The 57,671-nt window shown below is 58.2% G+C and carries 44 protein-coding genes and 3 pseudogenes (1 of these 47 running past the window's edge); 18 read left to right on the forward strand and 29 right to left on the reverse strand.

Annotation, left to right across the window (positions count from 1 at the left end):
• Positions 1-11 precede the first annotated feature (11 nt).
• From IC37_RS13985 to IC37_RS13995, 3 genes are all read right to left on the reverse strand, one after another.
• On the reverse strand, positions 12-911 hold the full coding sequence (locus IC37_RS13985; RefSeq protein ID WP_051414827.1) for a zeta toxin family protein: 900 nt from the start codon (positions 909-911) through the stop codon (positions 12-14).
• A 127-nt stretch (positions 912-1,038) separates the two neighbouring features.
• Positions 1,039-3,318: an ATP-dependent DNA helicase gene (locus tag IC37_RS13990; protein ID WP_030130230.1), complete on the reverse strand. Its 2,280-nt coding sequence runs from the start codon at positions 3,316-3,318 to the stop codon at positions 1,039-1,041.
• Positions 3,315-4,982 carry a VRR-NUC domain-containing protein gene (locus IC37_RS13995; RefSeq protein ID WP_030130231.1) on the reverse strand — a complete coding sequence of 556 codons (1,668 nt, stop codon included), beginning with the start codon at positions 4,980-4,982 and terminating at the stop codon, positions 3,315-3,317. The genes IC37_RS13990 and IC37_RS13995 overlap by 4 nt, the downstream gene beginning before the upstream one ends.
• A 209-nt stretch (positions 4,983-5,191) precedes the next feature.
• Between IC37_RS13995 and IC37_RS14000 the strand changes: the two genes are divergently transcribed.
• Positions 5,192-5,416, forward strand: a complete 225-nt coding sequence (locus IC37_RS14000; RefSeq protein ID WP_030130232.1) for a YgdI/YgdR family lipoprotein — start codon at positions 5,192-5,194, stop codon at positions 5,414-5,416.
• A 46-nt stretch (positions 5,417-5,462) separates the two neighbouring features.
• Here IC37_RS14000 and IC37_RS14005 read toward each other — a convergent pair whose 3' ends face one another.
• The 10 genes from IC37_RS14005 to IC37_RS14045 all read right to left on the reverse strand — a co-directional run bounded on the left by IC37_RS14005 (position 5,463) and on the right by IC37_RS14045 (position 19,363).
• Positions 5,463-6,668 (reverse strand): DUF1624 domain-containing protein, encoded by a 1,206-nt coding sequence (locus IC37_RS14005; protein ID WP_030130233.1) that lies wholly within the window; start codon positions 6,666-6,668, stop codon positions 5,463-5,465.
• 74 nt (positions 6,669-6,742) lie between these two features.
• Entirely contained in the window at positions 6,743-7,117 is a 375-nt protein-coding gene (locus IC37_RS14010) for a hypothetical protein (protein ID WP_030130234.1), read from the reverse strand.
• Between the two features lie 266 nt (positions 7,118-7,383).
• On the reverse strand, positions 7,384-9,237 hold the full coding sequence (locus IC37_RS14015; protein ID WP_030130235.1) for a polyurethanase: 1,854 nt from the start codon (positions 9,235-9,237) through the stop codon (positions 7,384-7,386).
• A gap of 56 nt (positions 9,238-9,293) precedes the next feature.
• The gene (locus IC37_RS29980) at positions 9,294-9,434 is read right to left on the reverse strand and encodes a hypothetical protein (RefSeq protein ID WP_158225662.1); all 141 of its coding nucleotides are present in this window, start codon (positions 9,432-9,434) and stop codon (positions 9,294-9,296) included.
• A 23-nt stretch (positions 9,435-9,457) separates the two neighbouring features.
• Positions 9,458-12,505, reverse strand: coding sequence for an autotransporter serine protease (locus tag IC37_RS14020; RefSeq protein ID WP_030130236.1), 3,048 nt, complete (start codon positions 12,503-12,505; stop codon positions 9,458-9,460).
• A gap of 215 nt (positions 12,506-12,720) precedes the next feature.
• Complete coding sequence (locus tag IC37_RS14025) at positions 12,721-14,085, reverse strand: TolC family outer membrane protein (protein WP_030130237.1); 1,365 nt, start codon at positions 14,083-14,085, stop codon at positions 12,721-12,723.
• Between the two features lie 2 nt (positions 14,086-14,087).
• Positions 14,088-15,437, reverse strand: coding sequence for an HlyD family type I secretion periplasmic adaptor subunit (locus IC37_RS14030; protein WP_030130238.1), 1,350 nt, complete (start codon positions 15,435-15,437; stop codon positions 14,088-14,090).
• The gene (locus IC37_RS14035; RefSeq protein ID WP_030130239.1) at positions 15,434-17,221 is read right to left on the reverse strand and encodes a type I secretion system permease/ATPase; all 1,788 of its coding nucleotides are present in this window, start codon (positions 17,219-17,221) and stop codon (positions 15,434-15,436) included. The genes IC37_RS14030 and IC37_RS14035 overlap by 4 nt, the downstream gene beginning before the upstream one ends.
• Positions 17,222-17,406: 185 nt before the next feature.
• Positions 17,407-17,829, reverse strand: coding sequence for an AprI/Inh family metalloprotease inhibitor (locus tag IC37_RS14040; RefSeq protein WP_030130240.1), 423 nt, complete (start codon positions 17,827-17,829; stop codon positions 17,407-17,409).
• Positions 17,830-17,905: 76 nt separating this feature from the next.
• On the reverse strand, positions 17,906-19,363 hold the full coding sequence (locus IC37_RS14045; protein ID WP_030130241.1) for a serralysin family metalloprotease: 1,458 nt from the start codon (positions 19,361-19,363) through the stop codon (positions 17,906-17,908).
• A gap of 639 nt (positions 19,364-20,002) precedes the next feature.
• Here IC37_RS14045 and IC37_RS14050 point away from each other — a divergent pair.
• Positions 20,003-20,278, forward strand: coding sequence for a DUF1652 domain-containing protein (locus IC37_RS14050; RefSeq protein WP_007896200.1), 276 nt, complete (start codon positions 20,003-20,005; stop codon positions 20,276-20,278).
• Between the two features lie 136 nt (positions 20,279-20,414).
• Here IC37_RS14050 and IC37_RS14060 read toward each other — a convergent pair whose 3' ends face one another.
• The 3 genes from IC37_RS14060 to IC37_RS14070 form a co-directional block, all read right to left on the reverse strand.
• The gene (locus IC37_RS14060) at positions 20,415-21,596 is read right to left on the reverse strand and encodes a cystathionine gamma-synthase (RefSeq protein ID WP_030130242.1); all 1,182 of its coding nucleotides are present in this window, start codon (positions 21,594-21,596) and stop codon (positions 20,415-20,417) included.
• Entirely contained in the window at positions 21,593-22,969 is a 1,377-nt protein-coding gene (locus tag IC37_RS14065; RefSeq protein WP_030130243.1) for a cystathionine beta-synthase, read from the reverse strand. The genes IC37_RS14060 and IC37_RS14065 overlap by 4 nt, the downstream gene beginning before the upstream one ends.
• Before the next feature lie 297 nt (positions 22,970-23,266).
• Positions 23,267-25,741 carry a UvrD-helicase domain-containing protein gene (locus tag IC37_RS14070; RefSeq protein ID WP_030130244.1) on the reverse strand — a complete coding sequence of 825 codons (2,475 nt, stop codon included), beginning with the start codon at positions 25,739-25,741 and terminating at the stop codon, positions 23,267-23,269.
• A gap of 278 nt (positions 25,742-26,019) precedes the next feature.
• On the opposite strand from IC37_RS14070, the gene IC37_RS14075 reads away from it, so the two are divergent.
• On the forward strand, positions 26,020-26,715 hold the full coding sequence (locus tag IC37_RS14075; RefSeq protein WP_030130245.1) for a pirin family protein: 696 nt from the start codon (positions 26,020-26,022) through the stop codon (positions 26,713-26,715).
• A gap of 208 nt (positions 26,716-26,923) precedes the next feature.
• Here the strand turns inward: IC37_RS14075 and pgm are convergent, their stop codons facing one another.
• The 4 genes from pgm to IC37_RS14095 all read right to left on the reverse strand — a co-directional run bounded on the left by pgm (position 26,924) and on the right by IC37_RS14095 (position 33,227).
• Positions 26,924-28,570, reverse strand: a complete 1,647-nt coding sequence (gene pgm / locus IC37_RS14080; RefSeq protein ID WP_030130246.1) for a phosphoglucomutase (alpha-D-glucose-1,6-bisphosphate-dependent) — start codon at positions 28,568-28,570, stop codon at positions 26,924-26,926.
• Positions 28,571-28,680: 110 nt separating this feature from the next.
• Positions 28,681-30,081, reverse strand: a complete 1,401-nt coding sequence (locus IC37_RS14085; protein WP_030130247.1) for a PLP-dependent aminotransferase family protein — start codon at positions 30,079-30,081, stop codon at positions 28,681-28,683.
• A gap of 67 nt (positions 30,082-30,148) precedes the next feature.
• Positions 30,149-31,639: a hypothetical protein gene (locus tag IC37_RS14090; protein WP_030130248.1), complete on the reverse strand. Its 1,491-nt coding sequence runs from the start codon at positions 31,637-31,639 to the stop codon at positions 30,149-30,151.
• A gap of 565 nt (positions 31,640-32,204) precedes the next feature.
• Positions 32,205-33,227 carry a zinc-dependent alcohol dehydrogenase family protein gene (locus IC37_RS14095; protein ID WP_030130249.1) on the reverse strand — a complete coding sequence of 341 codons (1,023 nt, stop codon included), beginning with the start codon at positions 33,225-33,227 and terminating at the stop codon, positions 32,205-32,207.
• A gap of 268 nt (positions 33,228-33,495) precedes the next feature.
• Between IC37_RS14095 and IC37_RS14100 the strand changes: the two genes are divergently transcribed.
• On the forward strand, positions 33,496-34,410 hold the full coding sequence (locus IC37_RS14100) for a LysR family transcriptional regulator (RefSeq protein ID WP_007896187.1): 915 nt from the start codon (positions 33,496-33,498) through the stop codon (positions 34,408-34,410).
• 62 nt (positions 34,411-34,472) lie between these two features.
• On the opposite strand, the gene IC37_RS14105 is transcribed toward IC37_RS14100, so the two are convergent.
• Positions 34,473-34,808: a hypothetical protein gene (locus IC37_RS14105; RefSeq protein WP_030130250.1), complete on the reverse strand. Its 336-nt coding sequence runs from the start codon at positions 34,806-34,808 to the stop codon at positions 34,473-34,475.
• A gap of 77 nt (positions 34,809-34,885) precedes the next feature.
• Positions 34,886-35,275 (reverse strand): helix-turn-helix domain-containing protein, encoded by a 390-nt coding sequence (locus IC37_RS14110; RefSeq protein WP_030130251.1) that lies wholly within the window; start codon positions 35,273-35,275, stop codon positions 34,886-34,888.
• Positions 35,276-35,387: 112 nt separating this feature from the next.
• On the opposite strand from IC37_RS14110, the gene namA reads away from it, so the two are divergent.
• The 4 genes from namA to IC37_RS14130 all read left to right on the forward strand — a co-directional run bounded on the left by namA (position 35,388) and on the right by IC37_RS14130 (position 38,785).
• A complete protein-coding gene (namA, locus tag IC37_RS14115; protein ID WP_030130252.1) occupies positions 35,388-36,428 on the forward strand; it encodes an NADPH dehydrogenase NamA in 1,041 nt (346 codons plus the stop codon).
• A gap of 62 nt (positions 36,429-36,490) precedes the next feature.
• A complete protein-coding gene (locus IC37_RS14120) occupies positions 36,491-36,874 on the forward strand; it encodes a nuclear transport factor 2 family protein (protein ID WP_030130253.1) in 384 nt (127 codons plus the stop codon).
• Between the two features lie 209 nt (positions 36,875-37,083).
• On the forward strand, positions 37,084-38,112 hold the full coding sequence (locus IC37_RS14125; protein WP_030130254.1) for an alpha/beta hydrolase: 1,029 nt from the start codon (positions 37,084-37,086) through the stop codon (positions 38,110-38,112).
• A 289-nt stretch (positions 38,113-38,401) separates the two neighbouring features.
• The gene (locus IC37_RS14130) at positions 38,402-38,785 is read left to right on the forward strand and encodes a nuclear transport factor 2 family protein (protein WP_030130255.1); all 384 of its coding nucleotides are present in this window, start codon (positions 38,402-38,404) and stop codon (positions 38,783-38,785) included.
• Between the two features lie 239 nt (positions 38,786-39,024).
• Here IC37_RS14130 and IC37_RS14135 read toward each other — a convergent pair whose 3' ends face one another.
• Positions 39,025-39,924 carry an AraC family transcriptional regulator gene (locus IC37_RS14135; protein ID WP_030130256.1) on the reverse strand — a complete coding sequence of 300 codons (900 nt, stop codon included), beginning with the start codon at positions 39,922-39,924 and terminating at the stop codon, positions 39,025-39,027.
• 158 nt (positions 39,925-40,082) lie between these two features.
• Between IC37_RS14135 and IC37_RS14140 the strand changes: the two genes are divergently transcribed.
• The 4 genes from IC37_RS14140 to IC37_RS14155 all read left to right on the forward strand — a co-directional run bounded on the left by IC37_RS14140 (position 40,083) and on the right by IC37_RS14155 (position 47,336).
• The gene (locus tag IC37_RS14140; RefSeq protein ID WP_030130257.1) at positions 40,083-40,841 is read left to right on the forward strand and encodes an SDR family NAD(P)-dependent oxidoreductase; all 759 of its coding nucleotides are present in this window, start codon (positions 40,083-40,085) and stop codon (positions 40,839-40,841) included.
• Positions 40,842-41,457: 616 nt separating this feature from the next.
• Positions 41,458-42,711, forward strand: a complete 1,254-nt coding sequence (gene mexE / locus IC37_RS14145) for a multidrug efflux RND transporter periplasmic adaptor subunit MexE (protein WP_030130258.1) — start codon at positions 41,458-41,460, stop codon at positions 42,709-42,711.
• A gap of 15 nt (positions 42,712-42,726) precedes the next feature.
• Positions 42,727-45,918, forward strand: coding sequence for an efflux RND transporter permease subunit (locus tag IC37_RS14150; RefSeq protein WP_030130259.1), 3,192 nt, complete (start codon positions 42,727-42,729; stop codon positions 45,916-45,918).
• Positions 45,915-47,336, forward strand: coding sequence for an efflux transporter outer membrane subunit (locus tag IC37_RS14155; protein ID WP_007905575.1), 1,422 nt, complete (start codon positions 45,915-45,917; stop codon positions 47,334-47,336). Before IC37_RS14150 ends, IC37_RS14155 begins: the two co-directional genes overlap by 4 nt.
• A gap of 210 nt (positions 47,337-47,546) precedes the next feature.
• Here IC37_RS14155 and IC37_RS30540 read toward each other — a convergent pair.
• Together IC37_RS30540 and IC37_RS14165 are read right to left on the reverse strand one after the other, a co-directional pair.
• A pseudogene (locus IC37_RS30540) lies at positions 47,547-47,732 on the reverse strand (HlyD family secretion protein); the annotation flags it as partial.
• 1 nt (position 47,733) lies between these two features.
• A pseudogene (locus IC37_RS14165) lies at positions 47,734-47,943 on the reverse strand (FUSC family protein); the annotation flags it as partial.
• Positions 47,944-48,134: 191 nt separating this feature from the next.
• Between IC37_RS14165 and IC37_RS14170 the strand changes: the two are divergent.
• Positions 48,135-49,190 (forward strand): tetratricopeptide repeat protein, encoded by a 1,056-nt coding sequence (locus IC37_RS14170; RefSeq protein WP_030130261.1) that lies wholly within the window; start codon positions 48,135-48,137, stop codon positions 49,188-49,190.
• A 31-nt stretch (positions 49,191-49,221) separates the two neighbouring features.
• Here the strand turns inward: IC37_RS14170 and IC37_RS14175 are convergent, their stop codons facing one another.
• The 4 genes and pseudogenes from IC37_RS14175 to IC37_RS14190 all read right to left on the reverse strand — a co-directional run.
• Positions 49,222-49,599, reverse strand: a complete 378-nt coding sequence (locus tag IC37_RS14175) for a response regulator (RefSeq protein ID WP_007905602.1) — start codon at positions 49,597-49,599, stop codon at positions 49,222-49,224.
• A gap of 44 nt (positions 49,600-49,643) precedes the next feature.
• Positions 49,644-50,858 (reverse strand): hybrid sensor histidine kinase/response regulator, encoded by a 1,215-nt coding sequence (locus IC37_RS14180; RefSeq protein ID WP_030130262.1) that lies wholly within the window; start codon positions 50,856-50,858, stop codon positions 49,644-49,646.
• 75 nt (positions 50,859-50,933) lie between these two features.
• Entirely contained in the window at positions 50,934-51,746 is an 813-nt protein-coding gene (locus tag IC37_RS14185; protein WP_030130263.1) for a protein-glutamate O-methyltransferase CheR, read from the reverse strand.
• A gap of 95 nt (positions 51,747-51,841) precedes the next feature.
• Positions 51,842-52,918: pseudogene (locus IC37_RS14190) on the reverse strand (CHASE3 domain-containing protein); the annotation flags it as partial.
• Between the two features lie 256 nt (positions 52,919-53,174).
• On the opposite strand from IC37_RS14190, the gene IC37_RS14195 reads away from it, so the two are divergent.
• From IC37_RS14195 to IC37_RS14215, 5 genes are all read left to right on the forward strand, one after another.
• On the forward strand, positions 53,175-53,540 hold the full coding sequence (locus IC37_RS14195; protein WP_030130265.1) for a response regulator: 366 nt from the start codon (positions 53,175-53,177) through the stop codon (positions 53,538-53,540).
• A 56-nt stretch (positions 53,541-53,596) separates the two neighbouring features.
• The gene (locus IC37_RS14200; protein ID WP_030130266.1) at positions 53,597-54,889 is read left to right on the forward strand and encodes a glycosyltransferase; all 1,293 of its coding nucleotides are present in this window, start codon (positions 53,597-53,599) and stop codon (positions 54,887-54,889) included.
• Positions 54,890-55,009: 120 nt separating this feature from the next.
• Positions 55,010-55,876, forward strand: coding sequence for a phospholipase (locus IC37_RS14205; protein WP_030130267.1), 867 nt, complete (start codon positions 55,010-55,012; stop codon positions 55,874-55,876).
• A gap of 73 nt (positions 55,877-55,949) precedes the next feature.
• Positions 55,950-56,855: an AraC family transcriptional regulator gene (locus tag IC37_RS14210; RefSeq protein ID WP_030130268.1), complete on the forward strand. Its 906-nt coding sequence runs from the start codon at positions 55,950-55,952 to the stop codon at positions 56,853-56,855.
• Positions 56,856-57,178: 323 nt separating this feature from the next.
• Positions 57,179-57,671 carry the 5' portion of a sugar ABC transporter substrate-binding protein gene (locus IC37_RS14215; RefSeq protein WP_030130269.1) on the forward strand. Its footprint extends 818 nt past the window's final position, so the window shows 493 of its 1,311 coding nt (coding positions 1-493); it begins with the start codon at positions 57,179-57,181; the stop codon falls past the right edge of the window.

Here is a 57,671-nt window from a genome sequence, read left to right on the forward strand (position 1 = left end):
TCAGCGTGGAATCAATGTCCGGATGTTGGCGGAATGGGTGTCCGGATGGTCATGGAATCCGCATGTTCAGCGTAGGTTTGGGTTTTGAGCAGTGCCAGATGACACTCTTTTATCATTTCGTCGCGATCGCTCATGGTGTAAATGTGATTGTCGATGATCTTTCCATAAGCGCTGTACGTATAAAGTGCCGTTGTTCCTGAGATCGTCAAGGTCCCGTCGGCGGCTTTGGTATAAGTACTTTGAGCGCGCAACGTCCGTTCCTTCAATGCCCCCAGCCCCCGTTCATACAATGTAATTTGCGAGCCGCTGACCTCTTTGGCGGCCGTTTCGAAGGCCAGAATGATCGCCTGCGCGTTACTCATGCTGGCATCCAGCATCGACACCATGACGAACCTTTCCATTTCCTGCTTTTCCAGGCTTTTGAGCGCTCTTTTGATGCTCGATGCATGAGCGAACTCTTGATTGCAGGCAACAATATGAGTCTCGAATTGGTAACCGGCTGCCGTTGCCTTCGGTGGAAAGGCGGCGAAATCGATACTGTCGAAGGCACACTCCATGATGATGTTGTATTTGCGCGTAAACGCCTCCGCGAAGATCTTCGCGCTGACTTCCCGGACAAAAGCCTCCGTATGCTCATAAGCGTGCAATACGCCGAGGGTGATCATCTCGGCGTATTGAGGGTGTTTTTTTCGGTAGTCGGGCAGATACAGACGAACGTAGTTGGCGTAGCGATTCGAGGGAAGGAGGTTCTTTTCCAGCAGATACGTTTTTCCTGACCCTTGCAGCCCGGCAACGACAAGCATTTTGGGGGTTGCCTCGGCAGTGATGCCAGTGAACAGCGTCGCGGTGATTTCAGTGAATGCTGCAGTGACCTGCGCTGGGGTGTAAGAGTAATTTGGAGCTGCTGACATACCTTGATTTCCTTATCAAAGATTTGCTTGAAAGTGATTGCTGCCTTTTGAATAAAGCCCTGTTTCGTTGTTTGTTCAAATGAGCGTGTCTTTCAAGATATGTCGCTGTTTTATAACGTAATAATTCCTACAGGACAGAAGGAAAATGCGACGGTTCAACTGACCACCAGCGCGGCAATAATTGCTTGACCTTGCTCTCGCCAAACCGGTCATCGATCAGCATCACTACCCCTTGATCCTGCTGAGTGCGGATCACCCGCCCCGCTGCTTGCACGACTTTCTGCACGCCAGGAAACAGGTAGGTGTAGTCATACCCGGCACCGAAAATCGCCGCCATGCGCTGTTTCATCTGTTCGTTGACCGGATTGAGTTGCGCCAGCCCCAGGGTGGCAATGAATGCACCAATCAACCGCGCGCCGGGTAAATCGATGCCTTCGCCGAACGCTCCACCCAGCACCGCAAACCCGACGCCCTGACTATGGACGGTGAATTGATCGAGAAATGCCTGACGCGCCCCTTCCCCCATTCCCCGGGACTGCGACCACAGCGTGATGTGCGGATGCCGCTCGGCCAATAACTGCGCCACTTGCTGCAAGTAATCGAAACTACTGAAAAACGCCAGATAGTTACCGGGACGTTGGGTGAATTGTTTGGCGATCAGTTCGACGATGGGCTCGAGGGATGCCTGACGGTGGACATAGCGGGTCGAAATCTGGCTGACGATGTGCACTTGCAGCTGTTCGCCGCTGAACGGCGACTCCACGTCAATCCAGACGGTATTCGCCGGTGTTCCCAGCAAATCGGCGTAGTAATGCCGAGGGCTCAAGGTGGCGGAAAACAGTACGGTGCTACGCGCAGCAGTCAGGCGCGGGCGAATGAAAGCGGCGGGCACCACGTTGCGCAGGCACAGTTGCGACAGGTTGCGCTTGCGCTCGAGGTCGCGTTTGCTGATGTCGAACAGGAAATGCTCATCGAACAGCTCAGCCACACGGCCGAATTGCAGCATGTCGAAGTAAAAATTCTGCAACCCGCTGTCCAGGCCCTGAGGATGATCATTCAGGTAGTCGCCGATGCTCGCGCAGCATAAGGACAGCACCTGAAGCAGTTTTTCCGGGGCTTTGTCGTAGGCTTGATAGGGGCTCAGTTGCTGATCATGCAGGGCATTCCATTCACGATTGACCCGCTGCAAGGATCTCTTCAGTGCCTCAGGCGCGGTTTTTCGCACGCTGTTCAACGTCGCCTGGTCGAGGCTGGCGCTGTACATCTGCCGGCCACGCTCCACTAGGTTGTGAGCCTCGTCCACCAGCACCGCGACTGTCCAGTTATTGGCCTGGGCCAGCCCGAACAGCAACGCGCTGAAGTCGAAATAGTAGTTGTAGTCAGCGACCACCACGTCCGCCCAGCGGGCCATTTCCTGGCTTAGGTAGTAGGGGCAAACGTCATGCTGCAGGGCAACCTCGCGCAAGGCACTCTGGTTCAGCAAGCTCAATTGGCTGGCGGCCTGACGCGCGGCCGGCAGACGATCATAAAAGCCTTGGGCCAACGGGCACGACTCGCCATGGCAGGCTTTGTCCGGGTGCTCGCAAGCCTTGTCCCGGGCGATCATCTCGAGGACTCGCAATGGCGGAGCATCGGCGCTGTCGAGGATGACCTGAGCGGCGTCCAGCGCCAATTTGCGCCCCGGGGTTTTCGCCGTGAGGAAAAACACCTTGTCCAGTTGTTGCGGCGCCAGCGCCTTGAGCATCGGGAACAGCGTGCCAACGGTCTTGCCGATACCGGTCGGTGCCTGGGCCATCAGGCAGCGACCGGTGCTGACAGCCTTGAACACCGATTCGGCCAGATGCCGTTGCCCGGGACGAAAATCGGTATGAGGAAATGCCAACCGTTGTGCTGCCAGATTACGCCCTTCGCGATGGGCCATTTCCTGCTCGGCCCAATGCAGGAACAACCCGCAGTGGTGTTCGAAAAACAGCTGCAATTCGGTGGCGCTGAAGGCCTCGACCAGACAGGTTTCCTTTTCGCTGACGATATCGAAGTACACCAGCGCCAGATTAATCTGCTCCAACTGCAGTTTCAGGCACATCAACCCGCCGTAGATCTTCGCCTGTGCCCAGTGCAATTGGCGGTGGTTGGCCGGTTGCTTGCTCAGGTCGCCACGGTAGGTTTTGACTTCTTCAAGGCAGTTCTGCGCCGGATCGTAGCCGTCCGCCCGGCCCTTCACAGTCAACGTTCGATACTGGCCCTCGAGCGCGACTTCATTCTGGTAACCCTCGCTGCGCCGAGACGCCACGGTGCGATGCCCGACGATGCCTTCCAGCGCAGTCGGCGACGGGGTGAAGCGCAGGTCGAGGTCGCCGGCCTTGGCGGTGAACTCACACAGCGCCCGCACCGCAATGCTGTAGCTCACGCGCCCTGCTCCGCCCATTGCACGTAACAGACGGCGATCGGCATCTGGTGCTCGTGACAGAATTCCAGCCAGCGCAATTGATTGTCTTGCAACCGATCGCCGGGGCCTTTGACTTCGATCATCCGGTAGGTTTTGTCTTGCGGCCAGAACTGGATCAGGTCCGGCATGCCGGCGCGGTTGGCCTTGATGTCGAGCAGCAGTCGATTGAACCAGTGTTTGAGGTGTTCAGCGGGCAGACAGTCGAGCGCCTGCTCCAGCAGTTCCTCACTCAGCACGCCCCAGAATACGAACGGTGACTGCACGCCCCACTTGGCGCTGTAACGCTCGCGGACAGTTTGCACATAACGCCCGTCATCGAGTTCAGCGAGGCAGGCCTGGAACAGATCCGCGCGCAGCACATGAAAATCTTCGTTGAGCAGGTCCACCGGCCCGCGCTGGAACGGGTGAAAAAACGCCCCCGGCAACGGCGCGAAGATCGCCGGCCAGCACAGCAGCCCAAACAGTGAGTTGATCAGGCTGTTCTCGACGTAATGCACCGGCGCCAACTCGTCCGCCAGGTGCGCCTGAACGTAAGACTCCACCGACAACGCCGGATCGTGCCGGGGCAGTTGCAGGTCCAGACGCTGCATGGCCCGAGGGGCTGGCCGCTTGATCGGCGGCCCACCCAATTTGCGCCGCAGTCTGGGCAGCACGCGCAATAGATGCTGATGCTCGGCGGCGCTTTCAGGGGCTTGCTCGGCGTAGGCGGCCAGGTCCATGGCCCGTTGATATTCACCACAGCGCTCCAGCACGCGAATCAGCCGCAGACGCGCGCCGGGGTAGGCGCATTCGCGATAGAGACTCAGGGCGATGGAAAAATCCGCGATACGCTCGCAATGCTGAGCGATCTGGAACAGCAGTTTGCCCCGACGTTTTTGCAGCCAGGGATTGTCGAGCTGCAGCCCGTTGATCTGCTCGACAATATCCGCCACGTCTTCACCGGCCTCGAAACGCTGCTGACAGCTGTGCAAAAACAGGCAGGCATCGACGTCCTCGCGACTGCGCAACCCTCGGGACTCGGCGCAGAACTCGACTTTTTCGTAGGTAAAGATGCCCAGGTCGGCCAGCACGAACTCCGACCAGTCCTGGTAAAGATTGCCAAAGAACATCAGCCGCAGCCGGTCGCACAGACCCATGACGGTCAGGCTGAACAATCGGTCATTCAGTGCCGGACACCACTGGGCAAAACTTTGTGCTTCGGGAAACTGCTCGCTCAGGGTCGGCAGCCAATCGGTCTTTTTGCCTTTCGGCTGATCGATGACGCTGCCAAAACACTGGAAAATTTCTGCCTTGAGCAACACCTCGAACAAGTCCTCGATGTGCAACGGCGACTGCTCATCGATCCAGCCCGATGCCAGCAGCGGCGCCGCAGCGCTGTCGATGTCGCCGATCTCGGCGTAACTCAGTTTGCCGGCCCTGAAATGCACGCCCTTGCGCATCACCAGTCTGACCAGCAGCGCTTGGGACTCACGGGGCAGTTGATTGAAGTCGCGGATGAAATCCTGTTCCTCGACGCTCAATACATCGGCATAACGATGTTCAAGCCAATCAAGCACTTGCATGAAGTTGTTCAAGTAATAGAACGGGTCATCGAGAGGATTTACAATCACGGGCAAAAGGGCCATGGCAAACGAGTACTGGTTATGCGTACAGATACCAGCTATGCCCCACCCGGTGCAAATGGAAAAGGATCAGTGGCGACGCTATTCGGCAAATTTCGAGTGACCATCGAACTTTCTGCCATTCCATCGCACCAACCGCGTTAGAGGCACAGTGACGATCGACCTCAAGGCGAGGCGTTCGCGCTGTTTTTATTCAGTGATTAGAGGTGTGTATGAATTTCAAGACTCTGGGTTTGCCCTTGGCAATAGCGGCCTTTCTGGCCCTGGCCGGTTGCTCGACGCCAACCGTCGTGACCCTGCAGAACGGTACCCAGTATTTGACCAAGGACATGCCGAACACCAAAACCAAGGACGGCTTCTACGAGTTTGAAGATATTTCCGGGGCGACAGTGAAAGTCCGGGCCGATGACGTGGCCACGGTTCGCAAGGAAGACTGATTCCCTGAACGGGTTGCCCGCGTTGTTGTCACCGCGGGCAGCCAAATCAGAGATATTTGAGAATCGCGATGTCGCGACGGCGCTGTTTGAGATTGGCGAACCAGCGCGTCGGGAAGAACAGCAACACCCCGAGAATCACGCTCCATAGCCAGACCATGGGCAGGTTATCGAAGCCGTAATAAGTACCCTGATTGGTGCCCCAAATCGCGACGGCCACCAAGTACATCGCCTTGAGCACGTACAGGTGCAGCAAATAGAAAAACATCGGCGCACCGCCGTAGATCGCCAGGGTCGCGGTGGACCAGCGATCCTGGGCTTTCTCGAACAACGCCAAAAGAATCAACCCCAGACCCAGCGTCGGCATCAGGAACATCAGCGATGGCGGGTACTTCTTCGCGCTCAGGAAACTCATGAAAGTGCGCAGCGACTCACCGGTTTGCACCCAAGGCTTTTCGCCATAAACATTCAAGTAGCGGATGAGCACGAACGCCACCAGCAGGCCGCAGCCGACTTTCAGCAACCGCGAAATTCGCTCCGCCGATTCCATGTCCTTGCCGAACCATGGCCCGATGGCCCAGCCCAGCAGAATCACCCCGATCCACGGCAACACCGGATACGTGGTGCGAGCCCGGGTGAACTCGGTGATGTCGATGAACACCCGCTGATGCAGGATCGACCACGGCACGTATAACGGCGACTCCGGCCCTACGGTCACGCCATCGAGCAGGTTGTGCCCGGCGACAATCGCTACCCCGAGCACGATCAACCAACCGCGTTTGAAGTGCAGCAACCCGGCGAGCACGATCATGCAGATACCGATGCACCAGATCACTTGCAACCACAACGTCTTGGGCGGGAACTCGGCGTTCCAGGCGAAGCACACGAACGTGAGCTCCAGAAACACCAGGAACAGCCCGCGCTTGAGCAGGAACACAGACGTCTCATTGGCGGTGTGTTTCTGGCTATAGAGCCAGGCCGACAAACCGGTGAGGAAGATGAACACCGGGGCACAGATTGTGCTCAGCAGTCGGGTGAAGAACAGGTCCGGGGTCACGCTCAAGGCATCGATCGGGTCGGTCACCTGGCGGTGCAGCAAAAAGGTTTCCCGCACATGGTCGACGAGCATGCAGAGCATGACGAAGCCGCGCAGGGCATCGATGGCGAGCATCCGGGTGTTGGTTTTTGCAGCGCTGGAGGCAAGCGCAGAAGAAACACTTCCCGCCTGCCCTGCCACGCTTGTGGATAGGGTCATATCAGTCACTCATGTCGTGGTCAGTGGGCTCAGCCCTGTTGCTTCAGCCTGGCAACGTCTGTTGCGATCATTGCTCAGTGAATCCCTGGAATACTGTTATCGCAGGAGATGGACTGCCCTCCTTGCCGGATCAGTCGTTCCTGCATCCGCTGGCAGCGTTCCCGTTCCTGCTGCATCGAACGGTCGATGCTGGTATTGCCGGTCTTCTCCGGTTGTTTGCCGTCGCCCAGGCGCACTGTCACCCAGGGCTGTTCCGGCTGGATTTGAAAACGAGTTTTTTCTTCGATGGGTTTGGCAGGTTTGGTGGTTTCGATCGCCGCTGGTTTCGGCAGTTGATCGGAGGTGACCCCGTAACGGGTCAGAATCGAGCTTTGAGGCAGTTCTGCGACGGCGGTTGACGATAAAATGGCCAGCGCCAAACCGAAGGTGTACCTCTTGCTGTTACTCACGTTGCAAAATCTCCTGTACTCAATGGCGGCATGCAGCGCCTGCGTTACAGTATAACGTGTATATGGGCTGATGGTTTATGCCAGATTCCTGTTGGTGCAGGTATTGGAGTTCGAGAGTGACCGGTGGGTCATCGTAGACAAGCAGGTTTACCGCGTTATCGTTCTTCGCGAGCAAGCCCGCTCCCACATTGGATTTTCATTGTTCACAAAATCCCTGTGGGAGCGGGCTTGCTCGCGAAGAGGCCCTTACCGGCGCCGCATCACCCTCAGGCGATCACAATCCCGCTACTGGACAAACTGTCCAGCCCGACACCCACCAGGGTTACCGAATCAGTGCCAAATGTGAGCAGCGTATCCTGCCCCACCGCCGTGGCATGGGCCCGATAATCATCGTTCGGCGCAACGCCCTGAACCCCGAGGAACACCAGCTTGTCGTTGACTTGATAACCCACCACCCGGTCCTGGCCAAACGCGCCGCTGAACAGGAACGTGTCGACCCCGCCTCCTGATACCAGCAGGTCATTACCCGCTCCGCCGACAAACACGTCGTTGCCAATGCTGCCAATCAAATGATCGTTGCCATCGAGGCCAAACATCCAGTCGCCCGTTGCGTGCGCGTTGAGGGTGTCGGCGCCGGTCGTGCCCTTCACGCTTGAGGCGTACTGGGTCAGGTTGCTGCCGGCCGCAAGGCCATTGGCGGTGACGCTGTGGGTCACGTCATCCTTGAACACACCCCAGAGAAAACCCGGCTCCTTGGTGACGATGCTGCCGATGTCGCGGGTGATGCTGATGCCGCCATTGGCATCGCGCACGTACAGGTTGCCGGCACCGTCATTGGCGAAGACGAAGTTCTTCACCGACTGCTGCAGGTCCAGCACGTTGCTGCCCTTGCCACCCAACAGGATGTTGTAGCCGCCACCATCGCGGAAGGTGTCGTTGCCGTCGCGGCCTTCCAGGTAGTCGCTGCCCTTGCCGCCCTGGATCAGGTCATTGCCATCGCTGCCGATGATAAAGGTGCTGCCTTTATGGGTTTCGGCGTTGCGGTTCAAGTCCTGAATCCACGTGTTGCTGCGCGCCGGGTCCGAGAGGTTGGCGACGATGATGGTCGAGTCTTTGCTGGTCAGCTCGTAGAACTGCGACTCCAGCACCCGGGTCATGCCGTCGCCGTAACCGGTGGGCAAATGCGAGATCCAGGTGGGAATGTTGAGGATGGAATACGGCAGCACGTTCCACGCCGTCGAGGCGTAGTGGTCGTTGAAGCTGACGATGTTATCGGTCGTCGAAGCCTTGGCGGCATCGTGCACGCCTACTGAGGACAGGTTGAACGTCGAGCCATCGAGGGCGCGGAACACCGGGTCGTTTTCATAACCGATGTTCAGCACTTTGTCGCTGCTGCTTTGGGTCGGCGAGGCGTAGGCAATGTAGTTGGAGTCCTGGTAGAACCCGGACCATTTTTCGCTGCTCAAGTCCGCCAGGCTATTGACCGCCAATCCGCCGAGGCTGTGGCCGCTGACCAGCACGTCCTTGCCCGACAGGCCATTGGCCTGGGCAAATGCCGCAACGTCACCGAGCAGATTGCCAAAGGCTTCACCCGCATAGTTTTTCGCATAATCCTTGGGCCCTAGCGCGGCCATCAGATCGTTGATTACATCACCGATGGAGTCGCCGATCTGGATTTCTCGCGGGCCGCTGGTGCCGCGAAACGCGATGCCGATTTCGGTGAGATGACCCTGGGCGTCGTACTTGCCGAGGATCTCGACTTGAGCGCTGGTGTAGCCGGCCTTCTCACCGAAGAACGTTCCGCGAGCGTCGGTCTTGCCGTCATAGCCCAGTTGCGCGGCGGTGATTGGCGTCCAGCCGGCTTGTTGCACGGCTTCAAGTGCGGCTTTTTCTGAATCGGGGTTCCAGGGAATGCCGGGAATGACGCCTTGGGAATCGGTGCCGCCGATCAGCGCGGTGACCAGGGTTGCCGGCAAGCCCAGGCCGAAGCCGTTTTGCTGGTAACCGGTGGCGAAACCGTTGTCGAGGTTGTGATAGGAATACAGCGTGATCGCCATGGCGTCGCTGAACAACGCCTTGGAGTCTGCTGTGCCGAAGTTTTTGTAGTCATACACACCCATTGGTATTGCCTCTCTCTTTGTTGGAATTGTCAGAGATAGCTCACAGCCAGGACGCCTCAATCACGAGACGCCCCGGAGCCTCTAGTGCATGCAGCCTTTACGCAAACGTTGTACGCGTAGAGCGTCAGCGCGATCGCGTCGGAGTACAGCGCCTTGCCGGCCTCACTGCCGGCATTTTTGTAATCAAACAGTCCCATGTTCTTGCTTCCTTAGCGTCAAATCAGAACTGCCAGTCCAGGGTCAGGCCCACACCGTGGTCTTTTTCCCGGGAACCGAGCAGCCCGTTGTAATCCAGGTTCAAACGGCTATCGCGACCCAGCGCCAATCCGGCACGGGCGCCGACCACCGCGGCATCGCGGTCCATGGACACGCTTTGCACGCTGAACGCGCTGTTGCCGTTGACGAAGGCCAAGTGGTCTTCAGAACGGGTGTTGCTCAGGTTGTGCTGCCAGCCGAGCGTGCCGGACAGTTCCAGTTGTTGCTGGTCGGACAGCGCAATGGCTTTGCTCGCTCGCAGGCCAAGGGTCGAAAGCACCACGTCGCGGTTGTTTTCACCGCCCTTGAGCGCGGCGGCATCACCTTTTTCGCTGAAGCTTTCAGTGTTCAAGTGCACGTAAGCCAGATTGGCGAATGGCTCCAGAGCGATCGGTTGCAGGTCCAGGCGATACGCCGCTTCGGTGAACAGTTGCGCGGAGGTCGCATCGCGTTTGGATTTCTGCTTGCCGCTGACGTCGCCAAATTGCAGGTCGCGTTTGACGTCGATGCGATGCCAGCTGTAAGCGCCACCGACGCTCAGGCGCAACGCGTCGATTTCATGGCCCAGGTACGCACCCAAGTGGTAGCTGTCGACCGAGGCCGACGAGTGCGTGCCATCGCCCATGCTCAATGAGCTGTCGCTATAACCGGTGACGAAACCCAGTCGCGTATCTTCAGTGATCAAGCCATCGACACCGGCCAGCAACCCGCCAATGGAGCTGTTGGAACTGGCGTTGTCATGCCCGCCATCGCTCTTGCCCCAGGCGCCGAGCACTTTGAGCCAGGCGTTGCTGCGGTCATCGGTGGGTGCCGCGGCGTCGAACAGATCGTGCTCGCGCAGACGCTCGCCGACCGCATCGCGCAGGTAACGGCTGTCGTTGATCAGCAGCGTGCCGATTGCCGGATGAATCTCGCCGGAGAGTTGCTGGAACGCTTGTTGCGCGACAGCGGCGGTCGGCGACAGCAGCAAGGTTTCGTAGAGCGGATTGCCTGCGCCCAGTTGCTCGGCGGCAGCGGCCACGGCCCGTTGGTTTGGCGTCCGCCCAGCGCTGGTGAAGGACGTCGCGTTGCGCTCGACGGCGAGTTGAATGCCGTTAGCCGAGTAGTCGAGGGTGCCGCCGAGGAACAGGTAATCCGGCACCACCGCACCGAAGCGCCCTTCGATTCCACCAGCCGCTTGCAGGATGTTGTACTGATTGCCGAGCAGGGATTTCGCTTCGCTGGTGGTCAGCAATGTCGGGCTGTTTTCCAGAGACAGGCTGACTGTTGCGCCTTCGATAACCGCCTTGCCGCTGGCGATGATCTGGTCGCTGCTGGTGGGCGACAGCTCTACGGCGTAGGTCGAGCCAGGCTCGAAAGTCACGTCACCCGCCACCTGCAAGGTGCCGATGGAATTGCCGGGCGCCACGGTACCGCCGCTTTTCGCGGTCAGCGCCGCTATGCTGCCGTTACCGCCGAGGATGCCGCTGTCATTGACGGTGACGGCCGACAGCAGCGAACCGTTGATCGCCAATCGGCCCTGATTGACCAGGGTCGGGCCGGCGTAGGTATTGGCGCCGGTCAGCACCAAGGTACCGATGCCCTGCTTGGTCAGGCCGCCATGGCCGGAAATGTCGTTGCGCCAGACATCGAGCCCGCAGTGCACGTCATTGCACACACGCTCGGTGGGTTTGCCGGCATCGATGATCGCGCCGATACCCGGCAAGTCCGCGACAAACTGGCTGGAGCCGTAGGCGCCTTCGATGCGGAATTCTTCGGGAATGTCCTGCTCGGTCACGAACATCGCCGGGCCATCGATGCCTTTGCGCAGGTTGATCATGCCCCAGCCGTACAGCGAGTCGACGCCGGTTGCGCCGAGGTCGGTGGCGGTGGTGCGCAGCACGCTGGCGACTTGCGCGCCGGTCATGTACGGGAAGCGTTCCATCAACACCGCCACCGCGCCTGCAACGTGCGGCGCTGCCATGGAGGTGCCGTTGTAATTGGCGTAACCGGTGGTCAGGTCATCGGCATTGGTGCCGCTGATGATCGAGCTGTAGATCCGGCTGCCCGGTGCCGACACGCAGAAGCTCGCGGTGTAGCCGCAGCGCGACGAGAAGGTACTGATGTTGTAAGGGTCGGGGCTGCTGGTGTCCGGGTTCTTCTGCAACGCGGCGACGGTCATCCAGTTCGGCGCGATTTCCGGGACGAAGTAACCGAGGCCGGCGATGGCGTCCGGGTTGTTGAGGTTGTAGTCGTTGCCGGCGGCGAAGATGGTCACGATGCCGCTGCGGGCCGCCGCGATGGCGCCGTCGTAGGCACCGCCGGGTTTGGTCCCCAGCAAGGTCTGGATCTCGTTGAACTGCAGTTGCGCGTCCTGGACGGTGAAGTGCGGGTACGCCGGGTCCCGGCCACCCAGGTCGAAGCGGTCGGTGATACCGATGCCCCAGCTGTTGTTGATGATCCGCGCGCCGCTGGCGATCAGGGCATCCCAACCGGCCTTGTACACCGCGCCGTCGTTGCCGCGAATGATGCCGTCTTCCGGGCCCGGGTCGCCGTTGTCGGCACTGATGATATGCGCGCCAAAGGCGACGCCGTGCATCGGGCCGCCATCGCGACTGCCCGCGGCGATCCCGCCAACGTGGGTGCCGTGGGCGCCGAGTTTGCCGTTGGAGCCCACCGAGGGCGAACCGTCATAGAGAAAGGCATCCCCGGCTTTGACCGGAATGTACGGGTCGGTGTATTCGCGAATGCCGCTGGTGACCAGCGTGATCACCTTATTGGCTCCGGAAAACTCCGGGTGCAAGGCGTAAACCGGTTGATCGAAGATCCCCAGTTTTACGCCTTTGCCGGTGTAACCGGCGGCGTAGGCCTCCTGAGCATTGATCGCCCCCAGGCCCCAGTCAGCGTTGAACTCCGTGCTGCGCCAGCTATCGGGATCGCCTGTCCTGCCGTTTTCCACATAGGGCGCCGCGTGTGCGGTGCCCAAGGTGGCCAATGCGCAGAGCAAGGCAAGGTTGTTGTACTTATTATTCATCGAACTACCGTCCTTAGTTGTGTTGCAAAAATCCTTGTGACCAGTGGGCGCGCAACTTGTAGGAGCGAGGCTGCCCGCGAAGGCGGTATGTCAGTCAACGTCAATGCTGAATGTCACGGCCCTTTCGCGGGCAAGTCGGATCGCCGCCCGCTCGCTCCTACAGGGTTGCGGTGTTCAAGTCCGGCAAGCTCCCTCGCCACAATGTTTTCTATGCGCTACTGAGCTTTCGGGCCCTGGCCGAAGGCCTCATCCACCTTGGCCAGGTCTTGCTCGTTCAAGGTTCCCGCGTAGTAGTGCAACTTGGTCCAGGCCATTAAATAGTCATAACGCGCCTGGGCCAGATCCCGGCGGGTGGTAAACAGTTGTTGTTCGGCGTTCAGCGCATCGAGGTTGACCCGTTCGCCGCCCAAAATACTTTGCTTGGTCGAGACCACCAGCGCTTCGGCTGACACCAATGCCTTCTGATAAGCCCGCAATTTATTGACCCCCGACAGGCAGGCGCTGAACTGACGACGCAACTGGATCAAGGTTTCCCGGGTCTTGCCGTCCAGCTCATACTCGGCCTGTTCCATGGTGCGGCTGGCCTGCCGGGTCGAGGCCGAGACCCCGCCGCCGGCATACAGCGGCACGTTGACTTCGATACCGATGGTGTTGGTGTCGTAACGCTGGTTGTAGGTGTTGCCGCTTTCCGATTCGTTCTGGCGCACCGAGGCGTAGGCGCTGACTTTTGGCAGGTGGCCGGCGCGATTGCGTTCGACCTCGTAGCGTGCCACTTCCACTGCCTGACGCTGGGAGGCCAGGTTCGGGTTGTTGGTCACCGCCATCTCGTGCCAGGTGTCGTAATTGGCCGGTTGCAGGGTGAAGGTCTGGAAGTTCTGATCCAGCGGCGTCAGGTCGCCAATGTCGATGGGCGGCACCCCAATCAGTGCACCCAGCTCGCGCAAGGACGCATCCTGTTCGTCCCGTGCCTCGATTTCCTCGGCGGTCGCCAGCTCGTAACGTGACTCGGCTTCGAGGATATCGGTGCGCGTACCCTCCCCTTGGCGGAACATCTGCTCGTTCTGCTGAAACTGCTGTTCGAAGGCTTTTTTCTTGGCCCGCGCGATGTCGATCTGGTCCTGAGCGAACAGCGCCTTGGTGTAGTTCTCCAGCACGCGAACCAGCAGTTCCTGGCTCTTGCCACGAAAGTTTTCATCGGCGAACAGCGATTGCGCCACACCCTTGCGATACGCCGCGTAGGCCTCGTAGTCGAGCAGCGGCTGTTGCAGGGTCAAGGTCGAGCCGTAACTGCTGTAATTGCGATCCTCGGTGAAGTCTGGTCTTCCCTCATTAATTTGAGTGACCTTGGAGGTGTTACGTCCCTTGTTGTAGTTGTAACCGATCCTGGGTAGCAGCCCGGCGCGGCCGATGGCGCGGTTTTCAAGGCCTGCATCGCGTTCCTTGATGGCGCCAAGAAACACCGGATCATTGCGTAACGCTTGCTCATAAATGTCGAACGGCCCCATGGCCATCGCGCTGTTGCACGTCAGCAATGCCAGGGTCGCTGCGAGCAGGGAAAGCTTATTCATACAGCCGAACATCCTTATTCCTCGGTCAACGCGGAGCCTGCCCGGTCGAGCAGCGGTTTGAACAAATAGTTGAGGAGTGAACGTTCACCGGTACGCACGAACATTTCTGCCGGCATGCCGGGCTTGATCACCAGGCCGTTGAGTTTTTCCATGGCCTGGTCACTGACGCTGCTGCGCAGCACGTAGTACGGCACACCGGTTTTCTCATCGACCATCTGGTCGGCGGAGATCAGGCTGACTTCGCCGGGGACCCGCGGGGTACGGCTTTGGTTGAACGCGGTGAACAAAATGTCCACCGGCAAGTGCGTGCCGACCTTGTCGATCAGGTTGATCGGCAGGTGCCCTTCCACTTCCAGACTCGTGCCTTGCGGGACAATCTCCAGCAAGGTGTCGCCCTGACGTACCACGGCGCCTTCGGTGTGAACCCCAAGGTTGACGGCGATGCCGTCGGCGGTGGCGATGATTTCGCTGTGTTGCAGGTCGAAGCCGGCAGAGGTCAATTGCTCTTCCAGGGTCACGCTTTTGAGCTGCGCGTCGGCCAGTTGGCTGCGGACTTCCTTCTGGTATTCCTCGCTGTGCTGTTGCAGCTTCAGGCGGGACTCAAGGATGCCCTGCTCCACGCGGCCGCTTTCGCCGGTGTTCTCGGCCAGCTGTTGCTGCACTTGCGACAACTGACGCTGGTAATCCATCAAGCGGTTGCGCGGGATGTAGCCGTTGTCCGCCAAGGGCTGAAGATTGCTCAACTGTTGTTGCAGGGAGCTGGCCTGGGCCGTCAGATCGGTGCGCGCGCGGCGCATGCCGGCCAGTTGCGCGCTGGCGCCTTCGATATTGGCACGCAGGGCGGCTTGTTCACGGGAAAACGCTTCGCGACGGCTGCTGAACAATTGCCGTTGGCCTTCAAGCACCAAGGCCAGGCGCGGGTCCGGATCGTTGCTTAGTTCGGCGGGGAAATTCACCTGCTTGAGGTTGTCCCGTTCGCTCTGCCAGCGCGCCAGGCTGGCCCACGCCATGCGGTATTGCGCTTGCAGCGATTGCACGTCGGCCGCGACCTGGGTCTGGTCGAGGCGGAAAAGCGGTTGGCCCTGCTTCACCACTTGGCCTTCGCGCACCAGAATCTGGCTGACCACACCGCTGCTCATCGATTGCACGGCTTTGCGCTTGCCCGAGACCACCACGGTCCCCTGCACCGGAATGCCTTGATCGAGCGGCGCGAGGCTCGCCCACGTGAAGAAACTGCCGGCACCGACAACCACCAGAATCCAGCCCATGCGGGCGAAGAAACGCGCGTCGCGCTCAGGACGTTCGGCGATGCAGTCGTGTTCCATCGGCGCTTCACTGTCGTTGTTCATGCGTGTGCTGCTCATACACCCGAATTCCTTGTCGTGGGCTGATACTGCCGGCTCATGCTGAGCCCGCCCGGTGCTTGCGCAGGTTTTTCACGTTGTTGTTCCTGGGCGCCTGACGGGTGACCGGCCAACGCCTTGAGCACTTCCTGGCTTGGGCCGAAGGCCTGCAAGCGACCTTCGTTGAGCACCAGCAACTTGTCGGCCTGGGCCAGGGCTGAAGAGCGATGGGTGACCAGAATCACGCTGGTGCCCCGGGCCTTCATGTGCGCGATGGCGCCGGCCAGAGCGGCTTCGCCGACGGTGTCGAGGTTGGAGTTCGGTTCATCCAGCACCACCAGACTCGGGTTGCCGTACAACGCGCGAGCCAGGGCCACACGTTGCTTCTGGCCACCGGACAAACCGCTGCCGTCTTCGCCAAGCACGGTGTCGTAACCTTGCGGCATGCGCAGGATCAGTTCATGTACGCCGGCCTGTTGCGCGGCTTCGACGACTTTTTGCGGATCCGCCTCACGGAATCGGGCGATGTTTTCGGCGATGCTGCCGCTGAACAGTTCGATGTCCTGGGGCAGATAACCGATGTAAGGGCCGAGGTCGTCGCGGTTCCAGCGATGAATGTCCGCGCCGTCGAGGCGCACCGTGCCGCCGAGCGTCGGCCAGACACCGACCAGCACCCGGGCCAGGGTCGACTTGCCGGAGCCGGATGCCCCGAGCACGCCCAGCACTTCCCCGGCGCTCAGATTGAAATTGACCATGTGCAAGGTCGCTGCCTGTTGCCCCGGCGGACCGGCGCTGACTTGCTCGAAGGTGATCTGACCTTTCGGCGCCGGCAGCGCCATGGCCTCCTCAGTCGGTGGATAGGCTTGCAGCAAGGCATCGAGACGGCGGTAAGCGAGTTTGGCGCCGCTCCACTGTTTCCACACGGCGATCAGCTGATCGATGGGGCTCAGCACCCGGCCCATCAGGATGGAACCGGCGATCATCATCCCGGCGGTCATGTCACCCTGGATCACCAGCAAGGCGCCCAACCCCAGCACCAGGGATTGCAGGCACAGGCGCAGGGTTTTGCTCAGGGAACTGATGACCGCGCCAGTGTCGCTGGCCTGATTCTGCAAGCCGAGAAAACGCGAGTGCACCTGAAACCAGCGCTTGCGCAAGACCCCGAGCATGCCCATGGCCTGAATGGTTTCGGCGTTGTGCAGGTGACTGGTGGCCAATTGGCTGGACTTCTGGGAAAACCCTGCGGCTTCGCCCAAAGGCTTTTTGGTCATTGCCTCGTTGAGGCAGGCCAGCCCGATCAGCAGTACCGCGCCTGCGGTGGCCAATACGCCGAGCCAGACGTTGAACAGAAAGATCACGAACAAGTAGACCGGAAACCACGGCGCATCGAAGAAGGCAAACAGCGCCGGGCCGGTGACGAATTGACGAATATGGGTCAGGTCGCCCAGGGATTGCCCCGCGTTGCCCTCGCCCTTGAACAGGTTGCGCTCGAAAGCGGCTTGGTACACCCGCAGGTTGAAACGGCGCTCCAGTTGGCTGCCGATACGGATGACAATGAAGCTGCGCACGATTTCCAGCAGACCGATGAAAACGAAAAACCCGACCACCATCAACGACAACATCGTCAGTGTGGTTTCGTTTTGCGAAGACAGTACCCGGTCATAGACCTGAAGCATATAAATCGACGGGACCAACATCAGCACGTTGATCAGTGCGGTAAAACATCCAACGCTGATCAGGAAGCTTTTATAGTCGCCCAGTGCCTTGAATAACGGTGCAGTGGCCGGGCTCTTCGCCATCTTCATTGGTTTTTCCTGAGGTGTTAAGCCTCGCTCTACGTGGCGAGGTTTTAATTAACTGTCCGCACACGAGTCGAGACATTCATTTGCCGGTTATCTGTTAGTAACAGCCCTTTGTACTCTTTAAAGAGTTCTGGTTATTGATCGGCTGCTTATAACGGCATAACGAATTTTATTATTCAGCATTCCACTTAATGTGCTGTGCGCTCTAGCGTAATGATCAGACCTGACTTCAAGGTGCTTTTATAAAACCCTTCATGCTGTCGACTGAAAAACACAATTCTTGAACCTTCTTTACCGGTCATGGCAATACCGTCCGGTTCCGGGAACCAACCCATCACCGATTCGTTCAGCCAGGCGCCGAGACAGTCGGCTCCCTCACCCAGGGTCTGGTTCAACTTGAGCTCGATCGAGCAGACATTCGACGGCTTGTCCTGCAGCGCCTGGGACTCGGGCGAGTCTTGCGCGGTGTTCAGGGAAGCCTGCCATTTACCGGCCAGTTCCGACGGGTCGGCCAATTTCAGACTGCGTGCCATGGCTACATCTCCAAGAAACATCATCAGCGTCGCCAATAGCCACGCGGTTGCTCTGTAGGTAAAAGCGTTCTGGATCATAGGGCGTTTTACTCTGGATCGTCGTTCAAGGGGCAGAGGGCGGCGCGTCAAACGCCGCCCTCCTGTTTGCCTTGAATCAGGCCACGATGTCCGAGAACGCCGCCTGGCCCACGGTGCTGACCAGGAAGTCAGCCACGCCGTGCCCGGAGAAGTCCACCGACAACAGGCTGTTGCCGCCCGAAGTGCTCAACACCGCATCGCCTGCCGCACCGGTGAACGAGTTCACGAAGTGCAGGCCCGCGCCGTTGGTGATGCCGGTCAGGTCGATCTTGTCCAGACCACTGACGAAATCGAAGATCTGGTCGACTGCACCTGGCTTGGAGTCGCTGCTGGCCGCGAACACGAAGGTGTCCGAACCCGAACCGCCCCACAGTTTGTCCGCACCGCCCGCGCCGAAGAGGATGTCGTTGCCGGCACCGCCCTTCAGCTCGTTGGACACGCTGTTACCGATCAGCAGGTCGCTACCCGAACCGCCAATCGCGTTTTCGACAGTGACGCCTTTGGCGATGGACACATTGCCCACCATGCCGCCAACATCGGAGAACGAGGCTTCATTGAGGTTGATCTTCTGGTTTTGGGTAAAACCGGAGAAATCCAGTGTGTCCTTGCCACCCGCATCCCAGACCGAGAACACGACTTTGTCCGACGACAAAGACGCGCTCAGGAAGTCGCGACCGGCGTTGGAGTTGAAGCCGTAGGTGGTATCACCGGTACGGGTGGTGGTGTTGGCACCGTAGAGTTTCTGGATGGCAGCGATATCGTCCATCAATGGGCCGGACGCATAGGCTTCCATCCCGCCTTTACTGAAGTTCTGGTCGGTATTGCTTTCACTCCAGTAGCTCATGACGCTGTAGCCGCGGGTGTCTTCCCCGTAAGTCGCGTCATTGTAGGTGGGTGCGCCTTCACCGGCGTTGTAGTCGCCAGGATGAGCCAGACCCAGGGTGTGACCGATTTCATGAGTCAGGGTTTGACGGCCATAGTTATTCAGGTCTGGCGTCTTGTTCGGCGTGTAGCTGCTGTTGGTCAGGTACCAGGAAGTACCGTCATAACCCGAACCGGTGCCTGGCAAGTAGGCGAAAGCCGCCGCGCCATCCTGACCGCCGCTATAGTTACCGAAGGTCATATGACCGTCGCCGCCAGAGGTCTGATTGGTGAAGGTGACATTGGCCACGTCGGCCCAGGATTGCATCGCGAGCACGGCTTGGGCCTTCTGTTGCGCGCTGAACTGACTGAACCCGGTGATGCCGTGCTTGTTCATGGTGCTCGACGATGCCGAGGTCAGGAACGTGTAGGTGAGTTCGATTTTACCGCTGCCATCCTTGTCCTGGTAGGCCGCGCCGTCGCGCAGCAGCTGGGTAGCCGCCTCGTCGACGGAGAAGGAGGGTTTGCCATTGACCGTGAGATTGCCGCCCCGATCATACTGATGGCTGAAACTATCGATCTGGTTGTAGGCGGAACTGGGTGCAGCCAGTGATTGCAATGGCGCAAAACCCTGTTCGGCAAGATCAATAGCGTTGTCTTTTACTTTCGACATAAACACACTTCCTTGTTTAGCAATGGAACAGTTTTGTCCGATACGACAATCTCTGGCGAGATCGTCCTATCACTCGCCCAATGAAGGCGTATAAAAACTGACACAATTTGAAATCAAACGTCTACATTTTTTTTGAGGTTGAATTGAGTTGCTCCGGTTAACTCCCGAAAACAGTGCGCATGCTGTCGAAATATTGTTTGTAGTTGAGGGCTTCAGGCTGATTGTCAGACAATCTTTTATTTAAATATTAAATAGGGGTAAGTTGTTTTTGTTGATAACACCCCACGTTCCAGAGTGCGTTGTATACCAGGATTAAACCTGTAGGAGCGGGCTTGCCCGCGAAAGCGGTATCTCAGGCGACATCCATGTTGACTGTAGTACCGCCGTCTTCGCGAGCAAGCTCGCTCCTACAGATGACTGGCATGGAATACCCCGGCCAATGCTGGCCTTTGGCCGAAAAGCCGGCGTCTCGTGATCTGCATCAAAAAAAAATCAACCAATCGCCAAACGGACTGAAAAATCCACATGATTTTCACATCTGGATGCTACTTTTAAAGACAGTCACCGGTTGAGCCATTGAAGGTTCTTCCCTCCTAACATGAGCTAAAGGAAGCGCTCGATGAATAAGGTGGGCAACACATGAATAAAGGGTCTTTCAGCAAAGTCACTTTTCCCAATGCCTGCCAGCTGATGCGCTGGCATTTTCATCCCATGGGTTTCGAAGCGACCATGGATGCACCGGGCAGTATGGTTGCCCGGCTGTTCGACCGCGCCAGTGGCGAAACCATGATCGCCATTGCCGGCATTCCTTGCGCAACGGTCATGAATGCGGCGGATGTAGAACGAATCATCGAAGCTGTGGAAGATGAGCTGGAGGCGTTCATTCCGCCGGAGGCTCTCAGGAGTTATGCCTGATGGTCGGCGTTTCACAAAACCTGTGGGAGCGGCGGTGCGACGATTCGACTTGCTCGCGAAGGCGGTGTGTCAGGCAACATTAATATTTGCTGACACTCCCTCTTGGCGAGCAAGCCCGCTCCCACATTGATTGCATTTAACTGATCCTCATCAGGGCCTGCGCCAGATCGGCGCGCAGGTCTTCGACATCCTCGACCCCCACTGACAAACGCACCAGCGCATCGCCGATGCCGAGTTGTGCCCGGGTTTCGACGGGGATGCTGGCATGGGTCATGATCGCCGGGTGCTCGATCAGGCTTTCCACCCCGCCCAGGCTCTCGGCCAGGGCGAAGATCCGCACACTTTCAAGGAAGCGCTTGGCACCGGCCAGATCGCAGTTCAGGTCGAGGGAAATCATCCCGCCGAACCCACGCATTTGCCGCCGCGCCAGTTCGTGCTGCGGGTGCGATGGCAGGCCCGGATAATAGACGCGCGCCACCTGCGGCTGACGCTCCAGCCATTGCGCCAGCTCCAGTGCGTTGCTGCAATGGCGTTCCATGCGCAGCGCCAGGGTCTTCACGCCGCGCAACGTGAGAAAAGCATCGAACGGCCCGGCGATAGCCCCCACCGCGTTCTGCAGGAAACCCAGGCGCTCGGCCAACTCGAAGTTCTGCCCGACCACCGCGATGCCGCCGATCACGTCGGAGTGACCGTTCAGGTACTTGGTCGTCGAGTGCAGCACGATATCGAAGCCCAACTCCAGCGGCCGCTGAATCCACGGGCTGGCAAACGTATTGTCAGCCACACAGATGATGCCTCGCTCGCGACAGGTGCGCGCGACGGCGGCGAGGTCAGTCAGGCTCAGCAAAGGATTGCTCGGCGTCTCGACCCAGACCATACGCGTGTCATCCTCAAGCGCCGCTTCGAAGGCCGCCAGGTCGGTCAGATCGACGAAGCTGAAACGATGCCCGGCACTGCGTCGGCGCACCTTGTCGAACAGGCGAAATGTACCGCCATACAAGTCATTGCCGGAGACGATGTGGGCGCCAACATCGAGCAGTTCGAGCACATTGGCGATCGCCGCCAGCCCGGAAGCGAAGGCGAAGGCCCGGGTACCGCCTTCGAGGTCCGCCACGCAACGCTCCAACGCAAAGCGCGTCGGGTTGTGCGAACGCCCGTAGTCGAAGCCCTTGTGCACACCCGGACTCTGTTGCAGGTAGGTGGAGTTGGCATAAATCGGTGGCATCAGCGCCCCGGTGGAAGGGTCCGGCGTCTGTCCGGCATGGATCACGCGGGTGGCGAAGGCACGTGGTTTGGCGGTTTCATCGTGCTGACTCATGCAAGGGACCTCCGCAGGTAATTGAGCATGTCGACGCGGGTAATCAGCCCGTGGAAACCCGAGGCGTCGGCGATCATCGCCACCAACCCACGGTCGAGCTTCGCCTCCAGTTCGGCCAGACTGGCGCCGGGCGGCAGGATTTCCAGCTTGTCGGTCATCGCACTGCTCACTGGCATACGGAAGTGTGAAGCGTCTTCATGCACGCCAAGCAGGATATCGGACTCGTCGATCACGCCGACCAGCCGCTGCCCGTTCACCAGCACCGGCAGTTGCGACACATCCGCCAGGCGCATGCGCTGGAAAGCGGTGAGCAGCGTGTCGTCCGGGCCCACGCTGACCACCCGGCCATCCTCGAAACGCCGCGCGATCAGGTCGCGCAAATCACCGTAGCGCTTGCGCGCAAGCAGCCCCTGATCGTTCATCCACTGGTCGTTGTAGACCTTCGACAGGTAGCGGGTGCCGGTGTCGCAGACGAAACTGACCACCCGCTTCGGCTCGGTTTGTTCGCGGCAGTAACGCAATGCCGCCGCCAGCAATGTGCCGGTCGAAGAACCGCCGAGAATGCCTTCGGCACGCAGCAGTTGGCGGGCATGATCGAAGCTTTCCTCGTCGCTGATCGAATAAGCCTTACGCACGCTGGACAGGTCGGCAATCGACGGAATGAAGTCTTCGCCAATGCCCTCCACGGCCCAGGAACCAGGCGTACCAAGAGTGCCGCTGCGGCTGTATTCAGCCATCACCGAGCCGACCGGATCGGCCAGCACCATTTCCAGATCCGGTTGTACGCGCTGAAAGAAACGGGTCAGCCCGGTCAACGTGCCAGCCGAACCGACGCCCACAACGATGGCATCCACATCATGCTGAGTCTGCGCCCAGATCTCCGGAGCGGTACTGCACTCGTGGGCCAGCGGGTTGGCCGGGTTGTTGAATTGATCGGCGAAGAAGGCGTCGGGAATCTCCTGCGCCAACCGCGCAGCGACGTCCTGGTAATATTCGGGATGGCCCTTGCCGACGTCGGAACGGGTGATGTGCACCTCGGCGCCCATGGCCTTGAGGTGCAGAACCTTCTCGGTGGACATCTTGTCCGGCACCACCAACACCACCCGATAACCCTTGGCCCGACCGACCAGCGCCAGGCCCAGACCGGTGTTGCCGGCAGTGGCCTCGACGATGGTGCCGCCCGGGCGCAGGCGGCCATCGCGCTCGGCGGCGTCGATCATTGCCAGGCCGATGCGATCCTTGATCGAGCCACCGGGGTTTTGCGATTCGAGTTTGAGAAACAGTGTGCACGGGCCGGTATCGAAGCGGCTGACACGCACCAGCGGCGTATTACCGATCAGTTCGAGCACGGCGGGACGGGAGTCGTTCGGCATGTCGTCACCTCGCTGCATGTATCCGCATTGGATGGACAGCGACCTGCGGCGAATCAATGCGCGCCAGTCGCATGCAAAGCCTCGCCTTGGACCATAGGCCGGGATTGCCCCCCCCGCAACTTTTCGCAGCCAGTCGGTAGCGTCTCTGTGGCGAGCGAGCTTGCTCGCGCTGGGCCGCGTAGCGGCCCCAAAAATCTGAGAACCATCGCCGATTTTTGTGAGTGCTGCGCACTCAAGCGGGAGCAAGCTCCCTCGCCACAGGTTTTTCTGACTCCCTTACGTGAACAGCATCAGGGATCAGGCCGGCACTTTTCCCTGACGATGATCAACGAAGAACGCCTTGCCCTTGCCGATCCGATCGGAAGCCTTGGGCATATTCGCAGCCGAGGTATCTTGGCCATCGACATACCAGTAGCAATGACTCACCGCCCGAGTGATGCCCACGTAGGCCAGTCGCAGGATCTCGTCTTTCTGCGCGCTGTCATAAGGTTCGCTGTCACCAGCCTTGCCGAGTCCGGCCATGCGATAGACCTGGTTCTTGTAAGGAGAACTGGTCAGATGCTGGCAATCGCCCAGCAAAAATACCGCATCAGCCTGCAGGCCCTTGGCGCTGTGATAGGTCAGTTGTTTGAGCCGTCGAGCGTCGTACGGCAAGCTGGAATCCACATTAACTACAGACTGAATATGCTCTTCTATCAATGACTTATCGCTGCTTTTTCGATAAAGCATCAAGATTGAATCGCCTTTTCTATAATGCTCGATCAGGCGCTGGGCCATGCCCTGGTCATCCCGGTCGAGAACATTCACTGGCAGCAGCGTCTTGGGTTCACCACTGGCCTTGGCCTTCTTGCCGGCGATCGCCGGTGCCGCGCGAACGATATGCTCCGCCGCATCGATGATGTGCTGATGGCTGCGGTAATTGTCGCTGAGCATTACTTTGGTCGTGCTCGGCGACGGGAATTCCTTGTTGAACTCCATGAAGTAAGTCGGTGAGCTACCGCGCCAGCCATAGATGGACTGCCAGTCATCACCGACACAAAGCAATGACGAACGTTGCGCGCCGCGCCCCACATGCATGGCCGGTCCGCGACTGCGGATCTCCGCCAGGCTGGCGCGAATCCACGAAACGATCTGTGGTGACACGTCCTGAAACTCGTCAATCATCAAGTGCGACATTGGCCTGAGCAGCTCATCGCCCAGCAGCTTGAGATTCTCCGGCGAATGCTCGCTGAACAAGGCGAACATCCGGTTGTAAGTCATCACCGGTGGCGATTGATCCAGCAGATGATCTTCCAGCGCTCGCCAGAACAGGCTCAAGGCCTCGAAGAAAAACCGGTCCGGGTCATCCTTGGCGAAACTCATCTGGCCCACGGCACTCGGCACATCCAGGCCGAGGTTTTCGATAAATCCGGCAGCCGCGACAAAACAGTCCAGCAATGGCGCGGAACCGAGCTCGCCCTTGACCTTGTAATCAAAGCCCGGCCCAGCGCTGGCGTCCCCGGCAAGCGATGCCAAAACACGCTTTGAAGATTCATAACTGTCTAGCCATATCAAAGGCTTACGACAGAAAGCTTGAAACAGGGTGCGCTTTACAGCCCATTCTGCGCGCACTGAAAGTTTGGCATTCGGACGACTGACCTGAGGATTTTCCCGGGGATCGAAACCCAGCACCACCCAAGCGTCCAGCGTTGGAATGTAGCCGTGGCAATGAAAGGTCGAGCCGTTGATGTCGAAGGTCTGACGATTCGGTTCGATGCCCTTGATCGGCCAGGCGCCGGCGCGAAACCACAAGTCTTCGATTGTGTCGCACAGTTCTTCATCACGCTTGGCGGCGAGCTCTGTCACCGCCATGCGTTTCTGCACGTCCGGGTGATCACGTTCCAGCTCCTTGAGCTGCAAGGCATGGCGAGACAAAGGTTTGATCAGTTCGCGAAAGCGCTCATCGCGAGTGTGCAGGCTGTGATAGCAGGCGTTGAGCTGCTGACGCTGGGCGTCGTTGATGCGCAGGTCGAAGGGGTTGCTGTCGACCTCCTCGTCGCCGCTTTGCACGCGGTGACTGAGGTTTTCGAAGGCTTGTAGCCGCTCGAAACCCGGCAGACTGCGGACCATCGGCAGGATGCGCGAATGGAAAGTGCGCACCAGATCGCGCGCTTCTTTAAGGCTGATTCCCCGGCCCCAGACTGCAAACAGCTCGATCAGTTTGTTGATGAAGTCCTTGCGCGATTCGCGGGTGAAGGTCACCACGGTCATCGAGCTCAGCTCAAACCCCAGGTAATGACTGAGCAGCAGGATTCGCAGCACCAGGGTGGTTGATTTGCCCGCGCCCGCCCCGGCGATCACCGAGGTCGACGGTGTGTCGCTGAAAATCATCTTCCATTGGGCGACGCTCGGCTGGGCATGCACGGGCAGCAGTCGCGCCACGTCGGCCTTCATGCGCTTCTTCAGCTCAGCACTCAAGGGTAGGCGCCAATCGTCGAACAGATTGTCATCGACGTTGGGCGGTCGATGCTCGGTTGAGCGCGAGTCGCGAATCAACAGAACCTGCCGACCTTCCTCCAGCCCCTCGAGTTTGCCTTCCTTATAGCCGTATTCCACACCGGCGCTGTGGCCGCTGCGAAAACCGTCGGCTTGCCCGTGCAGCCAGGACGCACGGTGTTGCGCGCGCAGGCGGGTAAGGCCGTGACCAAAGAACCGGGCGGCCAGACGTTTGAGCAAAGGCATTTCAGCCAACGGACGAAGTTCGGGAGGAAGATGGGGGGTGTGTTGCGGCACGCGGACGGACTCCAGGGTGTGAGGCTGTTGAGGGCTATGGTGTCTGCATTTGCCGTTGAGTTCTAGTGAAATGCTTACAGGTCATTGGCTTATGCGATGAAGTGAAGGCTAGGTGAGAATGTTTGGAGGTGATTTTATATCGACTAATTAGATTGTATTTAGGCATTTTTTACGCTTTTTATCGATGAGTTCCTGATAGATGATGCTCGTCATCAACCACCGGTTCTCGTTTGTGGCTCAGGCGTTCTGCCCATGACGAACCTTTTCAGGAGACGATCATGCTTGAACTCAGACCCTTCAACTCGCTGGGCGGCGCGCACCATGGCTGGCTGGATGCCCATCACCACTTTTCGTTCGCCGAGTACTACGACCCCAAGCGCATGAACTGGGGCAACCTGCGGGTGTGGAACGATGATGTGATTGCCCCCGGTACCGGCTTCCCACAACACCCGCACCGCGACATGGAAATCATCACCTACGTTCGTGAAGGCGCGATTACCCACCAAGACAACCTCGGTAACAAAGGCCGCACCGAAGCGGGCGACGTTCAGGTCATGAGCGCCGGTACCGGGATCGCTCACAGTGAGTACAACCTGGAAGCGACCGAAACCCGGATCTTTCAGATCTGGATCATCCCCAACGAAGCCGGTTCGGCACCGTCGTGGGGCGCCAAGCCGTTCCCCAAAGGCGAGCGCGAAGGTTTCGTGACTCTGGCCAGCGGCAAGGCCGACGACGATCAAAGCCTGCACATTCGTGCCGATGCGCGTCTGGTGGCGGCGAATCTGAAGGCCGGTGAATCCGCGGAGTATCACTTGGACAGCGGCCGTCGTGCTTATCTGGTTCCAGCCACTGGCGTCATTGAAGTCAATGGCTTGCGTGCACAAGCTCGAGACGGTGTTGCGATTGCCGATGAGCAGGTGTTGCATGTGACCGCGATCGAGGACAGTGAGATTGTGTTGGTGGATGTGGCTTGATGCGGTAATGCGGAACAAAAAAAGGGGCGACCGTTGATGGTTGCCCCTTTTTTTTTCATTTTCACTTGTGGCGAGGGAGCTTGCTCCCGTCCGGCTGCGAAGCAGGCGTAATCCAACCGACACGGTATAGCGGCTACACCACGCTAACCGATTTGGGGCCGCTTCGCGCCCCAGCGGGAGCAAGCTCCCTCGCCACAGGGGCCCTCAATCACTTCGCAGAAATCGCGCCATCCACCAAGGCCTGAGCTTCCGCCACCAACTGTTTCAGGTGATCGTCACTGACAAAGCTTTCCGCGTAGATCTTGTAGATATCTTCAGTGCCCGACGGCCGCGCCGCGAACCAACCGTTCTCGGTCATGACTTTCAGACCGCCGATGGCCTGATCGTTACCCGGTGCGTGACTGAGGATGCTCTGGATCGCTTCGCCCGCCAGTTGAGTCGAGGTCACCTGGTCCGGCGACAATTTACTCAGCAGCGCTTTCTGCTCAGGGTTCGCCTTGGCATCGACCCGTACCGAGAAAGGTTCGCCCAGCTCATCGGTCAATGCGCGATAGGCCTGGCTTGGATCACGGCCCGTACGAGCGGTCATTTCGGCGGCCAGCAATGCCGGAATCAAGCCGTCCTTGTCGGTGCACCAGACACTGCCATCCTTGCGCAGGAACGACGCGCCAGCACTTTCTTCGCCGCCAAAACCGAGGGATCCGTCGAACAGGCCGTCGGCAAACCATTTGAAGCCGACCGGCACTTCATACAAACGACGGCCCAGACGCTTGGCAACACGATCGATCAAGCCACTGCTGACCACGGTTTTACCCACGGCCGCATCGGCGCGCCATAGCGGACGGTTCTGGAACAGGTAATCGATCGACACCGCGAGGTAGTTGTTGGGTGCCAGCAAACCGCCGGACGGGGTCACGATGCCATGGCGGTCGTGGTCCGGGTCACAAGCAAAGGCCACGTCGAAACGCTTTTTCAGACCGATCAGGCCTTGCATGGCGTGGCTGGACGATGGGTCCATGCGGATCTGCCCGTCCCAGTCGACGGTCATGAAACGGAACGTCGCATCGACTTCTTTATTCACTACCTCTAGGTCCAGGCGGTAGTGCTCGGCAATCGCCGACCAGTAGCGCACCCCTGCTCCGCCCAGCGGATCGACACCCAGACGTAGCTTCGCATCGCGGATGGCGTCGAAGTCGATCACGTTGATCAGGTCAGCGACATAGGTGTTGAGGTAATCGTGACGATGGGTGGTGCTGGCCTTCAGGGCCTGCTCATAGCTGATGCGTTTGACGCCGGCGAGTTTGGCCGCCAGCAATTCGTTGGCCTTGGCTTCGATCCACTTGGTGATGTGGGTATCGGCCGGGCCACCGTTGGTAGGGTTGTATTTGTAGCCACCGCTTTGTGGCGGGTTGTGAGACGGCGTGATGACGATGCCGTCCGCCAGGCCCGAGGTGCGCCCACGGTTGTAGCAGAGAATCGCGTGGGAAATGGCCGGCGTCGGCGTGTACTCGTCGCCTTCGGCAATCATCACCGTCACGCCGTTTGCCGCCAGGACTTCCAGAGCGCTGGCACCGGCCGGCGTGGACAGCGCGTGAGTGTCGATGCCGACGAACAGCGGACCGTCAATGCCCTGGGCTTCGCGGTACAGGCAGATCGCCTGGCTGATGGCCAGAACGTGCCATTCGTTGAAACTCAGATCGAACGAGCTACCTCGGTGTCCGGACGTGCCGAAGGCGACGCGCTGGGTAGAAATGGCTGCATCGGGCTGGCCGGTGTAATAGGCCGTTACCAGTCGCGGGATGTCGACCAACAGTTCTGCCGGTGCCGGTTTGCCCGCAAAAGGACTGAGTGTCATGCAAAACCTCTGAGAGAGTGTGGTTCGGGAATAGGACGCAGTTTACTGACAGTTGGACCATCGCGCGACGTTATCAATTGTCAGGTATCGAGGGTGTTTGGCGCGTCGGATCAGTCGATCGATTCCAGGCGCAAGGCATCCCCCAACAATCCCAGTGCCTCGGCCAGGTCGTGATGACCACCGAAGGTGTGACTCAGGCGCAAATGCTGCCCGTGCAAGCCCCCCAGACTGAACAGCTCCCCCGGCGCAATCACCACATGCTGCTTGAGTAAACGCTCGAACACTCGATGCACATTGACCTGGCGCAACGAGCGGATCCAGATCGTCGCCCCGCCCTGAGGCTCAATGAAGTGCAGTGCATCGGGCAGGCGCTCTTCAAGCAACTGAGTCATCTGCACCATGCGTTCCTTGAGCAGTCGACGCAACACCAGCAGGTGTTGATCGATGCGTCCATTGCTGTACAGCCGTGCAATGGCTTTCTGACGAATCAGCGACAAACGGAAAGCGCGTAGCAGAAAGTGCCGTTGCAGTTCGGCACGCAGTTGTCGCGACAGCAGATAGCCGAAGGGCGCCTCCGACCCGATGATTTTCTCGAATGTGGAAAACACGATCAGCCGATCCGGGTCCAGCAGATCGCGAAACCGCAGGCCATTCGGCTCGAATTCCAGTTCGCCGTAACAATCGTTTTCCAGTACCCAACTGCCATGTCGTTCCAGCAGCTGTGCGGTGGATTGCCTGTTGCTGTCAGGCGCCACACTGCCCCGGGGCATGTTCAACCCCGATGAAAGCACCACCAGGCGCACTCGCCCGGTCTCGAGCAACTCCGTCAACTGCTCAAGATCCAGACCGCCATTGGCTTGTAATGGCAGCTCGATCACCTGCACGTCCGCATCCCGGAGCAGGCGCAGAATCACCCAGTCGCACGGCGATTCGACCACCACCACAGCGTCTTTGAGGCCAAGGACCGCAATCAATATTTCCAGTACGCCACGCAAGTCGGCGCCGATATAGACATCATCGGCATGCCAGCAACGTGTCGGCGAAGTGGTGTAGCGCGCCGCCAGGGCTGTGCGCAGCTCCAGCTCGCCGCACGGTTGCGAAGACGGTTGTGGCTGGCGCGGATACTGGCGCAGCAGTTCTCTCTCCAGCAACAGCAACGGGCTATCCAGGGGTTGTAATAACGCCGGCTCATCGGCACTCAGCACCAGCATGCCGGGACGCCTGGCGTTGACATAAACCGTTTCGAGCAGGTCCTTGCCGCTGCCGGGTATGCCGATTGAGGACACGGGTAGTGCGTAGTAGCCGGATTTGGCCACCGAATAGACGCGCCCCTCCTTCTCCAATAGCGAATAGGCGTACTGAATGGTCGAGATCGACACACTCAGGCGGTGCGCCAACTGTCGCAATGAAGGCAGGCGCACTTGCACGTCACTGCCCGGCTCATTGATCAGGTTAGTCAGGTAACGGTACACCGCCTGGTACGCAAAATCGGTATCTCGTGGCCCTTTCATGGGGAATGGCCGAACAGGCTACGAACGTCGTGACGCATCCTCGCTGAATCCGTCAAACCTGGCACTTTCACCGCCCCGTCGACCATTCGCCAGCCACGGACGTTTCATTGTCTGGTTCCACGACGTCTGCTTGCACACCCATCTCGCCGCTTCCCGTGCCGCCCCCCCTGCCCTCATCCCGAACCACCGGAGCCATGCGGTAAAGCGTACCGATCAGACTCACGGGCAACCCGCTGACGTCGACCATCCACTGCAGAACCTGCTCGGGTGCAGGTCCGCCCTGCATCGCCCGGTGCAAGTCCGGCAACGCCACGAGCATGCCGGGATGGCACTGACGAAGAAAAAGCTCGAGTGCCGCGCCGTTATCGACAAAAGGGGCAAACAGTAGACACACCAGTTGAGGCTCGCTCAAACCGAGGTTCTGTTGTGTTTCGATCGCCACCAATGCGCGCTGGCCGGCCATTGTCATCGGGTTGCCGAAGGTCTCCATTGCCCGTTCGCAAAAGCGTTCTGGAAGCTGTTTGCGACGCATCATCACCAGCGCCCGCTGCAAGTACTCGCTGATGCCTATCTCGTAGGTACGACCGTCTACAAAGCACGCTTGCAAGCCACGAATGTGCGCGGATATCGTCAAGCTGACGTAGTCGTTATCACTGAGCTGAGCCGACAACTCGTCAGGTTGAAATCCGAGGAAATCGGTGAGCAGTGGCCAGCGCTCTTCCAGATTGCTGACCAGCATGTCGTGAATATCGATAAAGGTCGTGCGGCGACACGCTTCAAAACGATCGGCGGGACGCCACGCCGCCTGGGCAGACTCAGGATAAAACTCGCGGTAGCAATCGCTGCCCAATTCATCGAGCCGCGCGAACAGGCCCTCGTAGCTCGTCTCATGACGGTCCGGTGCCTTGAGCCCGGCCTTGGCCGCTGCACGGTTCAAACCCTCGAGAAACTGTTTCTGCCGACGGGGCGTATCGCTACTGATCAACGCATCGACACCCTTGTCCCAGCGGGCGATTTGTCCGTAAAACTCGCCGGTCGCCAGGTAACCGTCGTCCCACAAATCAAGCGGCCCATCCCAGGCGCGGCGGTGTCCGACCATCAGCAAGTTGAGCCGGTTCGACTCGCGACCGGCTTCGGAGATCGACGCCAGATGGTTGAACGGCAGGACTTCACGATTATCGGCCATCAACACTTCGACCCGGGGATCGTCATAGAGAAACAATGCACTGCAGCTGCGATGGATGTTTTCCAGGGCCGTGGAAGCCGTACCGTTCAAGCGCAAGGTCGCCACCCGCAGCTGAAACGTCGCTGGTGCCCGGCCGGCGATACTCAGTTGCGCCGCGCGCAGCAGCGCCAGCGTGTAGCAGCTGTCGCGGGACCCGGACTGGATCGCCAGCACCTTGTAATCGCCGATACGCTCCATGCCCCCAGCGGACATCACCAGCCGTTGAATCAGCAGTTGCAATGCCGTGCGCTCGGCGCGAGAGAAAAAACCCAGCAAACGCTGCAGCATTTGCTGATAAACATAGTTCATTGCCTGATCATGGGTAGCGGTCATCGTTATTTACCTGTGACTCATAAGTTCAATGCCACGCCAACAATCAAATGTATTGCGCGACAGGTTGCTTGTCATGAATGGAATGCCGGAGTTGTTATTCAAATGCTAGCACTTAAGTATTGTGTAATTATTTGAAATGATTGAACGCCGCGGGTACCCCAAGGAGGTCAAGATCGCCGAAACGCCCGACAGAGCTGGCGCCTCGCGTTCCTGCGCGCCGTCCTAGGAAATTTCCGACAGCGTCCCACAGACACTTAATACAAGAAATAAAGAAAGAAGTTGCCAATAAAGGTATGACAACTGAGCGTCGCCGCATTATTTGTTGAGCATATATTGCCGGCGCGCATTGAGGAGTTCCAGCCTGATACTCGGTCATGGCTCTTTCCTTGAGATGAAATTAATCATTCAATTATCAGGGCTTAAATAATGATTAGAAGATACAGATTGAGAGCAAAAACCAGTTCAGTTGCTGAACCGGCCCACCGACAGATCGATGGAACGTCTCATTTGGGAGTGACTGCCAGCAGAAGAGCCCGTGTTCACACGGACTCTTGCAGAAGAAGGCTCAGGCAGGTTCGACCTGTAGGGCGACCCGCTCGCGACATGGGCATTCGTCCATATAGCGGTGGGCTTCGACAAATTCGGAAAACGGGAACACCCGGGTCTTGAGCGGCAGCAGCACACGGTCCGCGGTCAACTGGTTGATGTCGCGCAGGGCACGTTGCAGTGCAGCCTGGTCCTGGATGATGCCCAACTCCGGCTTGCCGGTGAAGTTGCCGATGCAGTGCACGAAGAACTGAATGTTCTTCTGGAACGCCGCACAGGCCGGGAATGGCGTCTGGTTACCCCCTTGCAGGCCATAGAGCACCAGGCTGCCGCGAGGCGCCAGCACATCGCCGAGCAGCGACATCTGCGGCCCGCCAAGGCCATCGAACACCACATCCACACCGCGATTGTCGGTAATTTTGTTGATCCGCATGAGCAGATCTTCTTCCTCGGTAACGATGACCTTCTCGGCGCCGAGGGACAGCAGGTACTCACGCTCATCCGCGGTTTTGGTCGCAGCGATCACCCGCACACCGAGGGCTTTGCCCAGTTGCACGAACGATGGCCCGGCGCAGTGACTGGCGTCGGTCACCAGGGCAAATTGCCCGGGTTTGACTCGCGCCAGATCGGCGTAGGCAAAATAAGCGATCAATAGCGGCGTGTAGTGCACGCTGGCTTCGATCGGGCTGAGCACGTCCGGGTAGCGGGTCAGCGCCGAGCGCGGCAGAACGATCTGTTCGCCGTAAACCGGGTAGTCGTTGGGGCTCTCGGCCGGGAAGCTGGCGACCTTGTCACCAACGGCCAGGTCATCGACGCCTTCACCGACCATCGTGACCACGCCAGCCATTTCATGACCAAGGCCCGAAGGCAGACGAGCATGGGACGAGGCCAGGTTCTGGCGCCAGAGAATGTCGTACCAACTGATGCCTATCGCTTCGACGCGCACCTGCACTTCGCCCGGCGCAGGCAGAGCGGCCGCATGCTCTTCGCATTTGAGCACCTCGGCTGGACCAAACTTGTGAAAACGGATCGTGCGGGACATCGCAAACCTCGTCAAAGTAACCTCTAATACCCTGAACTCTATCTGGGCTTTCTACCCAAGACCATCAGTGGCTATTAATAGTCGACATGCCTGTCATTGATTCCGCAGCGACGGCGACATCATCCAATGCCGTAAAAACCGAAGCAGCCTTTCAGAAAAATCTGAATTACCCTGTGCAGAGTACCAGCCTTTGCCCGTAAGATTCATGCCGGCCATTGTTCTCATATGACCGCTCACGTCAAGTTTGCTGAATCTGCCAGGACCCCAGATGAATCGTAATGACCTGCGTCGTGTCGACCTGAACCTGTTGATCGTTTTCGAAACACTGATGCACGAACGCAGCGTGACCCGCGCTGCGGAAAAATTGTTCCTCGGCCAGCCGGCCATCAGTGCGGCGCTCTCGCGCCTGCGCGGGTTGTTCGATGACCCGCTGTTCGTGCGCACCGGCCGCAGCATGGAGCCTTCCGCCCGGGCGGTGGAAATCTTCGCCCTGCTCTCGCCGGCCCTGGATTCGATTTCCACAGCGGTCAGTCGCGCGGCGGAATTCGACCCGGCGACCAGCACCGCGGTATTCCGCATCGGCCTGTCGGACGATGTCGAGTTCGCATTGCTGCCAATGCTGCTCAAGCGTCTGCGCGCGGAATCGCCGGGGATCGTGCTGGTGGTGCGTCGGGCCAACTACATCCTGATGCCGAGCCTGCTGGCTTCGGGCGAGATTTCCATCGGCGTCAGCTACACCGCCGACCTGCCAGCCAACGCCAAGCGCAAAGTGCTGCGCCGCAGCATGCCGAAATTGTTGCGCGCCGACACGGTGCCGGGGCCGTTGAGCCTGGATGATTTCTGCGCCCGCCCCCACGCTTTGGTTTCGTTCGCGGGCGACCTGAGCGGCTTTATAGATGAAGAGCTCGAGAAGCTGGGGCGCAAACGGCATGTGGTGCTGGCAGTGCCGCAGTTCAATGGGTTGAGCACACTGATCAGCGGGACTGATATCGTGGCCACTGTCCCGGACTATACCGCTGAAGCGTTGACTGCAGCCGGTGGCGTTCGGGCGGAAGATCCGCCGTTGCCGGTGCGCAGTTTTGAGTTGCATATGGCTTGGCGCGGGTCGCAGGATAATGACCCGGGTGAGCGGTGGTTGAGGTCGCGGATTCAGATGTTCTTCGGCGACCCTGAGAGTCTGTAGGCGTCGTCGGGCAGGCTGTTCATATGATCATTTCTGCCTTTTCATAGGCCATGGAGATCCATTCACTTCCAGTGGATTGCTACATTTGGGGGCATATTTGAGGGCATGCTTTGGATGGTTTGAAAACGGTGCCCCCAGCTCACGGAGTAACGCTCAGCAAATCCACGGATCGTCTTTCCCAGACTCGGTTGCCACACTTCATCGACCTGCAGCGTCGAATGCTTGAGCTGCATGTAGCAAATCCGCGGCGCGCTTTCTTGCTCAGTGCTCCCGTAGTATTCAGCGATATCGTTGAGCTGCTCACCCACTTCAACCTGCTCTCCGCCAGGAAACTCTGTGGTTGCAGCTTCCTCGATCGTAATGGCTACAAGACCTGATTGCGGTGCGAGTAGCTGCAATGCGCGGCGTGCCGCCCATAGATAATGATTTGCCCAGCCCCGCGCATCGGTTGCCAGCGTCGCGCTGCGCTACAGACTCAAGCTAGAGATTCGAACTTATCGTCATCGACCGCAGATCGCCGGAGTTCCAAGATCGTGCGCTCATGCACAGCTCCCCACTCTCGCATAGCATTCACCAAAGGCGCGAGAGAGTTACCTAATTGTGTGAGCGAGTACTCTACCTTGGGCGGTACCTCGCGATAGATTTCGCGATGAATAACCCCGTCAGTCTCCAGCTCTCTCAGCTGGAGTGTCAGCATCCTCTGAGTGATGTCTGGTATCAGGCGACGCAGCTCGTTGAAGCGCTTCGTTCCTGACATCAGGTGAAACAGTATGAGCGATTTCCATTTTCCACCAATGACATCGACAGTAAACGCGACGGGGCAAGCGAAGGCCTCAATTTCATCCTGAGGATTACATTTTTTCACTGTTATCACCATGGTATAAAAAGTGTGCCTACAGCACAAAATTGTGCGTACTTACACGCATGTGCTGCTTACGCTAGCATGATTCCATACTGACCACTATGGAATCCGCCAGATGAGCTTGCTGCTATCCCCCCATGAAATTAAAGGTCTTAAACTGAAAAACCGCGTCGTAATGTCTCCCATGTGCATGCACATGGCAGCGGATGATGGCTTTGTCACTGACTGGCACCGCGTTCACTATGGAGCTCGTGCTCTGGGTCAGGCGGCGCTGATTTTTCCCGAGACGCTGGCTATTCAGGCTGACGGTCGTATCGGGGCCGGTGACCTTGGTATCTGGAGCGATGAACACGTTGTCGGCTTGAAGGCTCTAACAGAACTGCTTCACAGCTTTGGTGCAAAAGCTGGCGCTCAGATCGGCCATGCGGGGCGCAATGCTGACCTGCCCGATCTCATTCATATCGCACCATCGGCGATTCCGTTCACGGAAACCAGCCCTGTTCCTCGCGAACTCGCGGCTGATGAAATCCCGGGATTGGTTAAGCTCTACGGCGATGCCGCACGGCGCGCCAGCGACGCCGGATTCGATGTACTTGAGATCCATGCCGCGCACGGTTACTTGTTGAGTGAGTTTCTCTCGCCGCTGGCTAATACCCGCGACGACGAATATGGCGGTGATGCCAAGCGTCGCTATCGCTTCCTACGCGAAGTGCTGGAGGAGGTCAAAACTCATTGGGGGGATCGCCCTCTGTTCGTTCGCATATCCAGTTCTGATTACGCCGAAGGCGGAAACACGCCCGAGTCGTTCCTTGAATATGGTCGCTGGATGAAAGAGCAAGGTGTTGACCTGATCGACTGCAGCTCCGGCGGAATCAAGATGGTCAAGGTGCAGACCTACCCAGGTTATCAGGTACCGGCCGCTGAATTACTGCGTAAGGAGTTGCATATTGCTACAGGTGCTGTGGGTGTGATTCAGAGTGGGCGTCAGGCTGAAGAAATCTTGCAAAACGGCCGAGCTGATCTGGTGTTCGTGGGGCGCCAAATGCTGCGAGATCCATTCTGGGTACGCACCGCTGCAGATGATCTAAAAGAAATCATTGAGATACCTGCCGCCTACACACGCTATGGATCTGTCTGGCTTGATACCAAAGCGTGAAGCTTTTTTCGCATTAATCAAATCAATGATCAATAGCAACCCATTGATGCTGGAGCAGAAACATGACCAAGCCTACTTACGTACAAGAATACCAAGCCATCACCGAGGTGCTGAACAAATACATTGAGGGCTGCAAGCAGGCCAAGAGCAGCATCATGAAGCCAGCTTTCAGTGAGCTAGCGACCATGTTTAGCGTCGATGGCGACGGTAAGCTGGAGGGTGGCGCGATTCCAATCCTGTTCGATGGGATCGACAAGGGTTTCCGCCCATCTCCTGACGCACCGGCAGCTATAGTCCGCGTCGAGGTCGTCGGTACGGCGGCTAGCGCTCGCATCGACGCTAACGACATGTCCGGCATCTCCTTCACCGACTTTTTCCATCTTTTGAAAGTGGATGGCAATTGGAAGGTAGTCAGCAAGATCTTCCACACCCACGTCGCGCCTTAAATCACTGTCCTCCTTGGGTATGCGGTGGGGGGACGAGGCTCCCCAGCATGCCTGTTATGTTTTGTTTGCGGACTAGCGGCAATGGTACTGAGGTACGGCACACGAACTGGAAGCGTTGCCTTCAACTGCCTGATTAAAGATGCAACAAAAATATGAAGTAGCTCGCTATTTAAAAAGATGCATACACATAGGTAATTCAGAGAAAAATCATGAAAACCCTCACCTCCGCTCTCGCTCTTACTGCTGCGACCCTTTCCCTTGGTAGTGCTTTTGCAGCTATCCAGCCCGGCGTTGAACACAACACCGCAAAATTCTTGCAGTCCCTTGAAGGTGGTAAGACGCTCGACTCCATGACGCCGGCCGATGCACGCGCCGCGCTGGTGGCTGCCCAGGCTGCCCAGGCTGCCTCCCAAGTGGCCTTGCCGGCGGCTGATGTCAGTGAGATGACGATCCACGTCAACGGTAGCAACCTGAAGCTCACCATTGTTCGGCCGGCCGGTAGCGAACAGAAGACGCTGCCCGCATTTATGTACTTCCACGGAGGCGGCTGGGTCTTGGGCGACTTCCCGACCCATGAACGGCTGGTGCGTGATCTGGTGGTAGGCTCGGGGGCGGTGGCGGTCTTTGTAAATTACACCCTCTCGCCTGAGGCAGGATACGGCGTCGCCATCGAACAGGCCTATGCCGCGACAAAATGGGTGGCAGAGAATGGCAAAGAGATCAAAGTAGACGGCAAGCGCCTCGCCGTAGCTGGCAACAGCGCAGGCGGGAACATGGCAGCCGTGGTTGCCTTGATGGCGAACAAGAAGGGTGAACCAGCACTGCGTTCGCAAGTGTTGCTGTGTCCGGTTACGGATGCAAATTTCGACACGCCATCGTACAAGGAGTTTGCCGACGGCTACTTCCTGACGAAAGATTTGATGGTGTGGTTCTGGGACAATTACACACCCGACGCCGAGGCACGCAAGCAGATTTACGCTTCGCCGCTGCAAGCGACGACCGCGCAATTGAAGGGATTGCCGCCCACGCTGATCCAGACCGCCGAATTCGATGTCCTGCGCGATGAAGCTGAAGCTTACGGCCGCAAGCTCGACGCTGCGGGTGTATCTGTGAAGTCGGTACGCTACAACGGCATGATTCACGATTTTGGGCTGTCGAACGCATTCAGCCATCTGCCAACGCCCCGCACCGCGATCGAGCAGGCATCTCAAGAACTCAAGACCAGTCTGAGCAAGTAGTTTCAAAAACGAAGAGTCCGCTGGTCACGGTGAATCGGCGGAATTCATTATTGAAACCACACCCTTGGTTTCATTGCGAAGCTACAGCAGCACCAAAGTTTTGCAGAACACCTGTTGTATTTTTTGCAATTGAGCACACATCAATAATCGCAATCTTTATTAAATTAAGAGTGAACAAATGAAAATTACTTCTATCAAGAGTTTGTTTTTTGTCGCCCTAATTTCGAGCTTGGGCGCTATTGCTCAAGCAGATAACCTACCGAGTGAGCAACAAGTCAGTAGTACAGTAGTGAGAAAACCTACGTACGTAGAAGAATACCAAGCTATCACTGAGGTGCTTAACAAGTATATCGAGGGTTGCAAGCAGGCCAAGAGCAGTATCATGAAGCCCGCTTTCAACGAACATGCGACGATGTACAGCGTCGGCGCCGATGGCAAGTTGGCAGGCGGCGCGATTCCAATCCTGTTCGAGGGAATCGATAAGGATTTCCGTCCGTCCCCTGACGCCCAGGCCGCTATAGTCCGCATCGAGATCATCGGTACTGCGGCTAGCGCTCGCATTGACGCTAACGACATGTCAGGCATCTCGTTCACTGACTTCTTCCATCTACTGAAAGTCGAAGGCAAGTGGACTGTGGTTAGCAAGATTTTCCAAGCGCATGTCGGGCCTTAATTACTTGAGCCGTCCGGCAGCCTTCTGCTCGACTGTCGGATGGGGGCAAAAATGGGGGCATAACTCATTTTTTTCTGTCTGAAACTACCGTTCTAGAGCTAAGTCAAAATGTTCTTTGGGGACCCGGGACAGTCTTTGAGAGGGCTTTCAAACACCCCTGAAAGGCCCTGCTTAAAGGGCCTGGCCGCGCTTTAACTTTCCATTGTCATCCGTCAACAATCCGTATACAAGTCTGCTGTTTACGCGCTTGTTGGAGTGCCGATCGCCTGCCGTATCTCACGCACGTCGCGTGCAGGCGGTGCGCCGAACTGTCGTAGATATTCGCGGCTAAACTGTGATGCGCTTTCATAGCCGACAACGAACGCTACGTCAGACGCGCGATGCTCACCAGCAAGCAAAAGCTGGCGAGCTTCCTGCAATCTAAGCTGTTTCTGATACTGGATAGGACTGAAGCCTGTCATTGACAGAAAATGGCGATGCAAGCTCGCCCGGCTCATGCCGCTGGCTTCGCACAAGGCCTCGATGCGAAGTCGGGTATTGTAATTGTCCCTGATCCAGGCAACGGCCCGCCGGATGCTACCCAGTGCGCCATTGGGCTGGGCAATCTGACGCAGCAGCCGCCCCTGGGGACCCAGCAGGAGACGATAGAGCAATTCCCGTTCGACCATGGGGCCGAGAACCGGGATATCGGCAGGCGTGTCGAGCAACGACAATAAGCGCAGTAACGTGTCGCGCAGCGAAGCGGTCATCGGGTTTATCATGACGCCAATCCCCTTCTGTTCGCTCTCGCGAACCGGTGGCATGGTCGCCGCCAATTCCGCCAGTATGGCCGGATCCAGCACGAGCGATACTGCAACGTAGGGCTGCCCTCCTTCAGCATCAAGAATCTGTCCGATCAAAGGCAGATCCAGGGCGCTGACAAGATAGTGCTCACTGTCGTAGCTCAGAAGATTGTCATTAATCGAAACGCGCTTCGAGCCTTGCAGGATGAAGCAGATCATCGAGCGATATAGGCATGGCGCCTTATCTGTAGAGCCTTGTCCGACGCAGAGGTCTACGCGCGGAATCCGTGTGGTCGTTAAACCCGCAGGCGCATGGCGCAGGGCTATATCAAGATGCGGTGCAAGATCGCTGTTCATGAACCGATTATGCCAGCGACCCGCGACCGCGCAATACGATTGATACAATCAGGCAATGAATTGAGCTTATTGGGCGTGGGTTACAAACCTGTCATTGCCTATCTTGAGCAGGTCAAGAACGAGCCGAAAGGCGCGCCTAAACCTAGCAGAGACAACTCATGACTAACCAGATCGCACTCATCACCGGCGCCAGCCGCGGCCTTGGACGCAACATGGCTCTTCACCTCGCCAAGCGCGGCGTCCACATCATCGGCACCTATCGCAGTGGCGTGGCAGAAGCCGAATTGCTGAAGCAGGAGATCGAAGCGCAGGGCGGCAAGGTAGCTATGCTGCCGCTCGACATCACCGATACCGTCAGCTATGAGACTTTTTCAAGCGCAGTGACTAGTACGCTGATGGCCGACTTCGGCCGCGAGCGCTTCGACTTTCTCGTCAACAATGCCGGCAATGGCCTCTTTGCGAACTTTATTGACGCGACCGAGGACCAGTTCGGCTCACTGATTGCCACGCACCTTCGCGGTCCGATTTTTCTGACGCAGAAGCTGCTGCCGCTCATGGAAGACGGCGGTCGTATCCTGAACGTTTCGTCCGGGTTCGTACGCTTTACTTTGCCGGGATACAGCATTTATGCGGCGGTAAAGGCCGCAGTCGAGGTGCTGACCCGTTACATGGCCGTAGAACTTGGTTCGCGCCGAATTCGGGTGAATGCGATTGCCCCTGGCGCCATCGCAACTGATTTTGGGGGTGGTGCGGTGCGCGACAATAAGGATGTGAACGCCTATGTGGCACAGGGCATCGCCTTGAGCCGTGTCGGTCTACCGGACGATATAGGCGGTGCAGTGGCAGCCATCCTGTCCGATGACATGGCTTGGGCTAACGGGACGACTTTTGACATTTCGGGCGGGCAGTTGCTCTAGTCGTTAACTATTGAAAGGACACCGTTATGCCAACATCAATTGAGAGCGCGCAGGTTGACGTTCGCCTTCCAGCGGGTTGGAGTTTGAGCCTGAGTGCGACGAGTGCGATCGATGACGCAGTAGATGAAAACTCGTTGATGGCTAGCTTCAGCTACCACCTGTAACCCTGTCAGCAGCTGCTCATCGCTCTGGCGGTGGATGTGCGTTAGCCCTACATTAACTAATGCCAGTCAGTTAAGAGACAGGACAAGCGATGAGTAACCTGTGGCGAGGGAGCTTGCTCCCGTTGGACTGCGAAGCAGTCCCATTTTGGGGCCGCTTCGCGGCCCAGCGGGAGCAAGCTCCCTCGCCACAGGTTCAGTATCACGCTTAACTGACCGGTATTAAGGCTTGCCCGCGAAAGCCGCGCCCCGGTTTAAAGCCTCCCTTACACTCCCTGCAACACTGAATTGTCATCATTTCATTTGATAGCCCGCTCACGGAAGGTGCATGCTAGAGGGCTCCCTTTGGGCTTATATCATTCCGAATGATAGTTACCTTCGCCCCATTCGATTCGTGCCATACACCCCCCACCAAGCATTATCCGTCCATCTCAATATATTGGCGGATTGCATCCATGGAACAGTCACTCAAACATTTGCGCTTCCCCTTGGCCCTGTTGGCCGTGCTGGTGATGAGCGCCTGCGGCAAGACCCCGGACGCTGCCGCCACGATGCCCGCGGCCAACGTCAGCGTGGCCAAGGTGCTGGAACAACCGGTCAACGAGTGGGACGAATTCACCGGGCGACTTGAAGCGCCGGAAACGGTAGAGATTCGTCCACGGGTCTCCGGGCAGATCGATGACGTGGCTTTCACCGAAGGCGCGCTGGTCAAGAAAGGCGATCTGTTGTTCCAGATCGACCCGCGTCCATTCCAGGCTGAGGTCCGCCGCCTCGAAGCCCTGGTTGCCCAAGCTCGCGCCACCGCCACCCGCAGCGAAAACGAATCCCAGCGCGGCGAACGTCTGCGCACCAGCAACGCGATTTCCGCCGAACTCGCCGACTCGCGCACCAGCGCGGCTCAAGAAGCCCGCGCCGCCGTCGGCGCCCTCCAGGCCCAACTTGACCTGGCCAAACTGAACCTGAGTTTCACTCGCGTCACTGCGCCTATCAGCGGCCGTGTCAGCCGTGCGGAAATCACCGCCGGCAACCTGGTGACCGCCGATACCACCGCGCTGACCAGCGTGGTGTCCACCGACAAGGTCTACGCCTACTTCGACGCCGACGAGCGTGTCTTCCTTAAATACACCCAGCTCGCCCGCCAGGGCCAACGCGGCGCAACCACGCCGGTTTACCTCGGCCTGTCCAATGAAGACGGCAACCCGCACCAGGGCCAGATGAACTTCATCGACAACCAGGTCAACCCGAATACCGGCACCATCCGCGGTCGTGCAGTGTTCGACAACAGCGACGGCACCTACACCCCGGGGCTTTATGCACGCCTGAAACTGGTGGGCAGCGGCACCTACTCCGCGGTGTTGATCAACGACGAAGCGGTCGGTACCGACCTGGGTAAAAAGTTCGTGCTGGTGATGGATGCCGACAACAAAACGGCTTACCGCCCCGTCGAGCTGGGTCCGAAGATCGAAGGTCTGCGCATCGTGCGCAGCGGCCTGAACAAAGACGACACCATCATCGTCAAGGGCCTGCAACGGGTTCGCCCTGGTTCACCGGTCACGCCTGAAGTGATCCCGATGGCCAGCGAACAAACCCTCGCGGCTCTCGCACAACAACGAAAAGCGCTGGAAGCCAGCAACCTGCCCCAAGTCGCACCTGCCAAGGTCGCGCCGGGAACGGCTGTGAAAGTGGCTGCTGCGACTCCACGCGGTTAAGGGACAATTACTCCGATGAATTTTTCCCAATTCTTCATTTCACGGCCGATCTTCGCAGCGGTACTGTCGCTGCTGATCCTGATCGCTGGCGCCATCTCGCTGTTCCAGTTGCCGATCAGTGAATACCCGGAAGTCGTGCCACCGACCGTTGTGGTCCGTGCCAACTTCCCGGGCGCCAACCCTAAAGTCATTGGTGAAACCGTGGCCGCTCCTTTGGAGCAAGCCATCACCGGCGTCGAGAACATGCTGTACATGTCCTCGCAGTCCACCGCTGACGGCAAGATCACCCTGACCATTACCTTTGCCCTGGGCACTGACCTGGACAACGCGCAGGTGCAGGTTCAGAACCGCGTGACCCGGACCGAGCCGAAGCTTCCCGAGGAAGTGACGCGCATCGGTATTACCGTGGACAAGGCGTCGCCCGACCTGACCATGGTTGTGCACTTGACCTCGCCGGACAAACGCTACGACATGCTCTACCTGTCCAACTACGCCTTGCTCAACATCAAGGATGAGCTGGCGCGTCTGGGCGGTGTCGGTGATGTGCAGCTGTTCGGTATGGGCGACTACTCGCTACGGGTGTGGCTCGATCCGAACAAGACCGCTTCGCGCAACCTGACCGCCACCGATGTGGTCACCGCGATTCGTGAACAGAACCGTCAAGTGGCGGCCGGTGCCCTGGGCGCGCCGCCTGCGCCGAATGCCACCGCGTTCCAGCTGTCGGTCAACACCCAAGGCCGTCTGGTTTCCGAGGAAGAGTTCGAGAACATCATTATTCGCTCCGGCGAGAATGGTGAAATCACTCGCCTCAAAGACATCGCTCGCGTCGAACTCGGCTCCAGCCAATACGCCCTGCGCTCCTTGCTGAACAACCAGCCGGCAGTGGCGATCCCGATCTTTCAGCGCCCTGGTTCCAACGCGATTCAGATTTCCAACGACGTTCGGGAGAAAATGGCCGAGCTGAAGAAGAACTTCCCGGAAGGCATGGACTTCAGCATCGTTTATGACCCGACGATCTTCGTGCGCGGCTCCATCGAGGCGGTGGTTCACACCCTCTTCGAAGCGCTGATCCTGGTTGTGCTGGTGGTGATCCTGTTCCTGCAAACCTGGCGCGCCTCGATTATCCCGTTGGTGGCGGTGCCGGTTTCGTTGATCGGTACGTTTGCCGTGATGCATCTGTTCGGCTTCTCGTTGAACGCCCTGTCGCTGTTCGGATTGGTACTGGCCATCGGTATCGTGGTCGACGATGCGATTGTGGTGGTGGAGAACGTCGAGCGAAACATCGGGCTCGGATTAACCCCTGTAGAAGCCACCAAGCGTGCGATGCGCGAAGTGACCGGTCCGATCATCGCGACGGCGCTGGTGCTGTGTGCGGTGTTTATCCCGGCTGCGTTCATCTCCGGATTGACCGGGCAGTTCTATAAACAATTCGCCCTGACGATTGCGATTTCGACCGTGATCTCGGCCTTCAACTCGCTGACCTTGTCGCCAGCGCTGGCCGCCGTGCTGCTCAAGAGCCACGACGCGCCGAAAGACCGTTTCTCCAAGGTCCTCGACAAGCTCTTCGGTGGCTGGTTGTTCCGTCCGTTCAACCGCTTCTTTGACAAGGCCAGCCATGGTTATGTCGGCACCGTGGGCCGGGTTATCCGCAGCAGCGGTATCGCCCTGCTGGTGTACGCCGGCCTGATGGTGTTGACCTTCTTCGGGTTCTCCAATACCCCGACCGGTTTCGTGCCCGGCCAGGACAAGCAATACCTGGTGGCCTTCGCGCAACTGCCGGATGCCGCGAGCCTGGACCGCACCGAAGAGGTGATCAAGCGCATGTCCGACCTGGCCCTGAAACAGCCTGGCGTGGAAAGCGCGGTGGCCTTCCCGGGTCTGTCGATCAACGGTTTCACCAACAGCCCGAACGCCGGCATCGTGTTCGTCACCCTGAAACCGTTCGACGAACGTAAGGATCCGAGCATGTCCGCCGGTGCGATTGCCGGTGCATTGAACGGCCAGTACGCCGGAATTCAGGAAGCCTACATGGCGATCTTCCCGCCGCCGCCGGTACAAGGCCTGGGGACCATTGGCGGTTTCCGCCTGCAGATCGAAGACCGGGGCAACCTGGGCTATGACGAGCTGTACAAAGAAACCATGAACATCATCACCAAAAGCCAAAGCGTGCCGGAACTGGCTGGTCTGTTCACCAGCTACACGGTGAACGTGCCGCAGGTCGATGCCGCCATCGACCGGGAAAAAGCCAAGACTCACGGCGTGGCCGTCAGCGACATCTTCGACACCCTGCAGATCTATCTGGGCTCGCTGTATGCCAACGACTTCAACCGCTTCGGTCGCACCTATCAGGTCAACGTTCAGGCTGAGCAGCAGTTCCGTCTCGAATCCGACCAGATCGGTCAGCTGAAAGTGCGCAACAACCGGGGCGAGATGATTCCGCTGGCGACCTTCATCAAGGTCAGTGACACCTCGGGCCCGGACCGTGTAATGCACTACAACGGCTTCATCACCGCTGAAATCAACGGTGCGGCAGCCCCCGGCTACAGCTCCGGCCAAGCCGAGAAAGCCATCGAGAAACTGCTCAAGGACGAATTGCCCAACGGCATGACCTACGAGTGGACCGACCTGACCTACCAGCAGATTCTGTCCGGCAACACCGCGCTGTTCGTGTTCCCGCTCTGCGTACTGCTGGCGTTCCTGGTGCTCGCGGCTCAATACGAAAGCTGGAGCCTGCCGCTGGCGGTGATCCTGATCGTACCGATGACCCTGCTGTCGGCCATTACCGGTGTGATTGCCTCGGGCGGCGACAACAACATCTTCACCCAGATCGGCTTGATCGTACTGGTGGGACTTGCGTGTAAGAACGCGATTCTGATCGTCGAGTTTGCCAAGGATAAACAGGAAGAAGGCCTCGGCCCGCTGGCAGCGGTGCTGGAAGCTTGCCGTCTGCGTCTGCGGCCGATCCTGATGACCTCCTTCGCGTTCATCATGGGTGTTGTGCCTCTGGTTTTCTCCAGCGGTGCCGGTGCCGAAATGCGTCATGCCATGGGTGTGGCGGTGTTCTCCGGGATGCTCGGGGTGACCTTCTTCGGTCTGTTGCTGACGCCGGTGTTCTACGTCCTGATTCGCAACTTTGTGGAGCGCGGTGAAGCGCGCAAAGCGGCCAAGGCGCTGAAATTGGAAAAGCAACTGGAGGCGCAACAATGAGTCTGAAAGCCTTCCTGCCGAGCCTTCTGGTACTGGCCCTGAGTGCCTGCGCTGTTGGCCCGGATTACAAAACCCCAGCGACGGAGGCGGCCAACATCACGGCCGCCACCGATGGCAGCGCCGGTCAGAAGAACTTCGACCGCGCCCGTTTCGAAGGCATCTGGTGGCAGCAGTTCGACGATCCGACTCTGAACCAGCTGGTGACGCAATCCTTGCAAGGCAACCGCGATTTGCGCGTAGCCTTCGCTCGCTGGAAAGCGGCCCGGGCAATTCGCGATGACGCCAGCAATGACGCCATGCCGACCATCACCAGCCGCGCCAGCAGTGATCTGGCCAAAGGTCAGATTCCCGGCCAGACCACCGACCGCGTCAGCAGTGAACGCTATGACCTGGGCCTGGACATGGCCTGGGAACTGGACTTATTCGGTCGCATCCAGCGCAACCTGGAATCCAGCGATGCCGAACAGCAGGCCGCCGAAGCCGATCTTTACCAGCTGCAAGTCACCATGATTGCCGAACTGGTGGACGCCTATGGCCAACTGCGTGGCGCACAGCTACGGGAAAAGATCGCCCTGGCCAACCTGAACAACCAACAGGAATCGCGCAAGATCACCGAAAGCCTGCGTGATGCCGGTGTCGGCGATCAGCTCGACGTGGTTCGCGCCGATGCGCGCCTGGCGTCTGTCGAAGCCAGCGTGCCGCAACTGCAGGCCGAACAGGTGCGTCAGCGCAACCGCATCGCTACCCTGCTGGGTGAGCGTCCGGACAAACTGACCGTCGACTTGAGTCCAAAAGACTTGCCGGCAATCGCCAAGGCCTTGCCGATCGGTGATCCGGGCGAACTGCTGCAGCGGCGTCCGGACATCCGTAGCGCCGAACGCCAACTAGCGGCCGCCACCGCCCGCATCGGCGTGGCCAAGGCTGACTTGTTCCCCCGGGTCAGCCTCAGCGGCTTCCTCGGTTTTACTGCCGGACGCGGTTCGCAGATCGGTTCCTCGGCGGCCAACGCTTGGGCACTGGGCCCAAGCATTACCTGGGCGGCGTTCGACCTGGGCAGCGTGCGCGCCCGTTTGCGCGGTGCCGATGCTGAAGCCGAAGGCGCTCTGGCGACCTACGAGCAGCAAGTACTGTTGGCGTTGGAGGAGTCGGAAAACGCCTTCAGCGATTACGGCAAACGTCAGCAGCGCCTGATCTCGCTGATTCGCCAAAGCGAATCAAGCCGCGCCGCTGCCGATCTCGCCGACATTCGCTACCGCGAAGGCACCGTGGACTTCCTCGTGCTGCTCGATGCTCAGCGTGAGCGCCTGGCAGCCGAAGACACCCAGGCCCAGGCTGAAGTCGATTTGTATCGCGGCATCGTCGCCATCTACAAAGCCCTCGGCGGCGGCTGGCAGCCAGAGACGGTCGCCAGCAAGTAACGTTTTAAAGAGCTCCTTTGGTTGGCCGCAACCAACCAATTCTTTTGCCCCGCGCCTCATTCGGTCGCGGGGCTTTTTTTTGGCTGCACACTGCTGGAGTCACCACACACCCTGTGGGAGCGGGCTTGCTCGCGAATGCGGTGTGTCAGCCGCAGAATATCTATTGGATGTACCGGCCTCTTCGCGAGCAAGCCCGCTCCCACAAGGGGGCTAGTGGCTTGTCTTGCTATCCCCGTTTTCCATGATGGTTACCGTAGCCGTGGTCCCGGCCCGCAGGTGGTTTTTGGCGACATGGTCGGCGTCGATCTGAATCCGCACCGGCACCCGTTGCGCCAGCTTGACCCAGGTGTAACTGGGGTTGATGTTGGCCAGCAGGCGACTACCAGGGGAGTTTTCGCACCTGGCCGAAACTTCGGGCCAGGGCCATGCCGCCCAATGGCTGGCTGACGATGACCACCGCCATGATCGACCACTTGGGCTGCTCAAGGTCGAACAGGAAGGCCAGATACAACGTCAGCAGTCCGGCCACAATGGTCCTCAGGGCGAACAGCAGCACCTCTCGTCCGGGGTTGAGTATCGCCTTGAAATATTGAAGCAGTGGTTGCATGGGAGCGCTCATGAAGTCATCTCCAGCAAGCGTAGTCATTGCTTCAGTGCGTCGACAGGTTTCAATATCGACAAGACCTGTAGGCAAATTCACCGACGACTGCGTGCTGAATCAAGCTTGGATTTGACTCACAACCCGGCCTGACCGAAGCTGGTGACTTTGTAAATGCCTGCCAGCTCCCGGATTCCTGCATGCCTCAGTCCCGCCGCTACTTGCTCATCAGCCTCTGCGTGGTGTTTGCCCTCGCCCTCGCCTGGTTTTTCCTGCGTAGCACGACGCCTGTGGTGCCGGTGGCGATCAAGCATGGCTACAGCGAAGCGCTGGCCCAGGCACGCGCGGGTCAACCGGGGGCGGCGCGGGTGCTTTATCAGCAATTGGGCCGCCCCGACCTGTCAGACAAGCGCCGTGTCTGGCTGCATGCCGAACTGCCCAACTATCCAAGCCCGCAAGCCCTGAAACTGGCGGATGCGGACCTGCAACATTCCTCGGCGGATGTGCGCATCGCAGCGATCAAAAGCATCAGCGGGCTGGTGCCCAGTGGGCAGCGTAGTCTGTTGCTGGGGCCCTTGCTCGATGACAGCGACCCGAGCGTCCGGTTTGCGGCGGTCAACGCGTTACTGGGTCTGACGCCGGATGAACTGGGGTTGTACTTCGGCCCCTTGGAGCAAGCGATAGATGCTTGGGAGCAGCTCCTCAAGCGTCAGCCGGAAAGCGCCGAAACCCAGTACCAATTGGCGCGCCTGCACTTGCACAATACCGAGCTGAAGGAGGCGCAGCAGGCCTTGGAGCGCACGTTGCAACTGGCGCCCGGCAACCTGCCGGCACTGGTGATGCAGATAGAAGTGCTGGATAAACAGGGCCAAAGCGATGCCGCCAGGCAATTGTTGGCCAAACAGTTAAAGGCCCAACCTGACTCGGCCTACCTGCAACATGCGCTGGGGCTCTGGTTGCTGCATCACGGTCAAAGCGAGTTCGCTTTGCTCGGCCTGTCCAAAGCCGTGGAGCTCGAGCCGAACAACAAGGAATACCGCTACGACCTCGCCACCACGCTGCATGGTGAGCAGGAGCTGGAAGCGGCGCAGAACCAGCTACAGGAAATCGTCCAGCGCCACCCGGCCGATCGCAAGGCGCGCGTACTGCTGATCAACTATTGGAAAGAAAGCGGACAGTTGCAGAACGTGCAGATCCTGTTGGCACAGCTGGAGCAGCTCAACCCGGATGATCCGGCGTTGCAACAAGGGCTTTAATCTTAAAAAGCGCCTGCGAGGGCCGGTGCGGTCAGGACAACATGTCCTGCATGATCTGTTGCAACACATCCAGATCAAATGGCTTGCCCAGGATCGGCGCTTTGCGGGTGATCGGGCTGTCGGTCTCGCGAATTTCCTGCGGGTAACCGCTGATGAAGATGACCTTGAGTTCCGGTCGCAGCTTCACGGCGGGTTCGGCGATCTGCACGCCAGAAATCCCCCCCGGCAAGCGGAAGTCGGTGATCATCATGTCCAGATGCGGTTTGCTCGCCAGAATTTCGAAGGCCTGCTCGCCGTTTTCGGCTTGCAGCACCCGGTAACCCTCACCCGACAAATAAGCGGACAGCACCATCAGGATCGAAGGGTCATCCTCGACGATCAGTACCACATCTTGTGCATCTTCACTCATGGAAAGCCTTTGTTCGGTCAATAGCTGCTGATACGACCGTGCGGTCACTCAGAGGTTGCGTTTATCGGGCTGTTTTCCTGCAGCGGCAGACAAACGCGAAACAAGGCGCCTTCGCCAATCCGGCTCTCGACGGTGATGGAGCCACCATGGGCGGCGACAATCTGCTCCGATATAAACAGCCCAAGGCCCAGCCCTGCTACAACGGTCTTGGCGCTAACCCTTTCGAACTGCTGAAAAATGCGCTGCTGATTCTCTTCACTGATCCCGATACCGCGATCCTGAACCTCAACCCGCGCTTGCCCGTCCTGATTGTACACGCGTACGTCGATCGGACTCTTGGCGCCATAACGTAGCGCATTGCTCAACAGGTTGGACATCACTTGTTCAATACGAAACTCATCCCAATTGCCCACCACGGGCTGGTCGGCCGTCAAGGTAATCGACGACTCTGCCGCCTCGACCTGCGGTGCAAAGTTTTGCAGAAGATTGTTCACCAGTTGCACCAGATCAAACCGAGTGGGGCGGATCGACAGCTTGCCTGTACGAATCCGCGACACATCGAGCATGTCTTCGATCAGGCGGATCAGGCTTTTGATCTGCCGCTCATCGCGGTCGACCATGGCGTGCATCTTGTCCAGCGTGAATGCCGCGGCGTCACCCCGAGCCAGGTGCATCTTGCGCAACTGGGTTTCGAGAATCAGGCCATTGAGCGGCGTACGGACTTCGTGGGCCACGATGGACATGAAGTCATCCCGCATGCGCACCGCTTGCTCCAGCTCATTCTGGGTGTTCTGCAACTGTTTGAGCAGCGCCTCCTGCTCCCGGCGACTGTGCTCCAGCGCTTCGACCTGATGCTGCATCGCTTTGCTCTGGCGATACAGGTCGACGAAGACATTGACCTTGCTCTTGACCGCGTGAACATCCAGCGGCTTGTGCAAGAAGTCTACTGCACCGCTTTCGTAGCCCTTGAACGCGTAATCAAGCTCGCGGCCAGCGGCACTGACGAACACAATCGGGATGTGTTTGGTTTTTTCCGTACCGCGCATCAACTCGGCCAGTTCAAAGCCGTTCATGCCGGGCATCTGCACATCGAGAATGGTCATGGCGAATTCGTGCTGCAACAACAGCGACAAGGCTTCGTCGGCAGACAGGGCTTTGTAGACGATACGGTCTTCACGCCGGATCAAGGCTTCGAGCGCCAGAAGGTTCTCCGGCAGGTCGTCGACGATCAGCAATTTGGCCTGGATATTACTTAGCATGCGATTCGTTCCGGCTCGACAAACAGACGGTCAATGCCGCGAGATCCAGCCGATGAGTCTCCAGCACTGCCCTGTTCATGATTTGCGATAGATCCGTTCTGGTTTGACCAATGCTTCAAATTGATTGCCATAGGCCGAGAAATCCAGGGTTTCCTTATTGCCCAGTGCCAGAAAACCCCGATGACACAGCGATTCGTGAAACAAGCCGAACGCGCGATCCTGTAGCTTTTTGTTGAAATAAATCAAAACGTTACGGCACGAAATTAATTGAGTTTCCGAAAACACACTGTCGGTGGCCAGGCTGTGATCGGCGAAGGTCACGTTATCGCACAGGCTCTTGTCGAAAATGGCGTAGCCATAGGCCGCCGTGTAGTAATCGGCGAACGAACGCTGACCGCCGGCCTGCTGGTAGTTGTGAGTGTAGGCCCGGACATTCTCCAGGGAGAAAATCCCCTGCCTGGCTTTATCCAGCGAGCGCGGGTTGATGTCCGTCGCATAGAGGATGGTGCGATCCAGCAGGCCCTCTTCGCGCAGCAGAATCGCCATCGAATAGACCTCTTCGCCGGTGCTGCAACCGGCGATCCAGACCTTGATCGACGGATAAGTCTTGAGCAGTGGCACCACCTCCTGACGCAGGGCCCGGAAGTGCGAAGGGTCGCGAAACATTTCGCTGACCGGGATTGTCAGCAATTGCAGCAGTTGCATGAACGCGGCCGGATCGTGCAGAACCTTCTCCTGCAGCGCCGAGATGGTTTTGCACTCGAACTGACTCAAGGCGTGATTGACCCGGCGTTTGATCGACGCGCCGGAATAATCGCGAAAATCGTAGCTGTACTTGAGGTAGATCGCCTCGATCAACAACCTCAATTCGATTTCGGCGCGCTCCACTAGAGGCGCTCCATCTTCGGTAACCACACACGAATCAGCGAGAACAGGCGATCCAGGTCGATGGGCTTGGCCAGGTAGTCATTAGCACCGGCTCGCACACCGTTGACCCGATCGTCGTCGCTGGTCGGCACCACCAATACGCTATGCGGTAAACCTTCGCCAAGGCCGGAGCTGACTTTGAAGTAATCGCCCGGTACGTCATCCAGACGAATCAAACGCGCCTGGTGCGCCACTTGGCCGACAATCCCTTCGCCACTGTATATCTGCTGTTCAAGCGCTTCCTGTTCCCGGGAGAAACCGTAAGACGCGATGCGCTTCAGACCACCATGATCCTCACGGACATAGATCGCCGCGACAGCCGTGCCTAAATATTGGGCACAGAACTGCAGAATGTTGCGCCCCAACACATTGAGAGATAACTGCCCCAACACTTGCTCGGCCAGTTCGGTCTGACCGTTGCGTAACCAGGCTTGCTGTTCCAGACGCCGGGCACTGGCCTGTTGCCCGGCGAGGTTGGCGCTGTAGTTTTGGGACAGCTTGAGCAGGTCCCGACGGCCAATGTAGGCCAGCATTGCGCTGATACCAGCCACGAACAGCAGATAAAGGGCGATGCTCCAGATCGTGGTACGGCGCACTTCCTCGTTGCGCGTGGCACGCAACTGCTGCTCCATGTCGATCACGTCTTCGAATTGCTTGCGAAGCTCATCGGTCAGCCGCTTGCCACGCCCGGCCTTGATGACGCTGCGGTAGTCACCGTTTGCGCGCCGCAAATCGATCATCGATTGCGCGTAATGGGCCCATTCTGTCTGCAACGCCTGGAGCCGGTGCAGGCGGTCGGTCTGGACAGGGTTGTCGGCGGTCAGTTCGAGCAAGGTATTGAGAGCGACGGCGATTCTCGGCTTGGCCGTCTCATAGGGCTCAAGAAAATGTTCGTCATCACTGAGCAGAAAACCGCGCATGCCGGTTTCCAGATCGACGGTCAACTTTATCGCCTCATTGGCATTATTGATCACCCGGTCGGTGTGCTGGATCCACTGGATCACCGACAGCAAATAGGTAATCAACGAAACGAAGAACACTGCGCTGATGACACCGACACCCAACGGCAAGCTGACGTTGCGGCTCAGGAGTTTACGGAATCGTTGCTCATCAACCGAGGGCGCAGAGGTCATGGGGAGGCCTTGTCGAACTGTTGAAAGTAACCGAGTTTTCCCCACAACTGCCGAGTGGATCCAATTTTCCGGCATGTTTTTCGGCAAAACCCTGCATTTGACTGTTCTGGCGCAAAGGAGCGGTTATCCTGTGCGGCTCTTGAGCGGCTATTGTTTTTTATAGCGCGCCGCAAACGTGTCGTGATCCGTCACTGACTCACCCAAGGGCCCGGCGATTTCGATCGACGTCACCACAACCAAACCTTGAGAGCCCACTATGCCCACCAACGCCTCCACCATTCTAGTCGTCGAAGACGATGCCATCGTACGCACGCTGATCATCGATGTACTGGAGGAACTGGAATTCCGGGTGCTTGCGGCGGATGGCTGTGAAATGGCGCTGGAGTTCATCAACGATGAGGACCAGGACATCGACTTGCTGATGACGGATGTAGGGTTGCCGGTCATGGATGGTCGGGAACTGGCGAAGCAGGCGCGCATGCTGCGTCCCGAGTTGCCGATCCTGTTCGCCAGTGGCTATGCCGAAAGCATCGAGGTGCCTGACGGCATGCATCTCATCGGCAAGCCATTCTCTATCGATCAGTTGCGGGACAAGGTCAAGGGCATCCTCGTCCAGGCCTGACTTTTCTCGCGCTCCGATTTTCTCCACTCTCTACCCGCATCAAGGAATACCCGTCAATGAGTCAGCCCCGCGCAACCAAAGTCCTGGTAATTGGTTACGTCTGGCCCGAGCCCCGCTCTTCCGCGGCGAGCGGGCATGTCATGCAAATCCTCGAAACGTTCTTGCAGCAGGGCTGGGACATTACCTTTAGCAGCCCGGCCGGCACCGGTGAGCACCGTGCGGACTTGACCGCGCTGGGCATTCGCGAAGTGCCGATCGAGTTGAATAACAGCAGTTTCGACACCTTTGTCAGTGAACTGGCACCGGATATCGTGCTGTTCGATCAATTCATGATGGAGGAACAGTTTGGCTGGCGAGTCGAAAAACACTGCCCTGACGCCTTGCGCGTGCTGGAGACCTCCGACCTGCAAAGCCTGCGACATGCCCGGCACCAGCGGCTCAAAGATCGTTTGAAGGCCAGTGACGATGTTGATGATTTCACTGGGCTGTTCGCCCCGGCGCTGCGCGAAGAGTTCGAGCTGATGGCTGACACCGATCTGGCCAAACGGGAGATCGCCGCGTTGTATCGCTGTGACTTGAACCTGATGATCTCCGAAGTGGAGATCGAATTGCTGGTCGAGCAGTTCGGGTTGCCACGACAACTGTTGCATTGGTGCCCGTTGATGGTCGAACCGCTGCCCACCGCGTCGCCGGCGTTTGAGGAGCGTGCGCATTTTCTGAGCATCGGTAACTTCCGCCACGCGCCCAACTGGGACGCCGTGCTCTGGATGAAAACCACAATCTGGCCGCTGATCCGTGCGCAGTTGCCAGAGGCGCAACTGCATATCTATGGCGCCTATACGCCGCCCAAAGCCACCGCCTTGCACAATGCGGCCCAGGGTTTTCATGTGATGAACTGGGCGGAAGATGCCCTGCAAGTCATGTCTGCAGCCAGGGTGTGCCTGGCGCCGTTACGCTTCGGTGCGGGTATCAAGGGCAAGATTGTCGATGCAATGCTCTGTGGCACCCCGAATGTCACTACCCCCATAGGCGCCGAAGGCATGTGCGGTGAGATGCCATGGTCCGGTCATGTGGCTCGCTCGGCTCAAGCCCTGGCGGATGCAGCCGTAAAGCTGAATCAGGATAAGTTGCACTGGACTCAGGCCCAACAGGCAGGTGCTGAGTTATTGAACAAGCGTTATCGTAAAGATATCCATGGTCCGGCATTAATAGAACGTTTAGAGCGCTGTCGGAGTAACTTGCAAAGCTTGCGTAACGAAAACTTTACCGGCAGCATGTTGCGCCATCATTTGCATAAAAGCACTCAATATATGTCGCAATGGATAGAGGCAAAAAATAGCCCACAATAACAATATTTTGAAACCACTAATCACTTGTGCAACCCCTGACCTATAACCAAGAATAAATCGCCCAACAACAACTCTGGTGTTCGGGCGTTATTTTATTCTCATATAGCAACGGACTGCATAATGACAAATATATACCCCTATAAAAACTGGATGGCGGCGACATCTTCCATTGATAAGTTAACCCTCTTGGAATTGGTCTGGCCCGGCGCCCATAACTCTGGCGTGGATTATGACTTCTCTTACCCAATCCACGTTCAACCGGCCAAACACTGGTTCGTCTGCCAGGATGGGCCATTTATCCAGCAGCTCAACGAGGGCGTCCGGGTACTCGACCTGCGATTCCATTCAGACGAGCACTGGCTGGGCGTCAAGAAGTTCCATACGTTTCACGGCTACAAGCTGCTCAGAGGCCGATCGTTGAGCGAACTGTTCAAGAGCCTGGACTTTTTCCTCAATGAAAACCCGGATGAGTTCGTCGTGCTGGATATGCACGAACTCAAAGGCCTTGATGAAAAGCGTTTCGATTATAAAGGCTTTCATGAGGCCATCATGAGCGAACTGGGCGCGCGATTGATCCCGCTAAAAAACCGTTACTTGACATTGGGCGCACTAAAGCAAACGAGTTCCCTGCAAAGAATCGTACTTGCCGCCGATTGGCATCCGGACTTCACCTCCCCCCTGTATTGGCCGAAAATCAGAAGTGAATGGAGCGGCAGCGACGTTACTTCCCCCGAAGAGCTAAGGCAGCATATTGAAAGAACACTGCATAACCCGCCCCACAAAAACACACTCTGGTCATTATCCGCCACCAGTTATGGAGAACTCGCTGGAGTAAAACGAATCACCCAGGAATTGAACAAGTGGTTTGGTCCGGACTCTGGATGGGCGCCGAAGTGCAGCATCATCAGTGCCGACTTTATTGGAGCGACACAACTGGTCAGCTATTGCAGGGAAATCAACTTTATCAGGGGACTGCGCAAGACGTAAGGCCGGCGAACTGGAACTGTTTTGGGCGGGGGTGCATGATTGGCGTCTGAAAAACAAAAAGACCACACTGGACATGACGCGTACCGCCAGAGCTACCGATCCTTCCTACGAATTGATGGACGACCATAACGGGTTGTCCATCATTTATCGTCAGCACGGCTTCCCCTGCCCTCTGGTGCGCTGGCATTTCCACAAGGAATACGAACTGCACCTGATCGTCGCCAGCTCTGGCAAGGTGTTTATCGGCGACTACATCGGCAACTTCTACCCCGAAAGCCTGTTCCTCACCGGCCCCAACCTGCCCCACAACTGGATCAGCCAGGTCGCCGAAGACGAAGTGGTGCCCAAGCGCGACATGCTGGTCAATTTCACTGACGAACTGTTTGAAAGCGGCCATCAGGTGTTCTCCGAACTCAAGACACTTGCACCCTTGCTGGAGCGCGCGCAGTACGGCATCGAGTTTCGCTGCAAGCGCACGATCCGCCAGGCCATGGCCTTGATGCAGCACATTGCCGACACTCAGGGCATGACCCGGCTCGGGCACTTTTTCATTCTGCTGGAGTTGCTGGCGGCGTCCGATGACTATCAGTTGCTGTCCGGTGCTACAACGCCGCAATTGGCCGATGAACACAATATCGACCGCACCAACCGGGCGGTGGATTACATCTTTGCCCATTACGCCCGGGAATTGCCGCTGGAAGAAGTCGCCGAGCATCTGGGGCTGACGCCGACCTACTTCAGTCGCGTGTTCAAACAGGCCACCGGCCGCTGCTTCATCGAATTCGTCAATCGCCTGCGCATCAGCAAATCCTGTGAGCTGCTGGCCGATGGCGACAAAACGGTGACCGATGTGTGTTTCGAATCGGGCTTCAATAATATTTCCAACTTCAACCGGCGTTTCCAACAGCTGAAAGGCATGACGCCGTCGCACTACCGGCGGTTGGCCGTGCAGCGTTTGACTGAGCAGAATCTAGGCTGAAGGCCTTGGTCATATGGTGATTTTCAGATCGCCTTCGCGGGCAAGCCTCGCTCAGGTACCGCAATACCCTGTAGGAGCGAGGCTTGCCCGCGAAGAGGCCGGTGAAACCTGTACAAATTCGATGCCCCCTCGCCTCTGCAACGCCTGTACTTGCATCTCCCGCCCCAAAGCCAAGTGCAAAAAAGTATCGGTCACAGTGCGATGGATGATTTGTCAGCCCATCGATTGAAGGTTGTAATCAGTGCACATTCTTCCTCCGCAGGAAGACACAAAAACAATAACTGTCCTTCTGTAACCCTCCGGGTGCAGAAAAGGAGTGCACGATGCAACCTTCGGTAAAAGCTCTGCTTGCTCTCACCTGCATGACCCTCAGTAGCGTCAGCCTCGGCGCCCAGACCCTGACCATCGCCACCGTCAACAACAGCGACATGATCCGCATGCAAAAGCTCTCGAAATCCTTCGAAGCCGAGCACCCGGACATCAAACTCAATTGGGTGGTGCTTGAAGAAAACATCCTGCGCCAACGCCTGACCACCGACATCGCTACCCAGGGCGGACAGTTCGATGTGTTGACCATCGGCATGTACGAAGCCGCGCTCTGGGGTGCCAAGGGTTGGCTGGAACCGATGAAGGACTTGCCGGCCAGCTACGCCCTCGACGACGTGTTCCCTTCAGTGCGTGAAGGCCTTTCGGTCAAGGGCACGCTCTACGCCCTGCCGTTCTACGCGGAAAGCTCCATCACCTATTACCGCACCGACCTGTTCAAGGACGCCGGGCTGACCATGCCCGAACGCCCGACCTGGACTCAGATCAGCG

It is taken from the genome of Pseudomonas sp. QTF5, from assembly GCF_000512695.2.
Taxonomy (GTDB): Bacteria; Pseudomonadota; Gammaproteobacteria; order Pseudomonadales; family Pseudomonadaceae; genus Aquipseudomonas.

Bases quoted from the DNA above. Each gene is read 5' to 3' on its own strand.
- IC37_RS13985 (WP_051414827.1), bottom strand. From the start codon at position 911: ATGTCAGCAGCTCCAAATTACTCTTACACCCCAGCGCAGGTCACTGCA.
- IC37_RS13995 (WP_030130231.1), bottom strand. From the start codon at position 4,982: ATGGCCCTTTTGCCCGTGATTGTAAATCCTCTCGATGACCCGTTCTAT.
- IC37_RS14000 (WP_030130232.1), top strand. From the start codon at position 5,192: ATGAATTTCAAGACTCTGGGTTTGCCCTTGGCAATAGCGGCCTTTCTG.
- IC37_RS14005 (WP_030130233.1), bottom strand. From the start codon at position 6,668: ATGACCCTATCCACAAGCGTGGCAGGGCAGGCGGGAAGTGTTTCTTCT.
- IC37_RS14015 (WP_030130235.1), bottom strand. From the start codon at position 9,237: ATGGGTGTGTATGACTACAAAAACTTCGGCACAGCAGACTCCAAGGCG.
- IC37_RS29980 (WP_158225662.1), bottom strand. From the start codon at position 9,434: ATGGGACTGTTTGATTACAAAAATGCCGGCAGTGAGGCCGGCAAGGCG.
- IC37_RS14020 (WP_030130236.1), bottom strand. From the start codon at position 12,505: ATGAATAATAAGTACAACAACCTTGCCTTGCTCTGCGCATTGGCCACC.
- IC37_RS14025 (WP_030130237.1), bottom strand. From the start codon at position 14,085: ATGTTCGGCTGTATGAATAAGCTTTCCCTGCTCGCAGCGACCCTGGCA.
- IC37_RS14030 (WP_030130238.1), bottom strand. From the start codon at position 15,437: ATGAGCAGCACACGCATGAACAACGACAGTGAAGCGCCGATGGAACAC.
- IC37_RS14035 (WP_030130239.1), bottom strand. From the start codon at position 17,221: ATGAAGATGGCGAAGAGCCCGGCCACTGCACCGTTATTCAAGGCACTG.
- IC37_RS14040 (WP_030130240.1), bottom strand. From the start codon at position 17,829: ATGATCCAGAACGCTTTTACCTACAGAGCAACCGCGTGGCTATTGGCG.
- IC37_RS14045 (WP_030130241.1), bottom strand. From the start codon at position 19,363: ATGTCGAAAGTAAAAGACAACGCTATTGATCTTGCCGAACAGGGTTTT.
- IC37_RS14050 (WP_007896200.1), top strand. From the start codon at position 20,003: ATGAATAAAGGGTCTTTCAGCAAAGTCACTTTTCCCAATGCCTGCCAG.
- IC37_RS14060 (WP_030130242.1), bottom strand. From the start codon at position 21,596: ATGAGTCAGCACGATGAAACCGCCAAACCACGTGCCTTCGCCACCCGC.
- IC37_RS14065 (WP_030130243.1), bottom strand. From the start codon at position 22,969: ATGCCGAACGACTCCCGTCCCGCCGTGCTCGAACTGATCGGTAATACG.
- IC37_RS14075 (WP_030130245.1), top strand. From the start codon at position 26,020: ATGCTTGAACTCAGACCCTTCAACTCGCTGGGCGGCGCGCACCATGGC.
- pgm (WP_030130246.1), bottom strand. From the start codon at position 28,570: ATGACACTCAGTCCTTTTGCGGGCAAACCGGCACCGGCAGAACTGTTG.
- IC37_RS14085 (WP_030130247.1), bottom strand. From the start codon at position 30,081: ATGAAAGGGCCACGAGATACCGATTTTGCGTACCAGGCGGTGTACCGT.
- IC37_RS14090 (WP_030130248.1), bottom strand. From the start codon at position 31,639: ATGACCGCTACCCATGATCAGGCAATGAACTATGTTTATCAGCAAATG.
- IC37_RS14095 (WP_030130249.1), bottom strand. From the start codon at position 33,227: ATGTCCCGCACGATCCGTTTTCACAAGTTTGGTCCAGCCGAGGTGCTC.
- IC37_RS14100 (WP_007896187.1), top strand. From the start codon at position 33,496: ATGAATCGTAATGACCTGCGTCGTGTCGACCTGAACCTGTTGATCGTT.
- namA (WP_030130252.1), top strand. From the start codon at position 35,388: ATGAGCTTGCTGCTATCCCCCCATGAAATTAAAGGTCTTAAACTGAAA.
- IC37_RS14120 (WP_030130253.1), top strand. From the start codon at position 36,491: ATGACCAAGCCTACTTACGTACAAGAATACCAAGCCATCACCGAGGTG.
- IC37_RS14125 (WP_030130254.1), top strand. From the start codon at position 37,084: ATGAAAACCCTCACCTCCGCTCTCGCTCTTACTGCTGCGACCCTTTCC.
- IC37_RS14135 (WP_030130256.1), bottom strand. From the start codon at position 39,924: ATGAACAGCGATCTTGCACCGCATCTTGATATAGCCCTGCGCCATGCG.
- IC37_RS14140 (WP_030130257.1), top strand. From the start codon at position 40,083: ATGACTAACCAGATCGCACTCATCACCGGCGCCAGCCGCGGCCTTGGA.
- mexE (WP_030130258.1), top strand. From the start codon at position 41,458: ATGGAACAGTCACTCAAACATTTGCGCTTCCCCTTGGCCCTGTTGGCC.
- IC37_RS14150 (WP_030130259.1), top strand. From the start codon at position 42,727: ATGAATTTTTCCCAATTCTTCATTTCACGGCCGATCTTCGCAGCGGTA.
- IC37_RS14155 (WP_007905575.1), top strand. From the start codon at position 45,915: ATGAGTCTGAAAGCCTTCCTGCCGAGCCTTCTGGTACTGGCCCTGAGT.
- IC37_RS14170 (WP_030130261.1), top strand. From the start codon at position 48,135: ATGCCTCAGTCCCGCCGCTACTTGCTCATCAGCCTCTGCGTGGTGTTT.
- IC37_RS14175 (WP_007905602.1), bottom strand. From the start codon at position 49,599: ATGAGTGAAGATGCACAAGATGTGGTACTGATCGTCGAGGATGACCCT.
- IC37_RS14180 (WP_030130262.1), bottom strand. From the start codon at position 50,858: ATGCTAAGTAATATCCAGGCCAAATTGCTGATCGTCGACGACCTGCCG.
- IC37_RS14195 (WP_030130265.1), top strand. From the start codon at position 53,175: ATGCCCACCAACGCCTCCACCATTCTAGTCGTCGAAGACGATGCCATC.
- IC37_RS14200 (WP_030130266.1), top strand. From the start codon at position 53,597: ATGAGTCAGCCCCGCGCAACCAAAGTCCTGGTAATTGGTTACGTCTGG.
- IC37_RS14205 (WP_030130267.1), top strand. From the start codon at position 55,010: ATGACAAATATATACCCCTATAAAAACTGGATGGCGGCGACATCTTCC.
- IC37_RS14210 (WP_030130268.1), top strand. From the start codon at position 55,950: ATGACGCGTACCGCCAGAGCTACCGATCCTTCCTACGAATTGATGGAC.